The organism is Streptomyces sp. NPDC000878 (assembly GCF_053599695.1).
In genome coordinates this window covers 166936-210181 of sequence record NZ_JBSFMT010000009.1, presented here as the reverse complement: position 1 = coordinate 210181, position 43246 = coordinate 166936, and the positions used below count along the sequence as shown (strand labels likewise).

The following is a 43246-nucleotide window of genomic DNA, read 5'->3' as shown; positions in this document are numbered from 1 at the left end:
ACCGGGGCCTTCGACTGCTGAGCGGACGACCAGGTTCGAACTGGCGACCTCAACCTTGGCAAGGTTGCGCTCTACCAACTGAGCTACGTCCGCATTGCCTCCAGTCGGCTTTCACCGACTGGCGCGGGCACCAGCCTACCTGATCCACAAGAGTGGTCAGGCCGACGATGCAGAGCGGGTGACAGGAATTGCACACTGCGCCTTCCCCCTGGAAGGGGGATGTTCTGCTACTGAACTACACCCGCAAGCCTCCGTGAGCCGGGCCTTTCGGCCTTGCCCCTCGGCGTGCTCCAGACTCTAGCTGATCAGCAGGGGGGCAACGCAAGTCGGTTGCGCCGAGGGGCTCCTGAGGCACCGCGCGGGGTACTGCGGGGTGCTGCGGGGGTACTACTGCGCGGCGGTGAAGGCCTCGTACACCTTCTTGGGGATGCGCCCGCGGGCCGGCACGTCGAACTTGTTGGCGAGGGCCCAGGCCCGCACCGCCGACGGGTCGGGGGCGACCTCCGTCTGCTTGTACGCCTTGCCGGAGCGCGACCGCTTGCGGCCGGCCTCCACGTACGGCTCCAGGGCCTTACGCAGTTTCTTGGCATTGGTTTGATTCAGGTCGATCTCGTACGACTTGCCGTCAAGTCCGAAGGCGATCGTTTCCGCCGCTTCCGAGCCGTCGATGTCGTCAGAGAGTGTGACCACGACACGCTGAGCCACGAATATCGGTCCCTTCGTGCGACACCTCTGCCGCGACGTGCGAAGACGTCGGGAGGTGCCGAAAGATCTCGGTTGTCCGACTGTTATTGGGCAAAGTATCGGCTAATGCCTTTTCCTTTGTACAGTGCCCGGCATTGCAATGGGAAGCCCGACTAAATCTGTCCGCGTGTCTCCCCCGCAATAGACATCCTGGTTGTGAACCAGGATCTTTCCCAGAATTTTTCGTCATGGCACCGCTCCGATACCGGATCGTGATGCCGTCCTCCCGGTTTTCCGTAGATTCCTACGAATCTACCCGCGTAGAAATTTTGTACGGGTAGTCTGAACCCATCTGTAGGAACCTCGCCAACCCGCCAGGAACCTTGCTCAGCACCACAACACCGGGAGTGCCAGTGGCACGCGTCGTAGTCGACGTCATGCTCAAGCCGGAGATCCTCGACCCCCAGGGCCAGGCGGTGCAGCGTGCACTGCCGCGTCTCGGTTTCGACGGTGTCTCCGACGTACGTCAGGGAAAGCGATTCGAACTGGAAGTTGACGGACCGGTGGACGACGCCGCGCTCGCCCGCATCCATGATCTTGCGGAATCCTTCCTCGCCAACACCGTGATCGAGGACTTCACCGTGAAGGTGGAGGAGATGGTGGGGGAAGAGAAGTGACTGCTCGTATTGGAGTCGTCACCTTTCCGGGTTCCCTGGACGACCGGGACACTCAGCGCGCGATCCGTCTCGCCGGTGCCGAGCCGGTAGCTCTCTGGCACAAGGACAAGGACCTCAAGCAGGTCGACGCGGTGGTTCTGCCGGGCGGATTCTCGTACGGCGACTATCTGCGCGCGGGTGCCATCTCCCGTTTCTCGCCGGTGATGGAGTCGGTCATCGAGCAGGCGAAGTCGGGCATGCCGGTCCTCGGCATCTGCAACGGCTTCCAGATCCTCACCGAGGCGCATCTCCTCCCGGGCGCGATGCTCGGCAACAACCACCTCCACTTCATCTGCCGCGACCAGAAGCTGCGGGTGGAGAACGCGGACACGGCCTGGACCGTCGACTACGACGCCGACCAGGAGATCCACATCCCGCTGAAGAACATGGACGGCCGGTACGTCGCCGACGAGCACACGCTCGACGAGTTGGAGGCGGAGGGCCGGGTCGTCTTCCGGTACCTCGACTTCAACCCGAACGGCTCGCTGCGCGACATCGCCGGCATCACGAACGCCGCCGGAAACGTCGTAGGCCTCATGCCGCACCCGGAGCACGCCGTGGAGCCGCTCATCGGGTCCGGCCGCACCGACGGCCTCCCCTTCTTCACCTCGATCCTCAAGAAGCTGGTCAACGTATGAGCCGGACGCCTCTGGACACGGTCGAGCACGCGGCCGAGACCCCCGACGTCGAGCTGCCCTGGGCCGAACTCGGCCTGAAGAAGGACGAGTACGAGAAGGTCGTCGAGATCCTCGGCCGCCGCCCGACCGGCGCCGAGCTGGCCATGTACTCGGTCATGTGGTCCGAGCACTGCTCCTACAAGTCCTCGAAGGTCCACCTCCGCCAGTTCGGCGAGAAGGCCCCGCAGTCCGACGCTCTCCTCGTCGGCATCGGCGAGAACGCGGGCGTGGTCGACGTCGGCCAGGGCTACGCGGTCACCTTCAAGGTCGAGTCGCACAACCACCCGTCGTACGTCGAGCCCTACCAGGGCGCGGCCACGGGCGTCGGCGGCATCGTGCGCGACATCATCGCGATGGGCGCGCGGCCGGTCGCGGTCGTGGACCCGCTGCGCTTCGGTGCGGCCGACCACCCCGACACCAAGCGCGTCCTCCCGGGCGTGGTGGCGGGCATCGGCGGCTACGGCAACTGCCTCGGCCTCCCGAACATCGGCGGCGAGGTCGTCTTCGACGCCTGCTACCAGGGGAACCCGCTGGTCAACGCCGGTGCGATCGGCGTCATGCGGCACGAGGACATCCACCTGGCGAAGGCGTCCGGCGCGGGCAACAAGGTCATCCTGTACGGGGCTCGTACGGGCGGTGACGGCATCGGCGGCGCGTCGATCCTGGCGAGCGAGACGTTCGACGACGCCAAGCCGAGCAAGCGCCCCGCCGTTCAGGTGGGCGACCCCTTCCAGGAGAAGCTCCTCATCGAGTGCACTCTGGAAGCCTTCAAGGAGAAGCTGGTCGTCGGTATCCAGGACCTGGGTGCGGCGGGCCTGTCGTGCGCCACGAGCGAGCTGGCGTCCAACGGCTCCGGCGGCATGCGCGTGACCCTGGACGACGTACCGCTCCGCGACTCCACGCTCTCTCCCGAGGAAATCCTCATGAGCGAGTCGCAGGAACGCATGTGCGCGGTCGTGGAGCCGGAGAAGGTGGACCGGTTCCTGGAGATCTGCGACAAGTGGGATGTCATCGCCACGGTGATCGGTGAGGTCACCGACGGCGACCGCCTCGAGATCTTCTGGCACGGCGGCAAGATCGTCGACGTCGACCCGCGTACGGTCGCGCACGACGGCCCGGTCTACGAGCGCCCGTACGCCCGCCCGGACTGGCAGGACGCCCTCCAGGCGGACGACGCCAACAAGCTTGCGCGCCCGGCGAGTTCGGATGAGCTGAAGGCACAGGTAGTCCAGCTGGTGTCGTCCCCGAACCAGGCGTCCAAGTCCTGGATCACCTCCCAGTACGACCACTTCGTGCAGGGCAACACGGTGTTGGCCCAGCCCGAGGACTCCGGGATGATCCGCGTCGACGAGACGACCGGCCTCGGAGTCGCCATCGCGACGGACGGCAACGGCCGCTACGCCAAGCTGGACCCGTACGCGGGCGCTCAGTTGGCGCTGTCGGAGGCGTACCGGAACGTGGCGACGACGGGTGCGAAGCCCCTCGCGGTGTCGGACTGCCTGAACTTCGGTTCGCCCGAAGACCCGGCGGTGATGTGGCAGTTCGCGGAGGCGGTACGTGGACTCGCGGACGCCTGCCAGCAGTTGGGCACCCCGGTGACCGGCGGCAACGTCTCCCTCTACAACCAGACCGGCGATGTCGCCATCCACCCCACGCCCGTCGTGGCGGTCCTGGGCGTCATCGACGACGTGGCGCGACGCACTCCGGTGGCGTTCCAGGAGGAGGGGCAACTGCTGTACCTCCTCGGGGACACGCGCGAGGAGTTCGGCGGCTCGGCGTGGTCGCAGGTCGTGCACGACCACCTGGGCGGCCTGCCGCCCAAGGTCGACCTGGAGCGGGAGCGGCTCCTGGCCGAGATCCTGATCTCCGCCTCCCGTGACGGCATGATCGACTCCGCGCACGACCTGTCGGACGGCGGTCTGATCCAGGCGGTCGTCGAGTCGGCGCTGCTGGGCGAGAAGGGCGCGCGTCTGGTCGTACCGGACGGGCTCGACGCCTTCACCCTCCTCTTCTCGGAGTCGGCGGGGCGTGCGGTGGCGGCCGTCCCGCGCTCGGAGGAACTCCGCTTCAACGACATGTGCGGGGCGCGGGGGCTGCCGGTGACGCGGATCGGTGTCGTCGACGGCGACTCCATCGAGCTGCAGGGCGAGTTCACGCTCACCCTGGCGGAACTGCGCGAGGCGCACGAGGGGACGATTCCGGCGCTGCTGGCGTAGTCGCCTTTGGTTGTACGAGGTCGAGGTCCCGCCCGGGTTTGGGCGGGACCTTCTCGATTGCTGATCAGGGGGCGTATGGGTTACGGGATGTTCTCGTTCGGCGTGCTGGCCTTGCTGCTGCTCGCGCTCGCCCTTGCCTGGGTCGTCGTCGGGGTGCACGCCCTGCTCCTCGGCCGAATGCCGGGCGAGTGGCTGTCGCGGCGAGTGAGGCAGCCCAGACTCTGGGGAGCAGGCGCCGTTCTGATGGTCGTCAGCGGGTACACCGGGTCACCGTCACTGCTCGCCGTTGGCGTCGGCCTGGTCGCGCTGGGGCACGTCATGAAGTCCCGGTGATGAGCGGACAGTTGGCGTGACGCAGGCTGTGCACGCGTACGGCTCACCGCACGTAGTCCTTGAGGATCTCCGTGTCCAGCTCGATGCCGATCGGGTCGGGAAGGGCCACCTTCTCGCCGAACTTCGCCGTGCGAATGTCGCGGTAGCCGCCGACCTGCCGGTCCGGGGAGCTGTGCACGGTGACGGTGCAGGAGTCCCGGTCGATCAGGAGGTACAGCGGGATGCCGGACTGGCCGTACGCGGCCGGCTTCTCGTGGCGGTCCCGTCGGTCGGTGTCCGAGTCGTACGAGGTGACCTCGACGACCATGAGAGCCCCGTCCGGGTCGGCCCATTCACCGTGCCCCGCGAAGTGGGCCTCGGGTGCGAGCACAGCGTCCGGCTTCGCTCTGCCTTCCCGGTCCGCCTCCACCGGCGGAGGCGATCGTCTCGAACTCCTCCACCGACATCTGGGACGTGCGCCCGGCCATTGCCGTGATCCTGCACCTACTTCGGTTCGGCATCGGCATACGCGAAGTCGTACGCGCCCCAGTCCGTGAGCAGCCGGTAGCCGATTCGCTTGTACAGGGCGTTGCTCGTGGGGTTGTTCGGGTCCGTGTACAGCACGACGTCCGTGGCGCCCGCCTCCAGCGCCGCCCGGGTCACCTCGACCGTCACGGCAGCCGCGTAACCGCGACCGCGCAGGTGGGCCGGGGTGTAGACGGGGTCCACCCGGACCTGGCCGCCCACCAGGGGGTTCACGCCCGCCATGGAGACGGGTGTGCCGTCCGGGGTCTCCCAGTAGGTGTAGGTCTTCTCTCCGAAGCGGGTGCCGGACCAGGTGTCGGCGTTGATGGTGACGTCCTCCCCGAAGAACTCCGCGGCCTCACGGCACCACTGCATCAGGTGCTCATGGTCCGCCTCGCCCACGAGTCGGCCTCGACCCGTCGGCACCGGCTCCGGCGGGATGAGGGTGCCGAGGCGGTACAGGTGGATCCGGGTACTGAATGTCGGCGTCACTCCCGTGTGCCGCTGCCAGGCCTCGGCGAAAACGGTGGCGGTGTCGATGTCCCCGCCGACGCCCGGGGGCCGGTGACCGAGGGCGACCAGATGGGCGGCGAGACCGTCGGCCTGCTCGGGGGTGAGGGAGGTGACGCTCAGGCGCTTCTGCGGGGTGAGCCGGAGGAAGGCGGCGGTGACCTCGCCGTCCTGCTCCAGCCGGCCGAAGACGGGGTCCTGGGCGGTGCTCGCGCCCGGCCCGCCTGTGCGCACCTGCTCGATGGTCGTCAGCGCGGTGGTGTGCAGAGCGGGCCGTGAGCGCAGGAAATCCCCGGCCCGGTCGAAGAATTCATGGACGTCTTCGGTGAGGTACCAGCCATCCGATCGCATGCCTCATGGTTTCGGATCTACGCCGCCGCCAGCAACGCGATTGCCGTCGAGGACCGGCGAAGAATGGCTGGTTGACGCGGCGCAGGCCGCGCACGCGTACGTGGTCCGACCAGGCCCGGTGCCCTGGTCGGCCGTGCCCAGGGCGACCAGCGGGGCGTTGCCGGGCTGTTGGCAGAGGGCACAGATGTGGGCCCTGCGGAGGCACGCGGAGCACATACGGCCGGTGTTTTCGAGGGTGCCATAGCGCAGGAACGGGGCGCGGCCGACCTTGCAGACGTCACAGAGTGGCTCGTTCTCGACGTCGGCGGAGACATCGCTCACGCGGCACTGGCGCTCGGTGGAGTCGGCGAGCCGTACCCAGAGGAGGTCGTCCTCGCCACCGGCCTCCGGGTAACCGGACCCGACCTGCACGACGACGCCCTCGACGGGCTCGGGCACCTCGCGCTCACGGAGGAAGGGCGGGACGAAGGCGGTGCCTTGGACCCGGTCGCCCAGGATGAAGGGGACGTCGGTGAGGGCGCGGTTTCGGCGGCGGGGCTCAGGGGTGGTGGTCATGGGGACAACGGTTCCGTCGATCCAACGGCTACACAATCGAACGAGGGAATCCCACGCGAAGTGGTATATGCCTGAAAGTCGGGAAGTGCCTGCGGGAGGTGGGCTGATGCTGTCACACTCTGGGCACGGACAGTGATTTGCCCGGCACGGGCAGCCAACTGGCAGGCATCGACGTACGGTTGACCTGCTTGGCCGCGAAAGGAACGGACACGGTGGCAGCGAAGACGGGGCCGACGATTCGGCGAATGCAACTCGGCCAGGAGTTGCGGCGGTTGCGCGAGCAGGTGGAGCGGGAGGACGGCACGGGGCGGGGGTTGACGAGGATCCAGGCGGTCAAGGGGACGAGCGTCTCGGAGTCGACCTTGCACCGCGTGGAGAAGGGGCTGACCAGCCTTCCCAAGGTGCAGGAGCTGAGGGAACTCCTGGACCGGTACGGCGTGACGGACCCGGACGACGTGGACTTCCTGCTGGACATCCACAAGAACTCGCTGAACCGGGGCTGGTGGTCGCCGTACCGCAGCTTCATGCCGTCGGGGTTCAGCATGAGCGTGGGGTTGGAAGGCGATGCCAAGATCCTGCGGATCTACCAGCCGAGCGTGATGTTCGGTCTGTTCCAGACCGCTGGCTACGCGCGGGCCATGTTCGAGACCGCCAAGCCCGTGGACGAGCGGAACACCGAGTTCGTCGAGCGGAACGTCGAGATCCGTGTGCGGCGCAAGGAGGCCATCACGCGCAGCGAAAACCCGGTTGAGGTCCACGCGATCCTCGATGAGGCTGCCGTCCGTCGCGTCTACGGAGGCCCGGAGGTGATGCGCGAGCAGTACGAGCACCTGATCGAGCTGACGAAGCTGGAGCACGTGACTATGCAGATCCTCCCGTTCGCCGAGCCCGTATACCGCGCCACGGAGAACTTCACGCTGATGGAGTTCGAGTCACCGCTGCCCACTCTGGTCAGCGTGGACGCGCACGACGGAGTGAGCGTTACAGACAAGGACACGGAGATCTGGCGGCACGCGCGCCGATTCGACGCCATGCGGGCCGGGGCTCCGGGGCCTCGGGAGACACCGCGATTCCTGGAACGACTAGCACGAGAGTTGAAGCATCCATGAGCACCCACCCCAACGCCCTCGAACTGGCCGCAGAGCACGCGTGGTTCAAGTCCTCGTACAGCGACGACCAGGGCGGAACCTGCGTTGAGGTCGCCAACGTCATCCCGACTCATGTCGCCATCCGTGACTCCAAGTGTCCTCAGGGTCCGGCCCTGTTGCTGCTGGCGAGTTCCTTCGCGACGTTCGTCGAACTTGCGAAAGTAGAGCGACCGTGAGAATCCAGGACCCCGCCTGGTTCAAGTCCTCGTACAGCAGCGACGCGGGCGGCAGCTGCGTCGAGATAGCCCCCCTCGCCTCAGCTCATGTCGCCCTCCGCGACTCCAAGTTCCCCGAGGGCCCCACCCTCGCCCTCCCCCCGTCGGCCTTCACGGCGTTCGTGTCCCACGTCCGTCAGGAGCGCCACCCGTAGGCAGAGAGGAGCGCTACGGAACCTGCCGACAACACGGTAGTCACCGACTCTGAGTCGCCAGCGGGCGTCGTGCCCTTGGAGCGCCTTGACGTCGAACGCGCTCGTGTCCCCCGAGTCCATCGCCTTCTGGAGTTCGGCGAGGCGATGCAGGATGCGCAGGGCGTCAGGGCGCGGGATTTTCAGCATGTCCCGCTGGGCGTGCGGCGTGAAGCGCGTGGCGTATCCCATGGGTCAGTCCTGGGCGCGGAGCAGGGCGGCCATCTCTTCGAGTGAGACCGAGCCTTCCGTGCCTTCGGACTCCGCTTCGTCAGCCAGCCGGTTCAGCCACGTCTCTTCGGCGTTCTCGGCGATCTGACGCAGCCGCTGGTACTCCTGGATGTCGATCACGACGGCTTCCTGCTTGCCGCGCCGCGTGATGACCGTCGGCGTCTCATCGCGGCGAGCGCGATCGATGACGTCGGCGAGGTGGCTGCGGACCTCGGCCATGGATTCGATCACCGGGTTATTCATGTCATGAATGTAACAGATGTACATGAGCGGTGTCCGATGACTTCTACCTGATTGACCTGATCGAAAGAACCCGAATTCCCGAAGCCCGACCCCGCCGACTACCCTCCCCGCCATGCCACCGGCCAGGAAGCGCCCTCGCACCTACGACCCCGCCAAGACCCGCACCGCGGTCCTCACCCAGTACCGCAACATCCGCACCGCCGTCCGCACCCTCACCCCCGAGCAACTCGCCCTCCCCACCCGCCTCGGGGGCTGGACGGTCCGCGACCTGGCCGCGCACGTCACCATGGCCGTGGAGACCGTCAGCCGCAACCTTGACCGGGACGAGCCGGCGAAGGCCGAACTCGCCCTGCTCGACTGGCCGTTCGCTACTGCCGCCCGCGCCGCCGACATCGCTGGGGGCACCCGCGAGCTGGCCGCCGCCCACCCGGACCTCGATTCCCTGAACGCCCTCTACGCCCTCACCGAACAGCGACTCACCCAACGCCTGGCCACGGCCCCCGGCACTCGCCGGCTCGCCACCCGCACCGGCGCCATCACCCTCGCCGACTACCTGGTCACCCGCACCGTCGAACTGGTCGTCCACACCGACGACCTGAACGACGCCGTCCCGGGCCTCGACATCCCGTACGACCGTCAGGCCCTCGCCACCTGTACCCGCCTCCTCGCGGACACCCTCGCCGCCAAGGCGCCCGGCGGTTCGACGGAGGTCCGCATTCCGCCGTACGCCGTGGTGCAGTGCGTCGAGGGCCCGAGGCACACCCGTGGCACCCCGCCCAACGTCGTCGAGACCGACCCGCTGACCTGGATCCGCCTGGCCACCGGCCGGGTCACGTGGACCGACGCCCTCGACAAGGCCCAGGTCAGCGCGAGCGGCGAACGCGCCGACCTCGGAGACCTGCTGCCCCTCATGTCCTGACGGCAGCCTCCGTACGACGACAAGGCGCCGAACGCACAAGTGACAGCCGGACGGGAACCGCCCACCCGCCCCTTCCGTCCCACCGGCATGAAAAAGCAGCGACTGACGAGCGTGAGCCTCAGCCTCCTGACCCTGACCGTGATCCCCCTCGCCGCGGCCTGCGGCAGCGAGAAGGACGGCGGCGGCAGCCAGACCGTCGGGACAGGGGCGGGGTCGGGAACCGCAGCCCTCACCGACGTCCACTGGACCGTCGACGACCTCACCGCCGACGGTGAGAAGAGCGCGGCCCCCGCCAGTGCCTGGTTGAAGATCGACAAGAACGGCAAGGTCAGCGGCAACCTCGGCTGCAACGGCTTCGGGGCCCAAGCCACCGTCGACGGCACCGAAGTCTCCTTCGCACAGTTCCTGTCGACCGACATGGCCTGCGACGCGATGGGCTTCGAGAACACCCTCACCAAGGCGCTCAAGGACGGCACCCTCACCGCCAAGTCCACCGAAACCGCCAAGAACGCCCAGCAGCTCACCCTCACCACCAAGACCGGCGACACCATCCACCTCACCGAGGAGAAGGCCGCCGCCCTCTACGGCACCAAGTGGACGATCACGACACTCGGTGCCACCAGCGACAGCGACGGCAACGGTGACAGCCAGGCCGTCTCCCCCCTCCCCTCCGGCGCCGACGCCTACCTCGTCCTCGACCAGAAGAAGGGGACCGTCAGCGGCAAGGCCGGGTGCAACAACGTTTCTGCCGATGCGACCGTCAGCGACGGCACTATCACTTTCGGCAGCCCGTCGACCACCCGAAGGATGTGCGACGGCTCACTCATGGAGGCCGAGAACGCACTGCTGGGTCTCTTCGACGGCAAGGCGACATACAAGATCGATCACCGGAGCATGACGCTGACCAGCGAAGACGGCGCCACCGTCAGTGCGACGGCAGCCGATTGAGCCCCTACCGCAGCCGAAGGCCGCGCACCGCCCCCGATCACCGGCCCCCTTCCCTAATTCGGACCAGTGGTCGATCTCGCCTACACTCGGTGCCGTGCCACGTGGTGACGGTCGACTCAGTCATGATCTGCTCCCCGGCGAGAAGGGCCCCCAGGACGCTTGCGGCGTCTTCGGGGTCTGGGCCCCCGGCGAAGAGGTCGCCAAGCTCACTTACTTCGGGCTCTACGCCCTACAGCATCGAGGCCAGGAATCCGCGGGAATCGCGGTCAGCAACGGCTCCAAGATCCTTGTCTTCAAGGACATGGGCCTCGTCTCCCAGGTCTTCGACGAAACCTCACTCGGCGCCCTCCAGGGTCATATCGCGGTCGGTCACGCCCGCTACTCGACCACTGGCGCCTCCACCTGGGAGAACGCCCAGCCCACTTTCCGCGCGACCGGTCACGGCTCCATCGCCCTCGGCCACAACGGCAACCTCGTCAACACGGCGCAGCTCGCCGAGATGGTCGCCGACCTGCCCAAGCAGCACGACGGCCGCACCCCGCGCGTCGCGGCGACCAACGACACCGATCTGCTGACGGCCCTCCTGGCCGCCCAGAACGACGACGACGGCAAGCCCCTGACCATCGAAGAGGCCTCCGCGCGGATACTCCCGCAGGTCAAGGGCGCCTTCTCGCTCGTCTTCATGGACGAGAACACGCTGTACGCCGCCCGCGACCCGCAGGGCATCCGCCCGCTGGTCCTCGGCCGGCTTGAACGCGGCTGGGTCGTCGCCTCCGAGTCCGCCGCCCTCGACATCTGCGGCGCCGCCTATGTCCGCGAGATCGAGCCGGGCGAGTTCGTCGCCATCGACGAGAACGGCCTGCGAACCTCCCGCTTCGCGGAAGCGAAGCCCAAGGGCTGTGTCTTCGAGTACGTCTACCTCGCCCGCCCGGACACCGACATCGCCGGCCGGAACGTGTACCTCTCCCGCGTGGAGATGGGTCGGAAACTCGCCAAAGAAGCCCCTGTCGAGGCCGACCTGGTGATAGCGACCCCGGAATCCGGCACCCCGGCCGCGATCGGCTACGCCGAGGCCTCCGGAATCCCCTTCGGCGCCGGCCTCGTCAAGAACGCCTATGTCGGACGTACGTTCATCCAGCCCTCCCAGACGATCCGCCAGCTCGGTATCCGGCTGAAGCTGAACCCGCTGAAGGAAGTCATCAAGGGCAAGCGCCTGGTCGTCGTCGACGACTCGATCGTGCGCGGCAACACCCAGCGCGCGCTCGTCCGGATGCTGCGCGAGGCGGGCGCGGCGGAGGTCCACATCCGGATCTCCTCGCCCCCGGTCAAGTGGCCCTGTTTCTTCGGCATCGACTTCGCCACCCGCGCCGAGCTGATCGCCAACGGCATGACCATCGACGAGATCGGCACCTCGCTCGGCGCCGACTCCCTCTCGTACATCTCCCTCGACGGCATGATCGAGGCGACCACCATCGCCAAGCCGAACCTGTGCCGCGCCTGCTTCGACGGCGAGTACCCGATGGAACTCCCGGACCCCGAACTTCTCGGCAAGCAGCTCCTGGAGACCGAGCTGGCCGCCGGGCCCGCCGCCACGGCCGCGGCCGACGCGATCCGTCGCCCGTAAGCCCGTAAGCAGCCATAAACCTGCACTACGAGCAGTACGACACGAAAGTTCTCACAAGTCATGCCTGAGACCCCTGGGACCCCTGGTGCGAGCTACGCAGCCGCCGGCGTCGACATCGAGGCGGGCGACCGCGCCGTCGAGCTGATGAAGGAGTGGGTGAAGAAGACGCAGCGCCCCGAGGTCCTCGGCGGCCTCGGCGGCTTCGCCGGCCTCTTCGACGCCTCCGCCCTCAAGCGCTACGAGCGCCCGCTGCTCGCCTCCGCGACCGACGGCGTCGGCACGAAGGTCGACATCGCCCGCCGGCTCGGCGTGTACGACACCATCGGCCACGACCTGGTCGCCATGGTGATGGACGACATCGTGGTGTGCGGCGCCGAACCGCTGTTCATGACCGACTACATCTGCGTCGGCAAGGTGCACCCCGAGCGCGTCGCCGCGATCGTCAAGGGCATCGCCGAGGGCTGCGTACTGGCCGGATGCGCTCTGGTCGGCGGCGAGACGGCCGAACACCCGGGTCTCCTCGGTCCGGACGACTTCGACGTCGCCGGCGCCGGTACGGGCGTCGTGGAGGCCGACCGCCTGCTGGGCGCGGATCGTATCCGTACGGGTGACGCGGTGATCGCCATGGCGGCCTCCGGGCTTCACTCGAACGGGTACTCCCTCGTCCGGCATGTCCTCCTGAACCAGGCAGGTCTGTCCCTGGACGCGCACATCGACGACTTCGGGCACACCCTCGGCGAGGAACTCCTGGTCCCCACCAAGATCTACTCCCTGGACTGCCTGGCCCTCACCCGGACCACCGACGTGCACGCCTACTCGCACATCACCGGCGGCGGCCTGGCCGCCAACCTGGCCCGTGTGATTCCGGACACCCTCCACGCGATCGTCGACCGCTCCACCTGGACCCCGGCCCCGATCTTCGACCTGGTCGGCAAGACGGGCGCGGTGGAACGCCTGGAGCTGGAAAAGACCCTGAACATGGGCGTAGGCATGATCGCCATCGTCCCCGAGGACTCAACAGACGCAGCCCTGACCACCCTGGCAGACCGAGGCGTAGAGGCCTGGGTAGCAGGCGAAATCACAGACCGAGGCAACCACAAGACAGGCGCAGAGCTGGTAGCCGACTACGCCAGTAACTGATCCGGGGACGGCAGGCGGCGCAGCCGCCGCCGTAGGGGCGCGGGGAACGGCGCGAACAACCACAACGCACCCGCCCGATCGACACCAGCCCCCGACCCAATAGGCGCCCGGCCCAGCCCAAGTGGAACGAAAACGCACGAAACCCGGTCCGGCTAAACGCCCCGGACCGGGAGAGGTGCAGCTGATGCCTACAGGTACAGGATCTGTGTCGACATGTTTCAGCGCGCCGCAGGCAGACGTAAAACGTCAAGCACCGCGACGTTGTTGCGACGATGGGCCTGAGGATTGATCGTCCTCATCCTCATCGTCGTCGTTGTACAGATCCGCGTACTGAGCGTACGGGTCGTCTTCTTCCTCGTCGTCGTCCTCGAACGGCTCGCCATTCGGCGGCTGGCTCGAAGTCGAAGCGCCCAGCTCATTGGCCAGACGCGAGAGGTCAGTCCCGCCGCTGCTGTACTTCAGCTGGCGGGCGACCTTCGTCTGCTTGGCCTTTGCCCGGCCGCGCCCCATGGCTCGACCCCCTCGGATACGGGGCTCGGTGGCCCCAGAGTCTTGACACGCGTTCATGATCTGGAACGGGCTCTCCGCAGAGAGACCGGTCCGTAGGGCTTCCACGGTACCTGAGCCCACGCCCATACGGTACGTCGCCCGCAGCACGTGCCGATGCCCAGAACCCGCGAGGTGCCCTGTCCCCGCTGGTCAACCGCGATTTTAACCACTTCTTCGCGGCCGACCCGCCGACGGGAGTGAGAGTTCTCTCCAACACCCCGCCGACAGGTACCTCCGCGCTCCGTGGACCTACCGGTTCCGCCGGGCCTCCGCCATCCGCTGCTCGGCGATCCGGTCGGCCGCCGCGGCCGGCGGAATCCCGTCCGCCTTCGCACGTGCGAATATGGCCAGCGTGGTGTCGAAGATCTTCGCCGCCTTCGCCCTGCACCGTTCGAAGTCGAACCCGTGCAGTTCGTCGGCCACCTGGATCACGCCACCGGCGTTCACGACGTAGTCCGGCGCGTAGAGGATCCCGCGGTCCGCGAGGTCCTTCTCGACGCCCGGGTGCGAGAGCTGGTTGTTGGCGGCCCCGCACACGATCTTCGCGGTGAGCACGGGCACGGTCTCGTCGCTCAACGCCCCACCCAGCGCACAGGGCGCGTAGATGTCCAGCCCCTCGGTCCGGATCAGCGCGGCGGTGTCGGCGACGGCCGTGACCCCGCCGTCCGGGTGGATGGCCAGAATCCGCCGTACGGTGTCCTCCCGTACGTCCGTGATCACGACCTCGGCGCCTTCCTCGCGCAGATGCCGCACCAGGTGGTGCCCGACCTTGCCGACGCCCGCGATACCGACCCGGCGCCCGCGCAGCGACGGATCGCCCCAGAGGTGCTGGGCGCTCGCCCGCATGCCCTGATAGACGCCGAAGGCGGTCAGCACGGACGAGTCGCCGGCGCCGCCGTTCTCCGGGGACCGGCCGGTCGTCCAGCGGCACTCGCGCGCGACCACGTCCATGTCGGCCACATACGTACCGACGTCGCACGCGGTGACGTACCGCCCGCCGAGCGAGGCCACGAACCGGCCGTAGGCGAGGAGCAGTTCCTCGCTCTTGATGACGTCGGGGTCGCCGATGATGACGGCCTTGCCGCCGCCGTGGTCGAGACCTGCCATGGCGTTCTTGTACGACATCCCGCGCGCGAGGTTCAGCGCGTCGGCGACGGCCTCCGCCTCGCTCGCGTAGGGGTAGAAGCGGGTACCGCCGAGCGCGGGGCCCAGGGCGGTGGAGTGGATGGCGATGACGGCCTTGAGGCCGGAGGGCCGGTCCTGGCAGAGCACGACTTGCTCATGACCCCCCTGGTCCGAGTGGAACAGGGTGTGCAGTACATCAGCAGGCGCGCCGGTTACGTCGGTCACTGTGGTGACTCCAGGGTAAGTAGCGGCGGTCGGGGCTGGAGCCCGTACGGGTGGCGGGCTTCCGTGGGCATGAGAGTAAAGCCCCTCCCCGGCCTCCGTACGCCAACCGTTCCCGCAGTGCCAAGGATCACCCACGGGTGACATGGGACCGTACGACGGTTTGCATAATTTTCCCGTGCTGCTGTGTGCTGTTCTCGAGGGTTTTCCTGGTCGTCCAGGGGGGAGGGAGCAGGCGTGCCCAAGGTGTCCTCGGTGATCGTTCCGTACGCGTCCTACTTGCGCGTCTACGAGCCGCTGGCGGCCTTCCCGGAGCCGGAGCGCGGCCACTGGGCGCGCTACGCCCGGCGGCCCGACCGGCCCTCGTACCAGGACGAACTGCGCCGTTCCCTGGCCGACCTGCTGCCCACGCCGCCGGTCGCGGTGCCGGTGCAGGAGAGCGCCGACGCGTTCGTGACCGAGGTCGACGGGGTGGTGTGCGTCTGCCCCTGGCGCACCAGGCTGCGCGGCTGGCAGGCGCTGGGCGAACTGGCCGGGGAACTGCCCCCGCCGGTCCTGGACGCCGTTCTGCCGCCTCTCGTACGCCATCAGGCCACCCAGGACTACGAGCGCTGGCTGAGCCGCAACCCGGACGCCCGCCCATGGATCCGCACGGCGACCTGGGAAGTGCCGCTGAACTGGTTCGTGCTGGTCTCCGACGAGGAGCGCGAGTACGACAAGGGTTCGGGGGCCGACGAGGGCGCGGCGCCGCCCGTGCTGCGCTACCGGACGCCGATGGTCCAGGCGCGGCGGCGCGTGGCGCGGGGGCTGCGGACCCTGCGGGACACCCTCGACGAGGGGCCGCTGATCGACGGGCTGCTGGACGTCGGGCGCTGGCTGGAGGAGTTCCATCCGCGCTCGCTGGTCGAGCTGGACTACGGCGGCCTCGTGCATGTGCTGCCTGCCGGTGAGCTGGCCGGCGACCACTCGGCGGCGGACGTGGCCGAGGGGATCGAGGCGCTGCGCGACGGGGACGGCGAGGCGGCCGGGGAGGCGTACGGGCGGCTCGTGGACCGGTGGCGGGCGGTGCGGGACCGGCGGTCGGCGAACTGATCGCCGGGCCCCTTCCGAACTGACGGTCCGTCAAAGAAGCACTCCCTGGAACGTGAGTTCCATTTTTGTGGGACGCTCTTGGGGCTGCCGTGGGACGTAGGTCCCGATCCGGGCGTTTGTGTCAAGCGTGACGGACCGCACGTACAGGTGGCTTGCGTCCCTTGCCCCTCCTCGTGCCAAAATAGGACAAGGAGTCCGGGGGAGGCTCTATCTGCCCATCTATGGGTGGAATCTCTGCATTGCACGCTATGGGGGGTCTCGTGACTCCTGATCGCCAGTGTGACTGATCGTCACAGTGGCGTGACTGTCCGCTATGGCATGGTCCATTGGCTTCCGTCGCCGATGGACACCTGGGAGGGCAATTCCATCGGTTTGGCCTACGCGGTTGGACAGATGGTGTAGTTGTAGTGCCGAGGACAAGCCGTTCGTCCTATAACCGACTCGACCCGCGTCCGCCATTTCGGGCAACGCGGGTCAAGGTGCAGAATTTAGAGGAATGAACCGAGAAGGTTCGGTTCTCCCGAGGAGGCCGCTCATGACCGCTCGCACCCCTGATGCCGAGCCGCTGCTGACCCCGGCTGAGGTCGCCACCATGTTCCGCGTCGACCCCAAGACGGTCACGCGGTGGGCGAAGGCCGGCAAGCTCACATCCATCCGCACGCTCGGCGGACATCGCCGTTACCGCGAGGCCGAGGTTCGCGCTCTGCTTGCGGGCATTCCGCAGCAGCGCAGCGAGGCCTGACCAACTGAATAGTCGGACGAATCGGCAGGTCCCCCAACTATCGGCCGAGCCGTCCGGCGGCAACACCAGCAGTACCAGCAACGCCAGCAACACCAGAACCAAGGGCTTCAACGACGTGGGTCTGCCCCAACAGGCCTGACGCTCAAGGCAGTTCCATCAGTTCCACAGCTTCAAGCGTGCGTCGTAGAGATCGCGCTGGACTCCGCCGGGTCCAGCGCGATCTTTTTTGTGCCCGTCGTGCGGGGTGGCACGGGGTGGCATGTGGTGCTGTGAGCGGGCTTGTTGGAGCCTGAGGAAGCCGGTGCAATTGCACATATTAAATTGACCAGTTGTAGGAGGTGGGTAAGAACCCACATTTTGAAAACTCATGCGGTGACACCCGTCACACACCGCACACCTTGTTGACGGAGTGGCAGCAGTGCTATTGGGGCGCGGTGTTGGCACGGGGTGCCTCGTCCGCCTCGGCCTCCGTGTCCGAGTGCTCCATGGCGAGCCGCTGCAGTCGGTGGCAGATCGGACAGCGCCGCGTGAGATGGCGGTACCCGCTGGCGGCCGACAGATGTGCCCGAAGCAGAGCACGCGTCTCATGCCGCCGCGTGGACGCCGCCATACGCCACCTCCAGAAGGGGGACAGAGCAACGAGGCCCTGCTCTCTGGGTACCGGGGGAGGGCGGTGTCGTCAAGAAGACGGCGTCGGCCTGGCGGGGCATCGAGGCGCACGAAAAAGAGCCCGGGTCGATGACCCAGGCTCTCTTCAGTGATGCGGTCCTGACGGGATTTGAACCCGCGGCCTCCACCTTGACAGGGTGGCGAGCACTCCAAACTGCTCCACAGGACCAGGTTTCGCGGCACTTGATGTTGCGCTGTGCTGCGAAAAGAGACTGTACAGGAGGGGCAGCCCAGGGGCGAACTCACCCAGCGTGCCGGGGGCGTTACGGCGCCTGCGCGTCGATCGCCTTCACGATCCGCTTGTCCGACACCGGGTACGCCGTCCCCAGCGCGTGGGCGAAGTAGCTGACGCGGAGTTCCTCGATCATCCAGCGGATGTCGAGTACCGCCGAGGGCACCGGCCGGCCCTGCGGCAGCTGCTCAAGGAGCCACGCGTACTCGTCCTGCATCTCGTGCACCTTCTCCATGCGGGTGGTGTCCCGCTGGACGTTGGTGGGCATCTGCTGCAGGCGCCGGTCCACGGCGACGAGGTAGCGCATCAGGTCGGGCAGCCGGCGCAGACCGGCCGCCGTCACGAAGCCGGGCCGTACGAGGGCGTCCAGCTGCTTGCGTACGTCCGTCAGGTTCGGGAGGAGCACAGCGCTCCGTACGCCCTTCAGGCGGCGCTCACAGGCCTGCCAGGCGGCCAGCACCTGCTGCACCTGGCCGACCGCGCGGACGGTCGTGTCGACGATCTCCGCGCGGACCTTGTCGTACAGCTTCCGGTGCGACTCCTCGTCCCATGCCGGGCCGCCGAAATCGGCGATCAGCTTGTCGGCCGCGGCCATCGCGCAGTCGTCGAAGAGGGCCTGGATCGAACCGTGCGGATTGGCCGACAGCGCGAGCTTCTGAGCATTGGTCAACTTCTCGGAAGCGAACTTCGCAGGGTTGACCGGGATGTTGCGCAGAATGAGCCGCCGGCTGCCCTTCCACATCGCCTGCTGCTGCTCCGCCTCGGTGTCGAAGAGGCGTACGGAGACGGTGTCGCCGTTGTCGACCAGCGCCGGGTACGCCTTCACGGGCTGGCCGGCTCTGCGCGTCTCGAAGAGGGGTGCGAGGGTCCCGATGGACCAGTCCGTCAGGCCCGTCCGCTCCAGGGACTCGCCGCCCGCGCGCTCGGCGGTGGCCGCCGCGGCCTGGGAGATGGCCTGGCGGGCCTTCGGCTTGAGCTGGAGGCGCAGTACCTCAAGGTCCTTGTCCTCGGCGAGCTTGCGGCGCCGCTCGTCGACGATCCGGAAGGTGACGCGGAGATGGTCGGGGACCCGGTCCTGGTCGAAGTCGTCGGCGGAGAAGGGGACTCCGACCATGAGCCTCAACTCGCGGGCCATGGTGGTGGTCAGGGGCTCCTGGAGGGGGGTCGCGGTGTCCAGGAAGCGCTTGGCGAAGTTGGGCGCCGGGACGTAGTGGCGGCGGATCGGCTTCGGGAGGGAGCGGATGAGTTCCGTCACCAACTCCTCCCGCAGGCCCGGGATCTGCCAGTCGAAGCCTTCGTCCGTGACCTGGTTCAGCACCTGGAGCGGGACGTGGACGGTCACACCGTCGGCGTCCGCACCCGGCTCGAACTGGTACGTCACCCGGAACTTGAGCTCGCCCTGATGCCAGGCGTCGGGATAGTCGTCCTTGCTGACGTCCCCGGCGCGCTCGTTGATGAGCATCGCCCGCTCGAAGTCGAGGAGTTCGGGCTCCTCATGCTGCTTGTGCTTCCACCATGAGTCGAAGTGGGCCCCGGAGACCACGTGTTCGGGGACCCGCTGGTCGTAGAAGTCGAAGAGGGTCTCGTCGTCCACGAGGATGTCCCGGCGCCGGGCCCGGTGCTCCAACTCCTCGACCTCGGTGAGGAGTCGGCGGTTGTCGGCGAAGAACTTGTGGTGTGTCCGCCAGTCGCCCTCGACCAGCGCGTTCCGGATGAACAGCTCCCGGGACACCTCCGCGTCGATGCGCCCGTAGTTCACCTTCCGCTGGGCGACGATCGGTACGCCGTACAGCGTGACCTTCTCGTACGCCATCACGGCCGCCTGGTCCTTCTCCCAGTGCGGCTCGCTGTACGTGCGCTTGAGGAGGTGCTCGGCGAGGGGCTCGACCCACTCGGGTTCGATGCGGGCGTTGACGCGGGCCCACAGCCGCGAGGTCTCGACAAGCTCCGCCGACATCACGAAGCGCGGGGGCTTCTTGAACAGGGCGGAGCCGGGGAAGATCGCGAACTTGGCGTTGCGGGCCCCGACGTACTCGTTCTTGCCGGAGGCGGCGCGGGGGCTGTCGCCGGTGGTGGTGGAAGATCCGGTTCCGGCCGTCGCGCCCTTTGTCGGTACGTCCTTCATCCCGATGTGGGAGAGGAGGCCGGCCAGGAGGGAGACGTGGACGCTCTGCTCGGGGGCGTCGTCCTCGTTGAGGTGGATGCCCATCTGGCGGGCCACGGTACGGAGTTGGCTGTAGATGTCCTGCCACTCACGGATGCGCAGGAAGTTCAGGTACTCCTGCTTGCACATCCGCCGGAACGACGACGAGCCGCGCTCCGCCTGCTGCTCACGGACGTACCGCCAGAGGTTGAGGAAGGCGAGGAAGTCGGACGTCTCGTCGCGGAAGCGGGCGTGCTGCTGGTCGGCCTGCGTCTGCTTCTCGGCGGGGCGTTCGCGCGGGTCCTGGATGGAGAGCGCGGCGGCGATCACCATGACCTCGCGGACACAGCCGTTCTTGTCGGCCTCCAGGACCATCCGGGCCAGCCGGGGGTCGACGGGGAGCTGCGCGAGCTTGCGGCCGGTGTCGGTGAGGCGCTTGCGGGGGTCCTTCTGGGCCGGGTCGAGGGCGTTGAGTTCCTGGAGGAGCTGGACGCCGTCGCGGATGTTGCGGTGGTCCGGCGGGTCGATGAAGGGGAACTTCTCGATCTCGCCAAGACCGGCCGCGGTCATCTGGAGAATGACGGAGGCGAGGTTCGTACGGAGGATCTCGGCGTCCGTGAACTCCGGGCGGGCCTCGAAGTCGTCCTCGCTGTACAGCCGGATGCAGATACCGTCGCTGGTCCGCCCGCAGCGGCCCTTGCGCTGGTTGGCGCTGGCCTGGGAGATCGCCTCGATGGGGAGGCGCTGGACCTTGGTGCGGTGGCTGTAGCGGGAGATGCGCGCGAAGCCCGGGTCGATGACGTACTTGATGCCGGGGACAGTGAGCGAGGTCTCGGCGACGTTGGTCGCCAGAACGATCCTGCGCCCGGTGTGCTGCTGGAAGACGCGGTGCTGCTCGGCGTGCGAGAGCCGGGCGTAGAGGGGCAGGACTTCGGTGAACCGGTAGTTCTTCTTGCCGAGCGCATCGGCGGTGTCACGGATCTCGCGCTCGCCGGAGAGGAAGACGAGGATGTCCCCCTTGCCCTCGCCCTGGAGTTCCTCGACGGCGTCGCAGATGGCGGTGATCTGGTCGCGGTCGGAGTCGTCGGAGTCCTCTTCGAGGAGGGGCCGATAGCGGACCTCGACGGGATAAGTACGCCCGGAGACTTCCACGATGGGTGCGTCGCCGAAGTGCCGGGAGAAGCGCTCGGGGTCGATGGTCGCGGAGGTGATGACGACCTTCAGATCCGGCCGCTTGGGGAGGAGCTGGGCGAGATACCCGAGCAGGAAGTCGATGTTGAGGGACCGCTCGTGGGCCTCGTCGATGATGATCGTGTCGTAGGCGCGCAGCTCGCGGTCGGTCTGGATCTCGGCGAGCAGGATGCCGTCGGTCATCAGCTTGATGAAGGTGGCGTCCGGGTTCACCTGGTCGGTGAACCGCACTTTCCAGCCAACGGCTTCACCGAGGGGCGTGTCGAGTTCGTCGGCTACCCGCTCGGCGACGGTACGGGCGGCGATACGACGGGGCTGTGTGTGCCCGATCATGCCGCGTACGCCGCGCCCGAGTTCGACGCAGATCTTCGGGATCTGGGTGGTCTTGCCGGACCCGGTCTCACCGGCCACGATGACGACCTGGTGATCGCGGATGGCGTCCGCGATGACGTCCTTCTTCTGGCTGACGGGGAGTTGCTCGGGATAGCTGACGGAGGGCACACGTGTGCGCCGCTCGGCCATCCGCAGCTCACCCTTGGCGACCTCGGCCTCGATCTCGGAGAGGACGGCGGCACGGGCTTCCGGCTTATGGATCTTGCGCGCACCTTCGAGCCTGCGCCCGAGCCGGTGCGCGTCGCGCAGGGACAGCTCGGTCAGGCGGGGGGCGAGATCGCCGAGGGTGCCGGTGGCACTGACGCCGGTGGGACGGGTGCCGGTGGCACTGACGTCGGGGCCGTGGCCGGGGGCGGAGGCGGGATGCGTAGACATACGCTGATCTCTCCGGTCTCCTCGATGCCCCGGAGCGCCCACCGGCAGCGGCCGGAGGCGACTCCCTACGTCGACCTCACCCGTGCCGAGTGGAGTGCGCTGCGCGACAAGACGCCGCTCCCCCTCACCGCCGAGGAGGTCGAGAAGCTGCGTGGTCTGGGCGATGTCATCGACCTCGACGAGGTGCGGGACATCTACCTCCCGCTCTCCCGCCTCCTCAATCTCTACGTCGGCGCCACGGACGGCCTAAGGGGTGCCCTGAACACCTTCCTGGGCGAACAGGGCACCCAGACCGGCACCCCGTTCGTCATAGGGGTCGCGGGGTCCGTGGCCGTCGGGAAATCCACCGTCGCCCGTCTCCTCCAGGCCCTGCTCTCCCGCTGGCCCGAACACCCGCGCGTGGAACTGGTGACCACGGACGGCTTCCTGCTCCCCACGGAGGAGCTGACGGCCCGTGGCCTGATGTCGCGGAAAGGTTTCCCCGAGTCGTACGACCGCCGGGCCCTCACCCGCTTCGTGGCGGACATCAAGGCCGGGAAGGACGAGGTCACGGCCCCCGTCTACTCCCACCTCATCTACGACATCGTCCCCGGCGAGAAGCTCACGGTCCGCCGCCCCGACATCCTGATCGTCGAGGGCCTGAACGTCCTCCAGCCCGCCCTCCCCGGCAGCGACGGCCGCACCCGCGTCGGCCTCGCCGACTACTTCGACTTCAGCGTGTACGTCGATGCCCGCCCGGAGGACATCGAGCGCTGGTACCTCAACCGCTTCCGACGCCTGCGCGAGACGGCGTTCCAGAACCCGTCCTCGTACTTCAGGAAGTACACCCAGGTATCGGAGGAGGAGGCCCTGGAGTACGCCCGCACCACCTGGCGCACCATCAACAAGGTGAACCTCCTGGAGAACGTGGCCCCCACCCGGGGCCGCGCCACCCTGATCATCCGCAAGGGCCCGGACCACAAGGTGCAGCGCCTCAGCCTGCGCAAGCTGTAGCCGCAAACCTCGCCAAGCACAGCCCGGTCACCCTGCCCGGTTACCCTGCCCCCATGCTCCACCTACGCCTCATCACCCCCGCCGACAGAACCAACGACGTGGTCCGCCTGATCGAGAAGACGGTCGGCACCACGCACCTGGTCGTCCTCCCCGGCGCCGCCCGCAACCCCGCCGGGGACGTCGTGATGTGTGACGTGGCCAGGGAGGCCGGCGACGAACTCATCGGCGGACTGCGGGCGTTGGACCTCGACGCGACCGGTTCGATCGCCGTGGAGAACATCGACCTGTCGCTCTCCAAGCGCGCCGACAAGGCGGAGGAGGAGGCGCCCGGCGAGGGTGTGGACGCGGTCCTGTGGGAGCACCTCGCGGACGCGACGCACGAGGAGTCGACGCTCTCGATCACGTACGTCGCCCTGATCACGCTCGCCACGATGCTCGCGGCCTGCGGTGTGGTCCTCGACAACGCGATCCTGATCGTGGGCGCGATGGCGGTGGGCCCGGAGTTCGGCCCCCTGGCCGGTCTGAGCACCGCACTTGTACGACGTCAGCCGAGGCTGGCGGCACGCTCGCTCATCGCCCTGCTCGTGGGCTTCGCGGTGGCGATGGCGGTGACGGTCGGCTTCACCTACTTCATGGACACCGTGGACCTGTTCAGCCGGGTCCGGCTGGACGCCGAACGCCCCAACACGAACTTCATCTACCAGCCGGACGCGTTCTCGTTCATCGTCGCCGTCCTCGCGGGCATCGCGGGCATGCTCTCCCTGACCTCCGCGAAGTCGGGCCTGCTGGTCGGCGTGGCCATCTCGGTGACCACGGTCCCGGCCGCCTCGAACGCCGCCGTGGCCTTCGCCTACGACGACTACAGCCAGGCCTGGGGCTCCACGGCCCAACTCCTGCTGAACCTGGTGGGCATCGCCCTGGCCGCCACCCTCACGCTCCTGGCCCAGAAGTGGTTCTGGAGCAGGCAGCGCCGCCAGACGGCCGCTACGCGTTGAGCTGCGTCCACATCCAGGCGCCGCCCACCCGTACGTAGAGCCGCTCGGAGGCCGTGTCCACCGCCATGGTCCCGTCGAGGGGCGCCCTGGTGAAGGAGCCGTCGCTGACGGGGCCGGCGACCAGGCGCAGCGGAGGGCCCGGCTGGTTGCGGGTCGGGATGGTGCCGCTCGCCTGACCGCCCGTACTGCCGTAGCTGTTCTCCACCCGGAAGTCGCCCGTGCTGCTGGCCTCGTAGTAGAGGTGCGTGCCGGTCGGCTTGGTGCCGTACAGGCCGACGACGTCACGCAGTACGGCGGTCGTGCCGGTGCCGGCGTAGACGAGCACACCCGAGTTGATGGTGGCCGTGCTGCCGTTGGCGATGAGGACGTTCTCCAGGGAACTGGCGCTTCCGGCCCAGGAGATGATGTTCTGCGGGGTGGAGAAGCCGGTGGCGAAGCCGCCCGCGAAGGCGTAGATGTTGCCGGCGTGGACGCTCTTGCAGGAGGCGTCGACCTTGAGGTGGGGGCCGCCCTGCATCTGCGAGGTCTCGAACTTGCAGTCCGTCAGGTAGACGCCGTTGGGGTTGTTGGTGGCCGCCGGACCCTGGGTGATCCACAGCGCGCCGGTACCGAACGCCTCCAGGCGGCAGCCGGTGAAGTGGATCTGATTGATGTTGTCGGCGCTGTGTCCCCATGCTCCGGCGGTGGCCGTGGAGGTGTTGCGCAGCCATATGTTGGGGTGGGCGGTGCTTCCCGCGGGCCCCGTGGAGGACTCGATCACCAGGTTGTAGAACCGCGAGTCCCAGAACTCCACACCGTCGATGCAGATGTCCTGGTTGCTCGTCATGAAGACGTCGCGAAAGTAGCAGTTGTCGGCGTAGTAGAGCTCCAGCAGCTTCCCGGTCTTCCCGTTGCCGTTGAAGCCGAGGTTGTCGACGGAGCAGTAACGCCGGTGCGTCGCACCGGTCTTGTCGGCGCCGGGTCCCGACATGCGCAGCAGGAGCCCGTCGGCTCCCTTCACGAGCATCGCGGCCTTGCTGTTCGCACCCACGAGCCGGACGTTGTTGCCGGTGACCGTCAGGGCGGGGGTGTCGCCGGAGGGCTTGACCAGGTACTTGCCCCCGGGGAAGTAGACGGTGCCACCCCCGGCCGCCCCCGCGCCCGCGATCGCGGCCTGAACAGCAGCGGTGTCATCGGTCGCCCCGTCCCCGACCGCCCCGTACTCCTTGACATCGAACCAGTCCGAGGCGACCCCCGCCGCAGCGGGCGTAGCCGCCCCCACGACCATCCCCGCTCCGACCGCACCAACGGCCCCCGTCAGAAACGCCCGCCGTCTTGCAACACCGCTCGACTGCTGCTCCGTACCCATCCCTGTTTCCCCCATGATCCACACGATCCGATGATCAGACCGGTGGATCATACGGCCACTATGTGACAGGGGAAGGGAGAATCGCGCCCCATAGGGGCGCGGGGAACTGCGCGACAAGCCACAACGGGCCCGCAGCCCGCCAAGCACAGAACCCCCCACCCCCAACCCGTAACTGCCCTACCCGAGCGCCGACTTCACGACATCGGCCAACCGCCCGGCCACGGACCGGGCCTGGTCGATGTCCGCCGCCTCGACCATCACGCGGACCAACGGCTCGGTCCCGGAAGGCCGCAGCAACACCCGCCCGGTGGCCCCGAGTTCACGCTCGGCGTCAGCGACTGCGGACGCCAGCTCCGCAGAAGACCCCACCCGAGTTCGATCCACGTCCGGCACATTCACCAGCACCTGCGGCAACCGCTCCATCACCGAGGCGAGATCCTTCAGCGTACGACCCGTCTGCGCGACCCGAGCCGCCAGCAGCAGCCCCGTCAGCGTCCCGTCACCCGTGGTCGCGTGATCCGAGATGATGACGTGCCCGGACTGCTCGCCGCCCAGCGCGTAGCCGTGCTCCTTCATCTCCTCCAGCACGTACCGGTCCCCGACCGCCGTCTGGACCAGGGACAGCCCTTCCCGCTCCATCGCCAGCTTGAAGCCCAGGTTCGACATCACGGTCGCGACAACGGTGTCGGCCCGCAGCACGCCCCGCTCCCGCATCGCCAGCGCGAGTACAGCCATGATCTGGTCACCGTCCACCTCCTCGCCGGTGTGGTCGACGGCGAGGCAGCGGTCGGCGTCGCCGTCGTGGGCGATGCCGAGGTCGGCGCCGTGTTCGAGGACGGCGGCCTGGAGCTTGCCGAGGTGGGTGGAGCCGCAGCCGTCGTTGATGTTGAGGCCGTCCGGCTCCGCGCCGATGGTGACGATCTCGGCGCCCGCCCGGGTGAACACCTCGGGCGAGACCAGGCTGGCAGCGCCGTGCGCCTCGTCCAACACCACCTTCAGACCGTCGAGGCGGTTCGGGAGTACGCCGACGAGGTGGGCGACGTACTGCTCGAAGCCCTCGTCGTACGGGCGGACCCGTCCCACACCGCCGCCGGTCGGGCGGTCCCAGGGAGCGCCGGTGCGGTGCTCCTCGTACACCGCCTCGATCCGCTCCTCCAGGTCGTCGTCGAGCTTGTGGCCGCCGCGGGCCAGGAACTTGACGCCGTTGTCCGGCATGGCGTTGTGGCTGGCGGAGAGCATCACGCCGAGGTCCGCGCCCAGTTCGGCGGTGAGGAAGGCGACCGCCGGGGTGGGCAGCACGCCGACCAGCAGGACGTCGACGCCCGCGCTGGCGAGGCCCGCGACCACGGCGGCCTCCAGGAACTCCCCGGACGCGCGCGGGTCCCGTCCGACCACGGCGACCGGCCGGTGGCCCGCGAACGTGCCCGCCTCGGCGAGTACATGGGCCGCCGCTACGGACAGGCCGAGGGCCAACTCGGCCGTCAGGTCCGCGTTGGCGACACCGCGCACGCCGTCCGTGCCGAAGAGTCGTCCCACTGGTGTCCTCCGAAGATGCTGGAAAAAATGTGCGGCTCATGCACTGTACGTACGGCTCACGCGCTGAGGGGCCTGTATGTCGTGCGGCTATGCCGAGTGTCCATGCCGGACCTGCCTACGTATATCCCCTGTGCCTGTTTCCAAGCTGTCGGGACCGTTCCGCCCGCCTGTGCCGTAAGCCTGTGATAAGTAAAGCCCCCGGTAAACGAACCGCCCCGACGGCACGGAGAGTGCCGCCGGGGCGAAACGTACAAGAACAGCGGGGCGATTAACGCTTGCTGTACTGCGGGGCCTTGCGGGCCTTCTTGAGACCGGCCTTCTTGCGCTCGACCGCACGGTCGTCGCGACGGAGGAAGCCCGCCTTCTTGAGGGCGCCGCGGTTGTTGTCCACGTCGGCCTCGTTCAGCGCGCGGGCCACGCCGAGGCGCAGGGCGCCGGCCTGACCGGAGACGCCGCCACCCGTGATGCGGGCGACAACGTCGTAGCGGTTGTCGAGCTCGAGCACCTTGAAGGGCTCGTTGACTTCCTGCTGGTGCACCTTGTTGGGGAAGTAGTCCTCAAGGGTGCGACCGTTGATCTTCCACTTGCCGGTGCCCGGAACGATCCGGACGCGGGCGATGGCGTTCTTGCGACGGCCCAGGCCGGCGGCCGGCTGCGGGTCACCGAAGCGGCCGTCGAGGGCCTCCGCGTACTCGCCCTCGGCTACCGGCGCCTCGGACTCGGTGGTGTAGCTCTCGACGTCGGCGTTCTCGAACTCGACATCGGCGTTCTCGTCGAGCGGCTGCTCGACAGTGGTCTCGGCCACGATTCTCCTCAGAATTCTCTACGTCTTAGGGGGTGGCCGGAACTACTGCGCGACCTGGGTGATCTCGAACGGCACCGGCTGCTGGGCAGCGTGGGGGTGCTGGTCGCCCGAGTAGACCTTCAGCTTCGACAGGCACTGACGGCCCAGGGTGTTCTTGGGGATCATGCCCTTGATGGCCTTCTCGACGGCCTTCTCGGGGTTCTTCGCCAGCAGCTCGTCGTAACGGACAGAGCGCAGACCGCCCGGGTAACCGGAGTGGCGGTAGGCCAGCTTCTGGGTCTTCTTGTTGCCGGAGAGGTGCACCTTGTCCGCGTTGATGATGATGACGAAGTCACCAGCGTCGACGTGGGGGGCGTAAATCGGCTTGTGCTTGCCCCGCAGGATGTTCGCGGCAGTGGTGGCAAGACGACCCAGGACGACATCCTGGGCGTCGATGACGTACCACTGGCGAGTGATGTCGCCGGGCTTAGGGCTGAACGTACGCACTTCGTAGCCTTCGCTTCTTCAGTGGATGGGTCCTGACACATGGCATCACTGAAGCGATCGTGCAGCTGGGGACGACAGTGCCGGGAACGCTGCCCGTATGCCGCCCACTGGAAACTGCTCCAGGGAACCTACGTAGGGGCTCTCGTCCAAGGACGACCAAGCCGATACGCATAACGAACGCCCAGGCTACCCGCGCTGCCCCGGACGGGTCAAAACGAGGTGCGGACCGATACGTATGAGACGCCTCGGCACAAGGGTTGTACGGCGTCTAGGATGCGCGCATGAGCTTTGGGCAGGGGGGACCTCAGTGGGATCCCTGGAAACCGAATACCCCGCAGCAGCCGTGGGACGACCAGGGCGGCCGGGCTCCGCAGCAGCCGTGGGGCGGTCAGGGCGCCGGTCAGGCCCCCGACTGGGCGGCGCTCGCCGAGGCGTCCGAGACCCGTAACCGGCGCCGCAGACTCCTGCTGATCGTGGGGGCCGCGGTGGCCACCGTCGGGGTGGGCGCGGCCGTCGCCATGGCCGTGGTCAACGCGGACGGCAACGCCACGGCCTCCAACAAACCGACCTCCGACCTGCCCGCCAGCGCGGACATCCCGAGCGCCACCGCCTCGTCGGTGCCGTCGTTCGCGCCGACCAGCGCGCCGCCGCCGCTGGACCCGAAGGACTTCATAACCAGTGTGAAGAAGGACACGGCGCCCCTGGCCCCGGACATCCTCTTCCCCGGTACGCAGCTGACGATGGGCGAGCGCCTCTACAAGAAGGGCCCGACCGGCGACACGAAGAACTGCGCGTCGGCCGCGAAGGGCACCCTCCCGAAGATCCTCACGGACAACAGGTGCACGCGCTTCCTGCGCGTCACCTACAGCAAGGACGGCGTCGCGGTGACGGTCGGTGTGGCCGTCTTCAACAGCGAGGCCCAGGCCACGAACGTCAAGACCACGGCGGACAAGAAGAGCATCGTCGAGTCCCTGTCCGGCGGCGGTGTCCCGACCTTCTGCCGCGCGGCGATCTGCCGCTCGACGACCAACTCCTACGGCCGCTACGCCTACTTCACGATCGCCGGTTTCACCAACGGCAAGGACGTGACGACGAAGAGCACGGCCGTCTTCACCACGGGCGACGACCTCGCCGAGTTCGCCTTCCGCCAGATCCGGCGGCGCGGCGAGGCCCAGGCCTCGGCGGCGAGCCAGTAGCACGTCCCCTCTCTCTGCACGTTCGATGGCCGGCGATCACTGATCGCCGGCCATCGCACTTCGGCCATTGAACGTCGGCCGTAAATCGCCGATGGTTGATCATTCGCGAACCGATTCGCGTACCGATCAGGCCCAGGGGGGACCCTTCATGACCACGCACGACTCCGTCACGTCCAGACGCCGCATGCTCGCCGCGACCGCCGGCATCGGCACCGCCGCCCTCGCCACCACGGTGGCCGGCGCGGGCGAGGCCGCCGCCGCGGAGACCCCGGCGGGCTGGCTGAACGTGCGGGACGCGGCGTACGGGGCACTCGGCGACGACGCGGCCGACGACCAGCCGGCCATCCAGAAGGCGATCGACGCGGCCGGTCAGGGCGGCACGGTCTACCTCCCGCCGGGCAAGTACCGCATCGCCGCGCCCCTCAGACTCACGCTGGGCGTGACGCTCCGCGGCGACTGGAACCCGCACTTCCCGGACCGCACCAACATGACCGGCTCCTACATCCGGCCGGCCGTCGGCTACTTCGTGGGCGACGCCCTGATCACCGTCGACCCGGCCCCGGTGCAGGACACGTACTACGACTCCGCACACGGCGGCGGGCCTCGCCTGTACGGCCTGGCGCTCAAGGGGTGCGACGGGCTGCGGAACCGCATCGTGAACACGGAGAACGGCCCCATCACGGCCGTCCGGATCAACCCCGGCGTCAAGGACGTCGGCATGGACAAGGTGACGATCTGGCGGTTCTCCGGCGACGGTGTCAACGCCCAGAACGGGGCCGCGTTCCAGTTCAACCAGGTGCACTGCACGGGCGCCGGCGGCCACGGCTTCACCTGGGGCGACTCCGCGGGCACCGGCGGCGGCCTGGTCGACGCCGACCTGTTCCAGTGCTACTCCCAGGGCAACGTCGGGCACGGCTTCGACATCCTCAACCCGAACGCCGTGACCATGGTCGACTGCCGCGCCGAGTGGAACACCGAGTACGGCTACCACGTCACCGGCATCAACTACTCGATGGTGATGGTTGGTTGCAACACCGACCGCAACGGCAAGGACGGCTTCCACCTCGCCACCTCCGCCGGGGGCCGCTTCCTCCAGCTCCTGGGCTGCCTCGCGAAACGGGACGGCAAGAGCGCCACGGACGCGGCCGGCTTCAGCATCACCGGCGAGGCCGCCGAGGGCGTCGTCCTGACCGGCTGCTCCACCTCGATCGGCCGCAACGACGACAACACGGGCGGCTACTCCCCCGCGTACGGCATCACCACCTCGGCCCTGAACTCCGCGAGCTGTGTCTCGGTCGTCGGCGGCGAGTACGTCGGCACCACGGCCCCCTTCAACGACGCCGGCGCGGTCGTCGTACGGCACAGCGGGGTCACCGCGGGCACCCGGACCGACGCCGGCATCGTCTGGGACAAGTCCGACGCGCACATGGTCTCCGGGGCCGCCGGCACCACCCGTGACGTGCAGTTCTGGTCCCGTGGCAAGAACCGCCGCTGGGCCCTGCGCGCCACCGACACGGCCGAGTCGGGCTCCGGCGACGGCTCCGACTTCGCGCTCGTGCGGTACGCCGACGACGGCACCGCCCTCGACACCCCGGTCACCGTCAGCCGCGCCACCGGCCGCATCACCCTCGGCCAGGCGGGCACCAGCCCCGGCGTGGTCGTCAACGCCACCGCCAGCCCCGGCGTGAACCTCGTCCAGACCCGCGCCGCCGGACAGGGCTACGCGGTCACCGGCGCCGACACGGCCTCGCGCGCCTTCCAGTCCCAGGTCACCGGCGACTCGGTCAACCGCTTCGCCGTCGACCTCGCCGGTACGCAGACCTTCGGACCCGGCGGCTCCACGGGCCGGGACACCAGCTGGGGCCGCCTCGCCGCCGCCCAGGTCGGCAGCTCCGACTCGGACATCGTGGCGGGCCTGGCCGGAAGGGGCCTGCGGGTCAAGGAGGGCGCCAACGCCAAGATGGGCACCCTCACCCTGAACGGCGCCACGGCGGTCACCGTCGCGACCACCGCGGTCACGGCGACGAGCCGTATCTTCCTCACGGTGCAGGCCCCAGGCGGCACCCCGGCCGGAATCGCCTACGTATCGGCCCGTACGGCCGGCACGTCGTTCTCCGTCAAGGGGGTCGCGGGCGACACCTCGACCGTCGCGTGGCTCATCGTGGAACCGGCGTAGCAACCGGCCATCCATGCGAGGATCACGCTTCTATTCAGCCATTTTTTGGGCCGTGTTCTGTGCCCGGGACGTCTGCCCGGCGATCACCGGCCGGAGCCGACCCTGAAGAAGGTCCTGGCCGCCTGACCCCGTACACCTCACCCCGCACCCGGCGGGCCTGAAGCTGCCGCTCGGCCAGCAACTCGTCCGCCGGATAGGCGACTTCCTCCAACGTAAGCCCGTACGGCCGTACAACGTGAACGGCACTGTCCCGCACCCGAGCGTCGAGAACCTTCCGCGGCCACTCCACCCCCCGATGCCCATCACCGACGAACAACAGAGCACCCACCATGGACCGCACCTGGTTGTGACAGAAGGCGTCAGCCCGGACCTCGATCTCAACGACCCCGTCGAGCCTCCGCCGGACCCCGAAGTCAAAAATCTCGCGAACGGTGGAAGCCCCCTCACGCTTCTTCGCGTAGGCGGCGAAGTCATGCTCCCCGACAAGGGACTTGGCGGCGGCGTCCATGGCAGCGACATCCAACTCCCAGTCGTGCCAGAGCACATGACTACGCAGCAGAGGATCGACCCCACCCACCCGGTCACCGACCCGGTACACATACCGCCGCCACAAGGCAGCGAACCGAGCATTGAACCCCGCAGGCGCCTCAGCAACCCGCCAAACCCGCACGTCCTTGTCCAGCCGCCCGGCAAGCCGCTTGAGCAACTTCTCCCGATGCTCGCCCCACACCTCGACAGGCAGATCGACATGGGCGACCTGCCCCCGGGCATGCACTCCGGCGTCGGTACGCCCGGCAACGGTCAGCTCGTACGTCGCCTCCCCCGACCGGGTAACGGTCCGCAGGGCATCCTCGATCTCCCCCTGCACGGTCCGCCGCCCCCCGGCCTGCTTGGCCCACCCGGAAAACCCGGTCCCGTCATAGGAAAGGTCAAGCCGCACCCGCACGAACCCGGGCTGTACGTCGTCACTCACACAGAGATCCTCTCAGTACGGAAAAGCGGGCCCGCTCCGATAAGGAACGGGCCCGCTCTAACGCGCCCCTTCAGGGGCGCGGGGCTGCATCGATTTGCGGCTACCGCCGCGTGCGCGCGACAGGCCACGACGGCGCCGCAGCCGCAAACCGAACAGAACCCCGCAGACGCTTACGCGTCCTTGGACTCCTCGGAGGCGGCCTCGTCGGCCGGCTTGGCGTCCTCGACGACCTCTTCGGCAGCCTCGGTCTCGACCGGGGCGTCCTTCTTGAGGGTGTCTTCCTTGACGGCACGCTTGGTCGCCGCCTCGGCCTCACCGGTGGCCTGCTGAGCCACGGTCAGGGCCTCCACCAGCTCGATGACAGCCATGGGCGCGTTGTCGCCACGGCGGGGACCGATCTTGGTGATACGGGTGTAACCACCCGGGCGGTTCTCGTAGCGCGGGCCGATCTCGGTGAAGAGCGTGTGCACGATGCTCTTGTCCGTGATCACCTGAAGCACCTGACGGCGGTTGTGAAGGTCGCCCTTCTTGCCCTTGGTGATCAGACGCTCGGCGTACGGACGCAGCTTGCGCGCCTTCGCCTCGGTGGTCGTGATGCGACCGTGCTCGAAGAGCGACTTCGCGAGGTTCGCAAGAAGCAGCTTCTCGTGCGCGGCACTGCCGCCCAGACGGGCACCCTTGGTGGGCTTCGGCATGGCATTTCTCCTTGGTGTCTGCCCCGGCCGTATCAGGTACCGAGGTCAGTGTCCGAGCAGGCGATCGCCTGTCGAAGATCCGGGGCACCTTGTCAAGCACCCCGGAGGATCCGCGCCCCCAAAGGGGCGCGGGGAACTGCGCGACCAGCCACAACGGCCCCGCAGCCAAAAACGGATCAGTACTGCTCGGTCTCCACGAACCCGGCATCGGCGTCATCATCGGCGCCAAAGGCGTCCGCCGCGGCGGTCGGGTCAAACCCGGGAGGCGAGTCCTTGAGCGCAAGACCCATACCCGCAAGCTTGGCCTTGACCTCGTCAATGGACTTCGCACCGAAGTTACGGATGTCGAGCAGGTCGGCCTCGGACCGAGCCACGAGCTCACCCACGGAGTGGATGCCCTCACGCTTGAGGCAGTTGTACGACCGAACGGTGAGCTCAAGCTCCTCGATCGGCAGCGCAAGATCGGCGGCGAGCGCGGCGTCCGTCGGGGACGGACCCATGTCGATGCCCTCGGCGTCGATGTTCAGCTCACGAGCAAGCCCGAACAGCTCGACGAGCGTCTTACCGGCCGACGCCATCGCGTCACGCGGACGCATGGCCTGCTTGGTCTCGACGTCGACGATCAGCTTGTCGAAGTCGGTGCGCTGCTCGACACGCGTGGCCTCGACCTTGTACGTGACCTTGAGAACCGGCGAGTAGATGGAGTCGACTGGAATACGCCCGATCTCCTGCCCCACCTGCTTGTTCTGCACGGCGGAGACGTAGCCGCGACCGCGCTCCACGGTCAGCTCCATCTCCAGCTTGCCCTTGCCGTTGAGCGTGGCGAGGACGAGGTCGGGGTTGTGCACCTCGACACCGGCCGGCGGCGCGATGTCGGCGGCGGTGACGAGACCCGGCCCCTGCTTGCGCAGGTACATGACGACAGGCTCATCGTGCTCACTGCTGACAACGAGCTGCTTGATGTTGAGGATGAGGTCGGTGACGTCCTCCTTGACACCAGGCACGGTGGTGAACTCGTGCAGCACGCCGTCGATACGGATGCTGGTGACAGCCGCACCCGGGATCGAGGACAGCAGAGTCCGGCGGAGGGAGTTGCCGAGGGTGTAGCCGAACCCCGGCTCCAGCGGCTCGATGACGAACCGGGAGCGGAACTCGTCGACGACCTCTTCGGTCAACGAGGGACGCTGAGCGATCAGCATGGTGGTGATCCTTCAGTCATGGGCACCCGCTATTTGATGCCCGACTAGTACTACAAGGGTACGGGCGATACGGCTCCAAGGAGCCATACCGCCCGAAACCTCAAACTGCCAAGCAGCAGCCGTATGTCAGATCCGAAGATCAGACGCGACGGCGCTTGGGCGGACGGCAGCCGTGCTGCGACATTGTGGGGGATAACCCCCACGCCCCCAGCCGACCGAAAGCCGTGCCGCCGTGAACCGGTGCGTCAGACGCGACGGCGCTTGGGCGGACGGCAGCCGTTGTGCGGGGTGGGGGTGACGTCCTGGATGGAGCCGACCTCAAGACCGGTGGCCTGGAGCGAACGGATCGCGGTCTCACGACCCGAACCCGGACCCTTCACAAACACATCAACCTTGCGCATGCCGTGCTCCTGCGCGCGGCGGGCGGCCGACTCGGCGGCCATCTGCGCGGCGAAGGGGGTGGACTTGCGCGAGCCCTTGAAGCCGACGTGGCCGGCGGAGGCCCAGGAGATCACGTTGCCCGAGGGGTCCGTGATCGAGACGATGGTGTTGTTGAACGTGCTCTTGATGTGAGCGTGCCCGTGAGCGACGTTCTTCTTTTCCTTGCGGCGCACCTTCTTGGCAGCGCCCTGACGACCCTTGGGGGGCATCTATTACTCCTACGGGGAGGTGGTCGGTCCTACAGCGAAGACCGCTGATGAAGCGTTGTCCGCTGAGGACTACTTCTTGCCCGGCTTCTTCTTGCCGGCGATCGCGCGACGCGGGCCCTTGCGGGTACGGGCGTTCGTGCTGGTGCGCTGACCGTGGACGGGCAGGCCACGGCGGTGGCGAATACCCTGGTAGCAGCCGATCTCGATCTTGCGGCGAATGTCGCCCTGGATCTCGCGACGGAGGTCACCCTCGGTCTTGATGTTGGCGTCCACGTACTCGCGGATCGCGACGAGCTGCTCCTCGGAGAGGTCCCGAACACGGGTGTTCGGGTCGATGCCCGTCTCCGCCAGCGTCAGCTGGGAAAGCGTCCGGCCGATGCCGAACACATAGGTGAGGGCGACCTCCACACGCTTTTCGCGCGGGATGTCAACACCGGAAACGCGTGCCATTCAATGGCTCCAGTTGTCGTTCGGAGGTCTTCCACAAAGCCGTTTCCCAGCCCGCCGTACGAGGTACGAACCGGGTCCCCGGCCTCCGACCGGGGGTATCAGGTCGATAGAACTCCGACCTGGACTCTGCGTATGAACAAGTACTGCTAACTGCTACTACTGCTGCTCGCGTCGCGCGAATCTCTGCGGGTGCAGAGGGAAGGTCCTGCGTCAGCCCTGGCGCTGCTTGTGCCGCGGGTTCTCGCAGATGACCATGACCCGACCGTGACGGCGGATCACCCTGCACTTGTCGCAGATCTTCTTGACGCTCGGCTTGACCTTCATGGGGTGAGGTTCTCCGGGTCAGTTGCCGGCGGTCCCGCTCGCACGGGACGTGGGCAAGATCTACTTGTATCGGTAGACGATGCGGCCACGCGTCAGGTCGTACGGAGACAGCTCCACCACGACCCGGTCGTCAGGGAGAATGCGGATGTAGTGCATACGCATCTTGCCGCTGATGTGTGCCAGGACCTGGTGGCCGTTCTGGAGCTCAACCTTGAACATGGCGTTCGGAAGAGACTCGACGACAGTGCCCTCGATCTCGATGGCACCTTGCTTCTTGGCCACGCTTCGCCCTTCGAATCGACTACCTTGATCGACTCACTTGCGTCCCCTTACGGGGCGCATGCGGACATGCGGGTGCACGAGAGCCGACGAGTCAGTCTACGTCAGCGCACCCGGAAAGACGAATCGAGGAAGAATGCCCCACACCCATGATCCTTAACCAGATCGGCCACACGAACGAGCCCCGGCCACCCTCCAAAAACAGGACCCGGGCCAGCCACCCCAGGGACACAGCCCACACCTGAGGCCCGGGCCGACACCCCAGCCCGTCCGACACCTGAGAACGAGCCCGCCCGACACCCCAGCCCGTCCGACGCCTGGGGACGAGAGTGCCCCGACGTCCCAGCCCGTCCGGCGTTTGAAGACGAGGCCGTCCAGGCCGATGGGGCCAGGGGCGCAGCCCCGGAGCTGGACGCAGTCCCCCGCCGGGGGCCCCGGGACAAGCCACAGGGGACGCAGTCCCCCACCGGGCCCCGGAGCAAGCCACAGGCGACGCAGCCCCCGCCAGGGGCCCGGGGCGCAGCCCCAGGGCAGGACGCCGGGGACGCTCCAGAGGTTCAGGGGCGCAACCCCGGCAGGATCGAGGGGCGCAGCCCCAAGTGGGGTGCAGGGGACGCAGTCCCCGGCAGGGCGCAGGGGCAGCGCCCCGCCTGGGGTCGGGGGGCGCAGCCCCGAGCGGGGCGCAGGGGACGCAGTCCCCGCCGGGGTGCGGGGGCAGCGCCCCGCCGGGGGTCCAGGGGGCTGTGCCCCCTGGTGGGGTCGAAGGGGCGGAGCCCCTGGGGATGGGACGGGTCGGGGCGGCGGGGGCGAGGAAAGCCCTACGCCAGCGGGTCCGGCGCAGCCGTAACACCCAGCTCCGCCAACTTCGCCCGCCCCCCGTCGGGAGACGTAAGCACCAACGGCCCAGCCTCAGTCAACGCCACCGAATGCTCCCAGTGCGACGACCAGGTCCCGTCCGTAGTGATGACCGTCCAGTCGTCCGCCAGGACCTCCGTCCTCGGCGTCCCCAGCGACACCATCGGCTCGATCGCGAGACAGAACCCGGGAACCAGCTTCGGCCCCTTCCCCCGCTTGCGCTCGACGTAGTTCAGCAGATGCGGGTCCATGTGCATCTCGGTACCGATCCCATGCCCGCCGTAGTCCTCGATGATCCCGTACCGCCCGCCCCCCGCCTTGGGCTGACGCCGGATGTACGTCTCGATCGCCCGCGAGACATCGACCAGCCGGTTCCCCTGCTTCATCGCGGCGATCCCCGCCCACATCGACTCCTCGGTCACCCGAGACAGCTCCAGCAGCTCCGGCGCGTGCCCCGACCCCACGAACGCCGTGTACGCCGCGTCCCCGTGCCACCCGTCGACGATCGCACCGCAGTCGATGGAGATGATGTCCCCGTCCTTCAGCACGACCTCGTCGGACGGGATGCCGTGCACGACGACCTCGTTGACGGACGTGCAGATGGTCGCCGGAAACCCGCCGTACCCAAGGAAGTTCGGCTTCGCGTCGTGCTCCGCGAGCACCTTCCGCGCGACCTGGTCCAGATCCTTCGTACTGGCGCCGGGCACCGCCGCCTCACGAGTGGCCGTGTGGATGGCGGCGACGACAAGCCCCGCCTCGCGCATCTTGGCGATCTGCTCGGGGGTCTTGATCTGCACCATGGGAACTACGGCCTTTCCTGGACCGGGGGCGAACGAAGCGATCGAAGCGAACGAACACACTGGAAGATACAAAGATACGGGGCCGCGCCCCCACGCAGCAGCCGCGGTCCCCGACAGGGAACCGCGGCTGACCCACGTACAACCAGAAGTACAAGCGGAGAAGTACAACCAGAAAGGACTACTCGCCCTCGCCATCGCCCTTCAGCGCGGCCATCGCCCTACCGGTGACGTCCTCCACCTTGCCCAGCGCCGAGATCGTCACCACAAGGCCCTGGGCCTTGTAGTAGTCGATGATCGGCTCGGTCTGGGTGTGGTAGACCTCCAGCCGCTTGCGGACCGTCTCCTCGGAGTCGTCGTCCCGCTGGTACAGCTCGCCGCCGCAGGCGTCACAGACACCCTCGGCCTTCGGCGGCTGGTACGTCAGATGGAAGACATGCGCCGAGTCGTTACGGCAGATGCGGCGGCCGGCGATGCGCTTGACCACCTCGTCCTCGGGGACCTCCAGGTCGAGCACCGCGTCCAGCTTCATGGACTCGGCCTTGAGCATCTCGTCCAGCGCCTCGGCCTGCGAAACGTTCCTCGGGAAGCCGTCCAGCAGAAAGCCGTTCACCGCGTCGGACTGCTCCATGCGGTCCTTCGCCATGGCGATCGTGACCTCGTCGGGTACCAGGTTGCCCGCGTCCATGTAGGACTTGGCGAGTTTCCCGAGGTCCGTCTGCTTGCTGATGTTGGCCCGGAAGAGGTCGCCCGTGGAGATGTGCGGGATCGACAGGTTCTTGGCCAGGAACGCGGCCTGCGTTCCCTTCCCTGCACCAGGCGGCCCGACGAGGACGATTCGCATCAGCGGAGGAACCCTTCGTAATTGCGCTGCTGGAGCTGGCTCTCAATCTGCTTCACGGTCTCAAGACCGACACCCACGATGATGAGGATGCTGGTCCCGCCGAACGGGAAGTTCTGGTTTGCCCCGAAACCAACCAACGCCATCGTCGGGACGAGAGCGATCAGACCCAGATACAGCGAACCCGGCCAGGTGATCCGGTTGAGTACGTAGCTCAGGTACTCAGCGGTTGGCCGGCCAGCCCGGATGCCCGGGATGAAGCCACCATACTTCTTCATGTTGTCGGCTACTTCTTCGGGGTTGAAGGAGATGGCGACGTAGAAGAACGCGAAGAAAACGATCAGCAAGAAGTACGTGGTGATGTAAATCGGGTGGTCACCCTTGGTCAGGTTCTGCTCGATCCACGTCTTCCAGCCGGAGGTGCCACCGGAGAACTGCGCGATCAGCGCGGGGATGTAGAGCAGCGAGGAGGCAAAGATCACAGGGATGATGCCGGCCTGGTTGACCTTGAGCGGAATGTACGTCGAAGTGCCGCCGTAGGAACGGCGGCCGATCATGCGCTTCGCGTACTGAACCGGAATACGGCGCTGAGCCTGCTCGACGAAGACCACCAGCGCGACCATGACGAGGCCGACGGCGATGACCGTACCGAACTCGATCCAGCCGTCCGCCAGATCGCCCTGGGTCTTGATGGCCCACAGCGCGGACGGGAAGGTGGCGGCGATCGAGATGAACATCAGGATCGACATGCCGTTGCCGATGCCGCGGTCGGTGATCAGCTCACCGAGCCACATGACGACGGCCGTACCGGCGGTCATGGTGACGACCATGGTGATGGTGACGAAGATCGACTGGTCCGGGACGATCTCGCTCGCGACCGGGCAGCCGCTGAAGAGCGCGCCGCTGCGGGCGGTGGCGACGAGGCCGGTGCCCTGCAGGATGGCGAGGGCCACCGTCAGGTAACGGGTGTACTGCGTGATCTTCGATGTGCCGGCCTGGCCCTCCTTCTTGAGGGCCTCCAGACGCGGGATCACCACGGTCAGCAGCTGGAGAATGATGCTCGCCGTGATGTACGGCATGATGCCGAGCGCGAAGATCGTGATCTGCAGCAGAGCGCCGCCACTGAACATGTTCACCAGACCGAACAGGCCCTGGTTGCCCTTCGCTACATCGATACACGTCTGGACGTTCGAATAGTCGACACCGGGGATCGGGATGTGTGTGCCCACCCGATAGACCACGATGATGCCGAGCGTGAAGAGCAGCTTCTTGCGCAGGTCGGGCGTCTTGAACGCCCGGGCGAACGCGGTGAGCACGGTGCCTCCTGCGACCCCCGCGCTACTGCGTCAGAGGTGACGGTCTTGAGGTGCGACGGATACGTTGACAGATAACTAACAGCCAAGAGGCGTCCGGAGTTCCTCATGAGCACACCGGACTCAAATTGACATTGCTGGCCACCTTACCGGCGACCATGCCTCCCTAGGAACGACCAACCGGGGATACCCCTTTTGTGGGGTATCCCCGGTCGGGATCGCTCAAGTCATCGAGGCGCCTGTGGTGTTCAGAGCAGCTCGGTGACGGTACCGCCGGCGGCGGTGATCTTCTCCTTGGCGGAACCGGAGACGGCATCGACCGTCACCTGCAGCGCCACGGAGATCTCGCCCTGGCCGAGGACCTTGACGAGGCTGTTCTTGCGAACCGCACCGTTGGCGACGAGCCCCTCGACGGTGACTTCGCCACCCTCCGGGTACAGCGACGCCAGCTTGTCGAGGTTCACGACCTGGTACTCGGTCTTGAACGGGTTCCGGAAGCCCTTGAGCTTCGGGAGACGCATGTGGAGGGGCATCTGGCCACCCTCGAAACGCGCCGGAACCTGGTAACGGGCCTTCGTGCCCTTGGTTCCACGACCAGCCGTCTTACCCTTCGACGCCTCACCACGACCCACACGGGTCTTGGCGGTCTTGGCGCCCGGGGCGGGACGGAGGTTGTGGATCTTGAGCGGGCTGTTCTCCGCCATGATCAGTCGACCTCCTCAACCGTCACGAGGTGGCGGACGGTGTGCACCATTCCGCGGAACTCGGGGCGGTCCTCCTTGACGACCTGCGTGTTGATGCCCTTGAGACCAAGGGAGCGCAGGGTGTCACGGTGGTTCTGCTTGCTGCCGATGTACGACTTCGTCTGCGTGACCTTGAGGCGAGCCATTACGCACCCGCTCCCGCACGCGCACGAAGCAGAGCCGCGGGGGCGACGTCCTCGAGGGGCAGACCGCGGCGGGCCGCGATCTCCTCGGGACGCTGCAGGCCCTTGAGGGCCGCCACGGTCGCGTGCACGATGTTGATCGCGTTGGACGAGCCGAGCGACTTCGACAGGATGTCGTGAACGCCGGCGCACTCCAGGACAGCACGCACCGGGCCACCGGCGATAACGCCGGTACCGGGGGAAGCAGGCTTGAGCAGGACGACGCCCGCGGCCTTCTCGCCCGTGATCGGGTGCGGGATGGTGCCCTGGATACGGGGGACCTTGAAGAAGTGCTTCTTGGCCTCTTCAACACCCTTGGCGATCGCGGCCGGCACCTCCTTGGCCTTGCCGTAACCGACACCGACGGTGCCATCGCCATCGCCCACTACGACGAGCGCAGTGAAGCTGAAGCGACGACCACCCTTCACAACCTTGGCGACGCGGTTGATCGCGACGACGCGCTCAACGTACGCGGTCTTCTCGGCGGCAGCAGCGCCGCCGTCACGGCCCTTCCGGTCCCGCCGCTCGCCGCCACCGGCACCGCTTCCGCGGCGCTGGGGTCCAGCCATTGGATTACCTCTCTCTTTTTCCGCTAGCTACGCTGCGCCGCGGCGGTTAAGCCGCGAGCGCGACGGGCGGCTCAGAACTTGAGCCCGGCTTCGCGGGCGGCGTCGGCCAGGGCGGCGATACGACCGGCGTACCGGCTGCCACCACGGTCGAACACAACGGCCTCGACGCCTGCGGCCTTGGCACGCTCGGCGACCAGTGCGCCGACCTTGCCGGCCTGCGCCGACTTGTCATCGCCCTCGGTACCGCGGATCGAGGCGTCCAGGGTCGACGCCGACGCCAGGGTGTGACCCTTGATGTCGTCGATGACCTGGGCCACGATGTGGCGGTTCGAGCGGGTCACAACCAGGCGGGGACGCTCACCCGTTCCGTTGACCTTCTTACGGATCCGGATGTGACGCCGCTTGATGGCAGCACGCTTGTAAGCGTCGCCCTTAGCGATCTTCGTACCGTATGCCATGGCTTACTTACCCGCCTTTCCGACCTTGCGGCGGATGACTTCGCCCTCGTACTTGACACCCTTGGCCTTGTACGGGTCAGGCTTGCGCAGCTTGCGGATGTTGGCCGCAACCTCGCCGACCTTCTGCTTGTCGATGCCCTCGACCGAGAAGTGCGTCGGGTTCTCGACCTTGAACGAGATGCCCTCGGGCGCCTCGACCGTGATCGAGTGGCTGTAGCCGAGCGCGAACTCGAGGTTCGAGCCCTTGGCCGCGACGCGGTAACCGACACCGCTGATTTCGAGCTTCTTCACGTAACCCTGGGTCACGCCGGTGATCATGTTCGCCACCAGCGTGCGGGACAGGCCGTGCAGGGCCTTGTTCTGACGCTCGTCGTTGGGGCGGGTGACGTTGAGAACGCCGTCCTCACCCTTGGCGATGTCGATCGGCGCAGCGACGGTGTGGGAGAGGGAACCCTTGGGGCCCTTCACCTGGACCGTGCGGCCATCGATGGTGACGTCCACGCCGGCGGGAACCGTGATGGGGAGCTTGCCAATACGCGACATAGCTGTTTCCTCCGTTCCCTTCTACCAGACGTAGGCGAGGACTTCTCCGCCTACGCCCTTCTTGCCGGCCTGCTTGTCGGTGAGGAGACCGTGCGACGTGGAGATGATCGCCACGCCCAGGCCGCCGAGCACCTTCGGCAGGTTGGTGGACTTCGCGTACACCCGGAGACCGGGCTTGGAGATCCGCTTGATGCCCGCGATGGAGCGCTCACGGTTCGGGCCGAACTTCAGCTCGAGGACGAGCTTCTTGCCGACCTCGGCGTCCTCGACCTTCCAGCCGGTGATGAAGCCCTCCTGCTGGAGGATCTCCGCGATGTGCGACTTGATCTTGCTGTGCGGCATCGCGACATCGTCGTGGTACGCCGAGTTCGCGTTACGCAGACGAGTCAGCATGTCCGCGATCGGATCAGTCATGGTCATGAATTGGCCTTCGGCCTCTCTCGCCGGGGTTTCCTGGATGCGCCATCCCTCTCCCCACTCACTCAGTGGCGGGACGGGTGCGGTGCGGGGGACCTACGGCGTAGTAAGTCGATTGGGGCGGCAGGCGCCCAACCCTCCTAGCCTAAGCCATGGAGAGCAGGGCACCTTACCGAACCCTTTGCTTACCGAGAGCCTCTGGAATCCCGAAGTACGGGACTACCAGGAGCTCTTGGTCACGCCCGGCAGCTCGCCACGGTGAGCCATCTCACGAAGGCAGACGCGGCACAGGCCGAACTTGCGGTACACGGAGTGCGGACGGCCGCAGCGCTGGCAGCGCGTGTAGCCACGTACTCCGAACTTGGGCTTACGAGCAGCCTTGGCAATCAGAGCCTTCTTCGCCATCTCGCTTACGCCTCCTTGAAGGGGAAGCCGAGGTGACGGAGAAGGGCGCGGCCTTCGGCGTCGTTGGTCGCCGTGGTCAC

At 67.5% G+C, this 43246-nt stretch carries 48 protein-coding genes and 3 tRNA genes (1 of these 51 cut by a window edge); 17 read left to right on the top strand and 34 right to left on the bottom strand.

Annotated features, from left to right (window positions below):
- Positions 1-20: 20 nt before the first annotated feature.
- The 3 genes from ACWDR4_RS11930 to ACWDR4_RS11920 form a co-directional block, all read right to left on the bottom strand.
- Positions 21-93: transfer RNA gene (locus ACWDR4_RS11930), tRNA-Gly, on the bottom strand.
- An 80-nt stretch (positions 94-173) separates the two neighbouring features.
- Positions 174-245: transfer RNA gene (locus ACWDR4_RS11925), tRNA-Gly, on the bottom strand.
- A gap of 142 nt (positions 246-387) precedes the next feature.
- Positions 388-705 (bottom strand): histone-like nucleoid-structuring protein Lsr2, encoded by a 318-nt coding sequence (locus ACWDR4_RS11920; protein ID WP_369037066.1) that lies wholly within the window; start codon positions 703-705, stop codon positions 388-390.
- Between the two features lie 392 nt (positions 706-1097).
- Here ACWDR4_RS11920 and purS point away from each other — a divergent pair, with 392 nt between their 5' ends.
- From purS to ACWDR4_RS11900, 4 genes are all read left to right on the top strand, one after another.
- A complete protein-coding gene (gene purS, locus ACWDR4_RS11915; protein WP_235476986.1) occupies positions 1098-1361 on the top strand; it encodes a phosphoribosylformylglycinamidine synthase subunit PurS in 264 nt (87 codons plus the stop codon).
- On the top strand, positions 1358-2038 hold the full coding sequence (gene purQ / locus ACWDR4_RS11910) for a phosphoribosylformylglycinamidine synthase subunit PurQ (protein ID WP_450407070.1): 681 nt from the start codon (positions 1358-1360) through the stop codon (positions 2036-2038). Before purS ends, purQ begins: the two co-directional genes overlap by 4 nt.
- Entirely contained in the window at positions 2035-4293 is a 2259-nt protein-coding gene (purL, locus tag ACWDR4_RS11905) for a phosphoribosylformylglycinamidine synthase subunit PurL (RefSeq protein WP_450407068.1), read from the top strand. The genes purQ and purL overlap by 4 nt, the downstream gene beginning before the upstream one ends.
- Positions 4294-4380: 87 nt before the next feature.
- The gene (locus ACWDR4_RS11900; RefSeq protein WP_450407066.1) at positions 4381-4626 is read left to right on the top strand and encodes a hypothetical protein; all 246 of its coding nucleotides are present in this window, start codon (positions 4381-4383) and stop codon (positions 4624-4626) included.
- Positions 4627-4669: 43 nt separating this feature from the next.
- On the opposite strand, the gene ACWDR4_RS11895 is transcribed toward ACWDR4_RS11900, so the two are convergent.
- The 3 genes from ACWDR4_RS11895 to ACWDR4_RS11885 are packed head-to-tail and all read right to left on the bottom strand — an operon-like array spanning position 4670 to position 6546.
- Positions 4670-5155, bottom strand: a complete 486-nt coding sequence (locus ACWDR4_RS11895; protein WP_450407088.1) for a Uma2 family endonuclease — start codon at positions 5153-5155, stop codon at positions 4670-4672.
- The gene (locus ACWDR4_RS11890; protein ID WP_450407063.1) at positions 5110-5991 is read right to left on the bottom strand and encodes a GNAT family N-acetyltransferase; all 882 of its coding nucleotides are present in this window, start codon (positions 5989-5991) and stop codon (positions 5110-5112) included. The genes ACWDR4_RS11895 and ACWDR4_RS11890 overlap by 46 nt, the downstream gene beginning before the upstream one ends.
- 3 nt (positions 5992-5994) lie before the next feature.
- Positions 5995-6546 carry a hypothetical protein gene (locus tag ACWDR4_RS11885; RefSeq protein WP_450407060.1) on the bottom strand — a complete coding sequence of 184 codons (552 nt, stop codon included), beginning with the start codon at positions 6544-6546 and terminating at the stop codon, positions 5995-5997.
- A 212-nt stretch (positions 6547-6758) separates the two neighbouring features.
- Between ACWDR4_RS11885 and ACWDR4_RS11880 the strand changes: the two genes are divergently transcribed.
- The 3 genes from ACWDR4_RS11880 to ACWDR4_RS11870 are packed head-to-tail and all read left to right on the top strand — an operon-like array spanning position 6759 to position 8064.
- On the top strand, positions 6759-7655 hold the full coding sequence (locus tag ACWDR4_RS11880) for a helix-turn-helix domain-containing protein (protein WP_450407058.1): 897 nt from the start codon (positions 6759-6761) through the stop codon (positions 7653-7655).
- On the top strand, positions 7652-7870 hold the full coding sequence (locus ACWDR4_RS11875) for a DUF397 domain-containing protein (RefSeq protein WP_450407055.1): 219 nt from the start codon (positions 7652-7654) through the stop codon (positions 7868-7870). The genes ACWDR4_RS11880 and ACWDR4_RS11875 overlap by 4 nt, the downstream gene beginning before the upstream one ends.
- Complete coding sequence (locus tag ACWDR4_RS11870) at positions 7867-8064, top strand: DUF397 domain-containing protein (RefSeq protein ID WP_450407054.1); 198 nt, start codon at positions 7867-7869, stop codon at positions 8062-8064. Before ACWDR4_RS11875 ends, ACWDR4_RS11870 begins: the two co-directional genes overlap by 4 nt.
- Positions 8065-8295: 231 nt before the next feature.
- Here ACWDR4_RS11870 and ACWDR4_RS11865 read toward each other — a convergent pair whose 3' ends face one another.
- Positions 8296-8574 carry a type II toxin-antitoxin system Phd/YefM family antitoxin gene (locus ACWDR4_RS11865; RefSeq protein WP_450407052.1) on the bottom strand — a complete coding sequence of 93 codons (279 nt, stop codon included), beginning with the start codon at positions 8572-8574 and terminating at the stop codon, positions 8296-8298.
- 112 nt (positions 8575-8686) lie between these two features.
- On the opposite strand from ACWDR4_RS11865, the gene ACWDR4_RS11860 reads away from it, so the two are divergent.
- The 4 genes from ACWDR4_RS11860 to purM all read left to right on the top strand — a co-directional run bounded on the left by ACWDR4_RS11860 (position 8687) and on the right by purM (position 13205).
- Positions 8687-9493 carry a sterol carrier family protein gene (locus ACWDR4_RS11860; RefSeq protein ID WP_450407049.1) on the top strand — a complete coding sequence of 269 codons (807 nt, stop codon included), beginning with the start codon at positions 8687-8689 and terminating at the stop codon, positions 9491-9493.
- 111 nt (positions 9494-9604) lie between these two features.
- Positions 9605-10441 carry an META domain-containing protein gene (locus ACWDR4_RS11855; RefSeq protein WP_450407046.1) on the top strand — a complete coding sequence of 279 codons (837 nt, stop codon included), beginning with the start codon at positions 9605-9607 and terminating at the stop codon, positions 10439-10441.
- A 94-nt stretch (positions 10442-10535) separates the two neighbouring features.
- Positions 10536-12065, top strand: coding sequence for an amidophosphoribosyltransferase (gene purF / locus ACWDR4_RS11850; RefSeq protein ID WP_450407043.1), 1530 nt, complete (start codon positions 10536-10538; stop codon positions 12063-12065).
- 60 nt (positions 12066-12125) lie between these two features.
- Positions 12126-13205: a phosphoribosylformylglycinamidine cyclo-ligase gene (purM, locus tag ACWDR4_RS11845; protein ID WP_450407040.1), complete on the top strand. Its 1080-nt coding sequence runs from the start codon at positions 12126-12128 to the stop codon at positions 13203-13205.
- Positions 13206-13451: 246 nt separating this feature from the next.
- On the opposite strand, the gene ACWDR4_RS11840 is transcribed toward purM, so the two are convergent.
- Both ACWDR4_RS11840 and ACWDR4_RS11835 read right to left on the bottom strand, forming a co-directional pair.
- Positions 13452-13715, bottom strand: coding sequence for a DUF3073 domain-containing protein (locus ACWDR4_RS11840; protein WP_105975228.1), 264 nt, complete (start codon positions 13713-13715; stop codon positions 13452-13454).
- A gap of 288 nt (positions 13716-14003) precedes the next feature.
- Positions 14004-15104: a Leu/Phe/Val dehydrogenase gene (locus ACWDR4_RS11835; protein WP_450407037.1), complete on the bottom strand. Its 1101-nt coding sequence runs from the start codon at positions 15102-15104 to the stop codon at positions 14004-14006.
- A 234-nt stretch (positions 15105-15338) separates the two neighbouring features.
- On the opposite strand from ACWDR4_RS11835, the gene ACWDR4_RS11830 reads away from it, so the two are divergent.
- Positions 15339-16193, top strand: a complete 855-nt coding sequence (locus ACWDR4_RS11830; RefSeq protein WP_450407034.1) for a hypothetical protein — start codon at positions 15339-15341, stop codon at positions 16191-16193.
- Between the two features lie 535 nt (positions 16194-16728).
- Entirely contained in the window at positions 16729-16935 is a 207-nt protein-coding gene (gene bldC, locus ACWDR4_RS11825) for a developmental transcriptional regulator BldC (protein WP_003949541.1), read from the top strand.
- A gap of 421 nt (positions 16936-17356) precedes the next feature.
- Here bldC and ACWDR4_RS11820 read toward each other — a convergent pair whose 3' ends face one another.
- From ACWDR4_RS11820 to hrpA, 3 genes are all read right to left on the bottom strand, one after another.
- Positions 17357-17545 carry a DUF6274 family protein gene (locus ACWDR4_RS11820; RefSeq protein WP_450407032.1) on the bottom strand — a complete coding sequence of 63 codons (189 nt, stop codon included), beginning with the start codon at positions 17543-17545 and terminating at the stop codon, positions 17357-17359.
- A gap of 153 nt (positions 17546-17698) precedes the next feature.
- Positions 17699-17773 (bottom strand) — tRNA-Asp (locus ACWDR4_RS11815).
- Between the two features lie 94 nt (positions 17774-17867).
- Positions 17868-21938, bottom strand: a complete 4071-nt coding sequence (hrpA, locus tag ACWDR4_RS11810; RefSeq protein WP_450407030.1) for an ATP-dependent RNA helicase HrpA — start codon at positions 21936-21938, stop codon at positions 17868-17870.
- A 24-nt stretch (positions 21939-21962) separates the two neighbouring features.
- Here hrpA and coaA point away from each other — a divergent pair, with 24 nt between their 5' ends.
- Together coaA and ACWDR4_RS11800 are read left to right on the top strand one after the other, a co-directional pair.
- Positions 21963-22931, top strand: a complete 969-nt coding sequence (gene coaA, locus ACWDR4_RS11805; RefSeq protein ID WP_450407086.1) for a type I pantothenate kinase — start codon at positions 21963-21965, stop codon at positions 22929-22931.
- 53 nt (positions 22932-22984) lie between these two features.
- On the top strand, positions 22985-23926 hold the full coding sequence (locus tag ACWDR4_RS11800) for a DUF389 domain-containing protein (RefSeq protein ID WP_450407028.1): 942 nt from the start codon (positions 22985-22987) through the stop codon (positions 23924-23926).
- Here the strand turns inward: ACWDR4_RS11800 and ACWDR4_RS11795 are convergent.
- The 4 genes from ACWDR4_RS11795 to rplM all read right to left on the bottom strand — a co-directional run bounded on the left by ACWDR4_RS11795 (position 23916) and on the right by rplM (position 28101).
- Entirely contained in the window at positions 23916-25289 is a 1374-nt protein-coding gene (locus ACWDR4_RS11795; protein ID WP_450407025.1) for a glycosyl hydrolase family 28-related protein, read from the bottom strand. The two genes, ACWDR4_RS11800 and ACWDR4_RS11795, sit on opposite strands and share 11 nt — an antisense overlap.
- A 162-nt stretch (positions 25290-25451) precedes the next feature.
- A complete protein-coding gene (glmM, locus tag ACWDR4_RS11790; RefSeq protein ID WP_450407023.1) occupies positions 25452-26810 on the bottom strand; it encodes a phosphoglucosamine mutase in 1359 nt (452 codons plus the stop codon).
- Positions 26811-27078: 268 nt separating this feature from the next.
- Complete coding sequence (rpsI, locus tag ACWDR4_RS11785; RefSeq protein ID WP_450407020.1) at positions 27079-27615, bottom strand: 30S ribosomal protein S9; 537 nt, start codon at positions 27613-27615, stop codon at positions 27079-27081.
- Positions 27616-27657: 42 nt separating this feature from the next.
- Positions 27658-28101 carry a 50S ribosomal protein L13 gene (gene rplM / locus ACWDR4_RS11780; protein ID WP_235475489.1) on the bottom strand — a complete coding sequence of 148 codons (444 nt, stop codon included), beginning with the start codon at positions 28099-28101 and terminating at the stop codon, positions 27658-27660.
- Between the two features lie 281 nt (positions 28102-28382).
- Here rplM and ACWDR4_RS11775 point away from each other — a divergent pair, with 281 nt between their 5' ends.
- Entirely contained in the window at positions 28383-29297 is a 915-nt protein-coding gene (locus ACWDR4_RS11775) for a hypothetical protein (protein ID WP_450407018.1), read from the top strand.
- Between the two features lie 148 nt (positions 29298-29445).
- Positions 29446-31473, top strand: a complete 2028-nt coding sequence (locus tag ACWDR4_RS11770) for a glycosyl hydrolase family 28-related protein (protein WP_450407017.1) — start codon at positions 29446-29448, stop codon at positions 31471-31473.
- Positions 31474-31507: 34 nt separating this feature from the next.
- Here the strand turns inward: ACWDR4_RS11770 and truA are convergent, their stop codons facing one another.
- The 18 genes from truA to rplE all read right to left on the bottom strand — a co-directional run.
- Positions 31508-32446 carry a tRNA pseudouridine(38-40) synthase TruA gene (gene truA / locus ACWDR4_RS11765; protein WP_450407014.1) on the bottom strand — a complete coding sequence of 313 codons (939 nt, stop codon included), beginning with the start codon at positions 32444-32446 and terminating at the stop codon, positions 31508-31510.
- 170 nt (positions 32447-32616) lie between these two features.
- Positions 32617-33141 carry a 50S ribosomal protein L17 gene (gene rplQ / locus ACWDR4_RS11760; RefSeq protein ID WP_450407012.1) on the bottom strand — a complete coding sequence of 175 codons (525 nt, stop codon included), beginning with the start codon at positions 33139-33141 and terminating at the stop codon, positions 32617-32619.
- A 176-nt stretch (positions 33142-33317) separates the two neighbouring features.
- The gene (locus ACWDR4_RS11755; RefSeq protein ID WP_003966937.1) at positions 33318-34340 is read right to left on the bottom strand and encodes a DNA-directed RNA polymerase subunit alpha; all 1023 of its coding nucleotides are present in this window, start codon (positions 34338-34340) and stop codon (positions 33318-33320) included.
- Positions 34341-34585: 245 nt separating this feature from the next.
- Positions 34586-34990, bottom strand: coding sequence for a 30S ribosomal protein S11 (gene rpsK, locus ACWDR4_RS11750; protein ID WP_003956432.1), 405 nt, complete (start codon positions 34988-34990; stop codon positions 34586-34588).
- A gap of 69 nt (positions 34991-35059) precedes the next feature.
- On the bottom strand, positions 35060-35440 hold the full coding sequence (gene rpsM / locus ACWDR4_RS11745) for a 30S ribosomal protein S13 (protein WP_006376031.1): 381 nt from the start codon (positions 35438-35440) through the stop codon (positions 35060-35062).
- A gap of 210 nt (positions 35441-35650) precedes the next feature.
- Positions 35651-35764 carry a 50S ribosomal protein L36 gene (gene rpmJ / locus ACWDR4_RS11740; RefSeq protein WP_003998809.1) on the bottom strand — a complete coding sequence of 38 codons (114 nt, stop codon included), beginning with the start codon at positions 35762-35764 and terminating at the stop codon, positions 35651-35653.
- A 60-nt stretch (positions 35765-35824) separates the two neighbouring features.
- Positions 35825-36046 carry a translation initiation factor IF-1 gene (gene infA / locus ACWDR4_RS11735; RefSeq protein WP_003948620.1) on the bottom strand — a complete coding sequence of 74 codons (222 nt, stop codon included), beginning with the start codon at positions 36044-36046 and terminating at the stop codon, positions 35825-35827.
- 815 nt (positions 36047-36861) lie between these two features.
- Complete coding sequence (map, locus tag ACWDR4_RS11730) at positions 36862-37698, bottom strand: type I methionyl aminopeptidase (RefSeq protein WP_450407009.1); 837 nt, start codon at positions 37696-37698, stop codon at positions 36862-36864.
- Positions 37699-37876: 178 nt separating this feature from the next.
- On the bottom strand, positions 37877-38539 hold the full coding sequence (locus tag ACWDR4_RS11725; protein WP_450407006.1) for an adenylate kinase: 663 nt from the start codon (positions 38537-38539) through the stop codon (positions 37877-37879).
- A complete protein-coding gene (gene secY / locus ACWDR4_RS11720; RefSeq protein ID WP_450407003.1) occupies positions 38539-39852 on the bottom strand; it encodes a preprotein translocase subunit SecY in 1314 nt (437 codons plus the stop codon). The genes ACWDR4_RS11725 and secY overlap by 1 nt, the downstream gene beginning before the upstream one ends.
- A 245-nt stretch (positions 39853-40097) precedes the next feature.
- Entirely contained in the window at positions 40098-40553 is a 456-nt protein-coding gene (gene rplO, locus ACWDR4_RS11715) for a 50S ribosomal protein L15 (protein ID WP_450407000.1), read from the bottom strand.
- A 2-nt stretch (positions 40554-40555) separates the two neighbouring features.
- Positions 40556-40738, bottom strand: coding sequence for a 50S ribosomal protein L30 (gene rpmD / locus ACWDR4_RS11710; protein WP_055553514.1), 183 nt, complete (start codon positions 40736-40738; stop codon positions 40556-40558).
- A complete protein-coding gene (rpsE, locus tag ACWDR4_RS11705; RefSeq protein WP_006376045.1) occupies positions 40738-41343 on the bottom strand; it encodes a 30S ribosomal protein S5 in 606 nt (201 codons plus the stop codon). The genes rpmD and rpsE overlap by 1 nt, the downstream gene beginning before the upstream one ends.
- Before the next feature lie 71 nt (positions 41344-41414).
- Positions 41415-41801, bottom strand: a complete 387-nt coding sequence (gene rplR / locus ACWDR4_RS11700) for a 50S ribosomal protein L18 (RefSeq protein ID WP_450406998.1) — start codon at positions 41799-41801, stop codon at positions 41415-41417.
- Positions 41802-41804: 3 nt separating this feature from the next.
- Positions 41805-42344, bottom strand: coding sequence for a 50S ribosomal protein L6 (gene rplF, locus ACWDR4_RS11695; protein ID WP_450406995.1), 540 nt, complete (start codon positions 42342-42344; stop codon positions 41805-41807).
- Positions 42345-42365: 21 nt separating this feature from the next.
- Positions 42366-42764, bottom strand: coding sequence for a 30S ribosomal protein S8 (gene rpsH / locus ACWDR4_RS11690; RefSeq protein ID WP_006376041.1), 399 nt, complete (start codon positions 42762-42764; stop codon positions 42366-42368).
- 216 nt (positions 42765-42980) lie between these two features.
- Complete coding sequence (locus tag ACWDR4_RS11685) at positions 42981-43166, bottom strand: type Z 30S ribosomal protein S14 (protein ID WP_003948630.1); 186 nt, start codon at positions 43164-43166, stop codon at positions 42981-42983.
- A gap of 5 nt (positions 43167-43171) precedes the next feature.
- Positions 43172-43246, bottom strand: the final stretch of a protein-coding gene (rplE, locus tag ACWDR4_RS11680; protein WP_006376054.1) for a 50S ribosomal protein L5. Its footprint extends 483 nt past the window's final position; the window shows 75 of its 558 coding nt (coding positions 484-558); the start codon falls outside the window, past its right edge; its stop codon occupies positions 43172-43174.

Excerpts from the sequence above, each read along its gene's own strand:
- rpsK (WP_003956432.1), bottom strand. The coding sequence starts at position 34,990 with ATGCCCCCCAAGGGTCGTCAGGGCGCTGCCAAGAAGGTGCGCCGCAAG.
- ACWDR4_RS11685 (WP_003948630.1), bottom strand. The coding sequence starts at position 43,166 with ATGGCGAAGAAGGCTCTGATTGCCAAGGCTGCTCGTAAGCCCAAGTTC.
- rpsE (WP_006376045.1), bottom strand. The coding sequence starts at position 41,343 with ATGGCTGGACCCCAGCGCCGCGGAAGCGGTGCCGGTGGCGGCGAGCGG.
- ACWDR4_RS11800 (WP_450407028.1), top strand. The coding sequence starts at position 22,985 with ATGCTCCACCTACGCCTCATCACCCCCGCCGACAGAACCAACGACGTG.
- ACWDR4_RS11755 (WP_003966937.1), bottom strand. The coding sequence starts at position 34,340 with ATGCTGATCGCTCAGCGTCCCTCGTTGACCGAAGAGGTCGTCGACGAG.
- coaA (WP_450407086.1), top strand. The coding sequence starts at position 21,963 with ATGCCCCGGAGCGCCCACCGGCAGCGGCCGGAGGCGACTCCCTACGTC.
- rplQ (WP_450407012.1), bottom strand. The coding sequence starts at position 33,141 with ATGCCGAAGCCCACCAAGGGTGCCCGTCTGGGCGGCAGTGCCGCGCAC.
- ACWDR4_RS11860 (WP_450407049.1), top strand. The coding sequence starts at position 8,687 with ATGCCACCGGCCAGGAAGCGCCCTCGCACCTACGACCCCGCCAAGACC.
- rplO (WP_450407000.1), bottom strand. The coding sequence starts at position 40,553 with ATGGCGGAGAACAGCCCGCTCAAGATCCACAACCTCCGTCCCGCCCCG.
- ACWDR4_RS11865 (WP_450407052.1), bottom strand. The coding sequence starts at position 8,574 with ATGAATAACCCGGTGATCGAATCCATGGCCGAGGTCCGCAGCCACCTC.
- bldC (WP_003949541.1), top strand. The coding sequence starts at position 16,729 with ATGACCGCTCGCACCCCTGATGCCGAGCCGCTGCTGACCCCGGCTGAG.
- ACWDR4_RS11820 (WP_450407032.1), bottom strand. The coding sequence starts at position 17,545 with ATGGCGGCGTCCACGCGGCGGCATGAGACGCGTGCTCTGCTTCGGGCA.
- purM (WP_450407040.1), top strand. The coding sequence starts at position 12,126 with ATGCCTGAGACCCCTGGGACCCCTGGTGCGAGCTACGCAGCCGCCGGC.
- ACWDR4_RS11900 (WP_450407066.1), top strand. The coding sequence starts at position 4,381 with ATGTTCTCGTTCGGCGTGCTGGCCTTGCTGCTGCTCGCGCTCGCCCTT.
- rplR (WP_450406998.1), bottom strand. The coding sequence starts at position 41,801 with ATGGCATACGGTACGAAGATCGCTAAGGGCGACGCTTACAAGCGTGCT.
- rpsM (WP_006376031.1), bottom strand. The coding sequence starts at position 35,440 with ATGGCACGCGTTTCCGGTGTTGACATCCCGCGCGAAAAGCGTGTGGAG.
- ACWDR4_RS11840 (WP_105975228.1), bottom strand. The coding sequence starts at position 13,715 with ATGGGGCGCGGCCGGGCAAAGGCCAAGCAGACGAAGGTCGCCCGCCAG.
- map (WP_450407009.1), bottom strand. The coding sequence starts at position 37,698 with ATGGTGCAGATCAAGACCCCCGAGCAGATCGCCAAGATGCGCGAGGCG.
- ACWDR4_RS11875 (WP_450407055.1), top strand. The coding sequence starts at position 7,652 with ATGAGCACCCACCCCAACGCCCTCGAACTGGCCGCAGAGCACGCGTGG.
- rpsH (WP_006376041.1), bottom strand. The coding sequence starts at position 42,764 with ATGACCATGACTGATCCGATCGCGGACATGCTGACTCGTCTGCGTAAC.
- ACWDR4_RS11725 (WP_450407006.1), bottom strand. The coding sequence starts at position 38,539 with ATGCGAATCGTCCTCGTCGGGCCGCCTGGTGCAGGGAAGGGAACGCAG.
- ACWDR4_RS11885 (WP_450407060.1), bottom strand. The coding sequence starts at position 6,546 with ATGACCACCACCCCTGAGCCCCGCCGCCGAAACCGCGCCCTCACCGAC.
- rpmD (WP_055553514.1), bottom strand. The coding sequence starts at position 40,738 with ATGGCTCGCCTCAAGGTCACGCAGACGAAGTCGTACATCGGCAGCAAG.
- ACWDR4_RS11795 (WP_450407025.1), bottom strand. The coding sequence starts at position 25,289 with ATGGGGGAAACAGGGATGGGTACGGAGCAGCAGTCGAGCGGTGTTGCA.
- rpmJ (WP_003998809.1), bottom strand. The coding sequence starts at position 35,764 with ATGAAGGTCAAGCCGAGCGTCAAGAAGATCTGCGACAAGTGCAGGGTG.
- rplF (WP_450406995.1), bottom strand. The coding sequence starts at position 42,344 with ATGTCGCGTATTGGCAAGCTCCCCATCACGGTTCCCGCCGGCGTGGAC.
- ACWDR4_RS11770 (WP_450407017.1), top strand. The coding sequence starts at position 29,446 with ATGACCACGCACGACTCCGTCACGTCCAGACGCCGCATGCTCGCCGCG.
- ACWDR4_RS11775 (WP_450407018.1), top strand. The coding sequence starts at position 28,383 with ATGAGCTTTGGGCAGGGGGGACCTCAGTGGGATCCCTGGAAACCGAAT.
- ACWDR4_RS11890 (WP_450407063.1), bottom strand. The coding sequence starts at position 5,991 with ATGCGATCGGATGGCTGGTACCTCACCGAAGACGTCCATGAATTCTTC.
- hrpA (WP_450407030.1), bottom strand. The coding sequence starts at position 21,938 with ATGTCTACGCATCCCGCCTCCGCCCCCGGCCACGGCCCCGACGTCAGT.
- purL (WP_450407068.1), top strand. The coding sequence starts at position 2,035 with ATGAGCCGGACGCCTCTGGACACGGTCGAGCACGCGGCCGAGACCCCC.